The 57,671-nt window shown below is 37.6% G+C and carries 37 protein-coding genes and 2 pseudogenes (1 of these 39 running past the window's edge); 25 read left to right on the top strand and 14 right to left on the bottom strand.

Annotation, left to right across the window (positions count from 1 at the left end; translation table 11 throughout):
* The 13 genes from glmM to BUC21_RS04595 form a co-directional block, all read right to left on the bottom strand.
* Positions 1-1,317 carry the 5' portion of a phosphoglucosamine mutase gene (gene glmM / locus BUC21_RS04655; protein WP_073399723.1) on the bottom strand. The gene continues 72 nt to the left of window position 1, outside the view, so the window shows 1,317 of its 1,389 coding nt (coding positions 1-1,317); its start codon is at positions 1,315-1,317; its stop codon lies beyond the left edge, outside the window.
* A gap of 91 nt (positions 1,318-1,408) precedes the next feature.
* The gene (locus BUC21_RS04650) at positions 1,409-2,443 is read right to left on the bottom strand and encodes a DHH family phosphoesterase (RefSeq protein ID WP_073399721.1); all 1,035 of its coding nucleotides are present in this window, start codon (positions 2,441-2,443) and stop codon (positions 1,409-1,411) included.
* 48 nt (positions 2,444-2,491) lie between these two features.
* Positions 2,492-4,582 (bottom strand): ComEC/Rec2 family competence protein, encoded by a 2,091-nt coding sequence (locus tag BUC21_RS04645; RefSeq protein WP_073399719.1) that lies wholly within the window; start codon positions 4,580-4,582, stop codon positions 2,492-2,494.
* Positions 4,583-4,595: 13 nt separating this feature from the next.
* The gene (gene rpe, locus BUC21_RS04640; RefSeq protein WP_073399717.1) at positions 4,596-5,246 is read right to left on the bottom strand and encodes a ribulose-phosphate 3-epimerase; all 651 of its coding nucleotides are present in this window, start codon (positions 5,244-5,246) and stop codon (positions 4,596-4,598) included.
* A gap of 201 nt (positions 5,247-5,447) precedes the next feature.
* A complete protein-coding gene (locus BUC21_RS16400; protein WP_175550478.1) occupies positions 5,448-5,624 on the bottom strand; it encodes a hypothetical protein in 177 nt (58 codons plus the stop codon).
* 72 nt (positions 5,625-5,696) lie between these two features.
* Positions 5,697-6,290, bottom strand: coding sequence for an RNA polymerase sigma factor (locus BUC21_RS04630; RefSeq protein WP_073399713.1), 594 nt, complete (start codon positions 6,288-6,290; stop codon positions 5,697-5,699).
* A 186-nt stretch (positions 6,291-6,476) separates the two neighbouring features.
* Positions 6,477-7,445 (bottom strand): methionyl-tRNA formyltransferase, encoded by a 969-nt coding sequence (gene fmt, locus BUC21_RS04625; RefSeq protein WP_073399711.1) that lies wholly within the window; start codon positions 7,443-7,445, stop codon positions 6,477-6,479.
* Positions 7,446-7,501: 56 nt separating this feature from the next.
* Positions 7,502-9,292: a chloride channel protein gene (locus tag BUC21_RS04620; protein WP_073399709.1), complete on the bottom strand. Its 1,791-nt coding sequence runs from the start codon at positions 9,290-9,292 to the stop codon at positions 7,502-7,504.
* A gap of 9 nt (positions 9,293-9,301) precedes the next feature.
* The gene (locus BUC21_RS04615; protein WP_073399707.1) at positions 9,302-10,717 is read right to left on the bottom strand and encodes a sugar transferase; all 1,416 of its coding nucleotides are present in this window, start codon (positions 10,715-10,717) and stop codon (positions 9,302-9,304) included.
* Between the two features lie 15 nt (positions 10,718-10,732).
* Positions 10,733-11,302 (bottom strand): L-threonylcarbamoyladenylate synthase, encoded by a 570-nt coding sequence (locus BUC21_RS04610; RefSeq protein WP_073399704.1) that lies wholly within the window; start codon positions 11,300-11,302, stop codon positions 10,733-10,735.
* Positions 11,303-11,360: 58 nt separating this feature from the next.
* Positions 11,361-12,566 carry an ROK family transcriptional regulator gene (locus BUC21_RS04605; protein ID WP_073399702.1) on the bottom strand — a complete coding sequence of 402 codons (1,206 nt, stop codon included), beginning with the start codon at positions 12,564-12,566 and terminating at the stop codon, positions 11,361-11,363.
* Between the two features lie 303 nt (positions 12,567-12,869).
* Complete coding sequence (locus BUC21_RS04600) at positions 12,870-13,247, bottom strand: VOC family protein (protein ID WP_073399699.1); 378 nt, start codon at positions 13,245-13,247, stop codon at positions 12,870-12,872.
* A gap of 34 nt (positions 13,248-13,281) precedes the next feature.
* A complete protein-coding gene (locus BUC21_RS04595) occupies positions 13,282-14,004 on the bottom strand; it encodes an MBL fold metallo-hydrolase (protein ID WP_073399697.1) in 723 nt (240 codons plus the stop codon).
* A gap of 187 nt (positions 14,005-14,191) precedes the next feature.
* Between BUC21_RS04595 and msrA the strand changes: the two are divergent.
* Positions 14,192-14,671: pseudogene (gene msrA / locus BUC21_RS04590) on the top strand (peptide-methionine (S)-S-oxide reductase MsrA); the annotation flags it as partial.
* Positions 14,672-14,828: 157 nt separating this feature from the next.
* On the opposite strand, the gene BUC21_RS04585 reads toward msrA, so the two are convergent.
* Positions 14,829-15,326 carry a hypothetical protein gene (locus BUC21_RS04585; protein ID WP_073400051.1) on the bottom strand — a complete coding sequence of 166 codons (498 nt, stop codon included), beginning with the start codon at positions 15,324-15,326 and terminating at the stop codon, positions 14,829-14,831.
* 329 nt (positions 15,327-15,655) lie between these two features.
* Here BUC21_RS04585 and trxA point away from each other — a divergent pair.
* The 24 genes and pseudogenes from trxA to BUC21_RS04465 form a co-directional block, all read left to right on the top strand.
* Positions 15,656-16,030 (top strand): annotated as a pseudogene (gene trxA / locus BUC21_RS04580) (thioredoxin); the annotation flags it as partial.
* 174 nt (positions 16,031-16,204) lie between these two features.
* Positions 16,205-18,001 (top strand): 30S ribosomal protein S1, encoded by a 1,797-nt coding sequence (gene rpsA / locus BUC21_RS04575; RefSeq protein WP_073399694.1) that lies wholly within the window; start codon positions 16,205-16,207, stop codon positions 17,999-18,001.
* Between the two features lie 70 nt (positions 18,002-18,071).
* Positions 18,072-18,986, top strand: coding sequence for a ribonuclease Z (locus BUC21_RS04570; RefSeq protein ID WP_073399692.1), 915 nt, complete (start codon positions 18,072-18,074; stop codon positions 18,984-18,986).
* Between the two features lie 76 nt (positions 18,987-19,062).
* The gene (locus BUC21_RS04565; protein ID WP_073399691.1) at positions 19,063-19,374 is read left to right on the top strand and encodes a T9SS type A sorting domain-containing protein; all 312 of its coding nucleotides are present in this window, start codon (positions 19,063-19,065) and stop codon (positions 19,372-19,374) included.
* A gap of 147 nt (positions 19,375-19,521) precedes the next feature.
* The gene (locus tag BUC21_RS04560) at positions 19,522-21,336 is read left to right on the top strand and encodes a L,D-transpeptidase family protein (RefSeq protein ID WP_073399689.1); all 1,815 of its coding nucleotides are present in this window, start codon (positions 19,522-19,524) and stop codon (positions 21,334-21,336) included.
* Between the two features lie 12 nt (positions 21,337-21,348).
* A complete protein-coding gene (locus BUC21_RS04555) occupies positions 21,349-21,903 on the top strand; it encodes an RNA polymerase sigma factor (protein ID WP_073399687.1) in 555 nt (184 codons plus the stop codon).
* A 51-nt stretch (positions 21,904-21,954) separates the two neighbouring features.
* The gene (locus BUC21_RS04550; protein WP_073399685.1) at positions 21,955-22,323 is read left to right on the top strand and encodes a hypothetical protein; all 369 of its coding nucleotides are present in this window, start codon (positions 21,955-21,957) and stop codon (positions 22,321-22,323) included.
* Between the two features lie 25 nt (positions 22,324-22,348).
* A complete protein-coding gene (locus tag BUC21_RS04545) occupies positions 22,349-22,789 on the top strand; it encodes a Rossmann-fold NAD(P)-binding domain-containing protein (RefSeq protein WP_073399683.1) in 441 nt (146 codons plus the stop codon).
* A gap of 654 nt (positions 22,790-23,443) precedes the next feature.
* Complete coding sequence (locus tag BUC21_RS04540) at positions 23,444-24,271, top strand: sugar phosphate isomerase/epimerase family protein (protein ID WP_245797068.1); 828 nt, start codon at positions 23,444-23,446, stop codon at positions 24,269-24,271.
* Positions 24,272-24,371: 100 nt separating this feature from the next.
* A complete protein-coding gene (locus tag BUC21_RS04535) occupies positions 24,372-25,844 on the top strand; it encodes a DUF4992 family lipoprotein (protein ID WP_083547595.1) in 1,473 nt (490 codons plus the stop codon).
* Positions 25,845-25,874: 30 nt separating this feature from the next.
* Positions 25,875-29,195, top strand: coding sequence for a SusC/RagA family TonB-linked outer membrane protein (locus BUC21_RS04530; RefSeq protein ID WP_073399679.1), 3,321 nt, complete (start codon positions 25,875-25,877; stop codon positions 29,193-29,195).
* Between the two features lie 34 nt (positions 29,196-29,229).
* Complete coding sequence (locus BUC21_RS04525) at positions 29,230-31,422, top strand: RagB/SusD family nutrient uptake outer membrane protein (protein ID WP_073399677.1); 2,193 nt, start codon at positions 29,230-29,232, stop codon at positions 31,420-31,422.
* Between the two features lie 147 nt (positions 31,423-31,569).
* Positions 31,570-33,258 (top strand): polysaccharide lyase, encoded by a 1,689-nt coding sequence (locus BUC21_RS04520; protein WP_073399675.1) that lies wholly within the window; start codon positions 31,570-31,572, stop codon positions 33,256-33,258.
* A 27-nt stretch (positions 33,259-33,285) separates the two neighbouring features.
* Positions 33,286-33,951, top strand: a complete 666-nt coding sequence (locus tag BUC21_RS04515; RefSeq protein WP_073400046.1) for a DUF3826 domain-containing protein — start codon at positions 33,286-33,288, stop codon at positions 33,949-33,951.
* 259 nt (positions 33,952-34,210) lie between these two features.
* Positions 34,211-35,137 (top strand): glycoside hydrolase family 43 protein, encoded by a 927-nt coding sequence (locus BUC21_RS04510; protein WP_073399673.1) that lies wholly within the window; start codon positions 34,211-34,213, stop codon positions 35,135-35,137.
* 84 nt (positions 35,138-35,221) lie between these two features.
* The gene (locus BUC21_RS04505) at positions 35,222-38,545 is read left to right on the top strand and encodes an MGH1-like glycoside hydrolase domain-containing protein (protein ID WP_073399671.1); all 3,324 of its coding nucleotides are present in this window, start codon (positions 35,222-35,224) and stop codon (positions 38,543-38,545) included.
* A gap of 19 nt (positions 38,546-38,564) precedes the next feature.
* On the top strand, positions 38,565-41,273 hold the full coding sequence (locus tag BUC21_RS04500; protein ID WP_073400044.1) for a glycoside hydrolase family 78 protein: 2,709 nt from the start codon (positions 38,565-38,567) through the stop codon (positions 41,271-41,273).
* A gap of 20 nt (positions 41,274-41,293) precedes the next feature.
* Positions 41,294-42,889, top strand: a complete 1,596-nt coding sequence (locus BUC21_RS04495; RefSeq protein ID WP_083547594.1) for a glycoside hydrolase family 28 protein — start codon at positions 41,294-41,296, stop codon at positions 42,887-42,889.
* 36 nt (positions 42,890-42,925) lie between these two features.
* Positions 42,926-44,296 carry an alpha/beta hydrolase family protein gene (locus tag BUC21_RS04490; protein ID WP_394332749.1) on the top strand — a complete coding sequence of 457 codons (1,371 nt, stop codon included), beginning with the start codon at positions 42,926-42,928 and terminating at the stop codon, positions 44,294-44,296.
* 32 nt (positions 44,297-44,328) lie between these two features.
* Positions 44,329-46,794 (top strand): glycoside hydrolase family 95 protein, encoded by a 2,466-nt coding sequence (locus BUC21_RS04485; protein ID WP_073399667.1) that lies wholly within the window; start codon positions 44,329-44,331, stop codon positions 46,792-46,794.
* Between the two features lie 9 nt (positions 46,795-46,803).
* On the top strand, positions 46,804-48,276 hold the full coding sequence (locus BUC21_RS04480; protein WP_073399665.1) for a glycoside hydrolase family 140 protein: 1,473 nt from the start codon (positions 46,804-46,806) through the stop codon (positions 48,274-48,276).
* 14 nt (positions 48,277-48,290) lie between these two features.
* Positions 48,291-52,076 (top strand): family 78 glycoside hydrolase catalytic domain, encoded by a 3,786-nt coding sequence (locus BUC21_RS04475; protein ID WP_073399662.1) that lies wholly within the window; start codon positions 48,291-48,293, stop codon positions 52,074-52,076.
* Positions 52,077-52,324: 248 nt separating this feature from the next.
* Positions 52,325-55,477, top strand: a complete 3,153-nt coding sequence (locus tag BUC21_RS04470) for a SusC/RagA family TonB-linked outer membrane protein (RefSeq protein ID WP_073399660.1) — start codon at positions 52,325-52,327, stop codon at positions 55,475-55,477.
* Between the two features lie 13 nt (positions 55,478-55,490).
* Positions 55,491-57,302 (top strand): RagB/SusD family nutrient uptake outer membrane protein, encoded by a 1,812-nt coding sequence (locus tag BUC21_RS04465; RefSeq protein WP_073399657.1) that lies wholly within the window; start codon positions 55,491-55,493, stop codon positions 57,300-57,302.
* The last annotated feature ends 369 nt before the right edge of the window (positions 57,303-57,671 follow it).

Genomic DNA, 57,671 nt, shown 5'->3' with positions numbered 1-57,671 from the left:
TTCAGAATATACACGGATAATTGGTTCTGTGTTACTTTTTCTCAAGTGAACCCATTTATCTGGGAAGTCAATCTTAACGCCATCAATATCGTTGATTTCTTCTTTTGCATAGATTTCTTTTACTTTAGCCAGAATAGCATCTACATCAATTGAAGGAGTTAGCTCCACTTTGTTTTTAGCAATAAAGTAAGGAGGATAAGTAGCTCTCAGTTCGCTTACCTTCTTTCCTTCGTGAGCCAGATGGCTAAGGAAAAGAGCGATACCAACCAATGCATCGCGTCCGTAGTGGCTTTCAGGATAGATAACTCCACCATTGCCTTCACCACCGATTACAGCATTAGTATCTTTCATTTTAGTTACCACGTTTACTTCACCTACAGCAGCAGCATTGTAAGTCTGTCCGTATTTACGGGTTACGTCGCGAAGAGCACGAGTAGAGCTTAAGTTCGAAACGGTATTTCCCGGAGTGTGCTTCAATACGTAATCGGCAACTGTTACCAATGTATATTCTTCTCCGTACATTTTTCCGTCTTCGCAAATCATTGCCAAGCGGTCTACGTCAGGGTCAACCACGAATGCAACATCAGCTTTGCCGCTCTTCATCAGGTTCATGATGTCTCCTAAGTTCTTTTCAAGCGGTTCAGGATTGTGTTGGAAGTTACCAGTAGGTTCGCAATATAGCTTTTCAACATGCTTTACGCCCAAAGCTTCAAACAATTCAGGAAGAATGATACCTCCCACAGAGTTAACACAGTCAATAGCTACTTTGAAGTCGGCTTTGCGGATAGCTTCCACGTCAACTAATTTAAGTGCTAATACACTTTCAATATGCTTTTTGTTGTAAGTTAAATCTTCACGATAAGATCCCAGACTGTCTACTTCGGCATAAGTAAACTCTTCTGCTTCTGCTATACGAAGAACTTCTTCTCCTTCTGCTGCATTCAGGAACTCTCCGTACTCATTTAACAGCTTCAGTGCATTCCATTGTTTTGGATTGTGGCTGGCAGTAAGAATAATACCTCCGCAAGCACCTTCCATTGTAACGGCAAGTTCTGTAGTTGGAGTAGAAGCCAAACCGATATCTACTACGTCATAGCCCATTCCCATTAAGGTTCCAACAACTACGTTATTAACCATTTTACCTGAAATACGAGCGTCGCGACCTACTACAATCTTATTGCTTGTAGATTTACATGTCTTTCTGATTAACGTTGCATAAGCAGATGTGAATTTTACAATGTCGAGTGGGTTTAAACCCTCGCCGGCCTGTCCGCCAATGGTTCCGCGGATACCGGAAATTGATTTGATAAGTGTCATAGATATTTGAATATAATGTTGTTTTTATTTATACAATAACTACTTCAATTAGCTTTTAATATAATCTGTTCACCATAACAGACTTGGATAACTAATTATTTGCAGTTAATAACGGCTCATATTTTTTCAATCCCTTTTCGAAGGTATCGATAGCTTCCTGCATTGTTCCGTAGAACTCTCCTCCGGAAGCATTCAAGTGTCCGCCACCATTGAAGTATTCAGAAGCGAATTTGTTGCATGGGAATTCTCCCACAGAACGTAACGAAACCTTTATCATGTTTGTATCTTCGCGGAAAAAGGCTGAGAACTTTACTTCTTTAATAGACAATGGAATGTTTACAAAACCTTCCGCATCTCCTTTTACGTAGTTGAAGTTCTTTAGTTCTTCCTGAGTGAGCCAGATCATAGCCGAATGAGATTCAGGATATACTTTCATTTTTGAATGAAGGACATATCCCATCAGGCGCAAACGGCATTCGGAATAAGTATTATAAACGTTACGGTTTATATCGTCCTTGTCGATACCTTTAGATATTAACTGACTGATAATATAGTATATTTCCTGACTGTTTGAGTTATATGTAAAGCTGCCTGTATCGGTCATCATGCCGGTATATATACATTCGGCTCCTTCTTTGGTCATTTCATCAAAATAACCAAGGCGACAGATTAACCGGAAAACCAGTTCGGATGTAGACGAAATCTCAGGATGAGACATTACGATAGAGCAGAAGTCATCCGGAAATGGATGATGATCTACCATTACTTTACGTGCTTTAGCCTCTTTTACTACCAAGCCAAGATCGTCAATACGTTTCAGTCCGTTGAAGTCGAGACAGCAAATCATATCGGCATCGGCTACCAGTTTATCGGCTTTCTCTTTGTCGTGATTGTAAAGTGTAATATCCTTTGCACCCGGCATCCACTTCAGAAATTCGGGAAAGGCATTGGGTACAATAACGTTTACTGTTTTCTTCTGCGAAATAAGAAAATGATAAAGTCCTAATGAAGAGCCCATAGCATCTCCGTCAGGTGAAGTATGCGATACAATAACTACTTTCTCAGTTTCTTTTAGCCATTCACCGAAAAGATCGATATTGGCCTGATCTATTATTTTTGTCAACATAACAGTTTATCTTCAATATTGAGCAACAAAAGTACAAATTAATTTGTATTAAAGCGTGATTTTGTAAGCTCCTTTTTCTGATATTGAGAAATAGTCAATGCCTAAAAGTTTGCATTCTTTTTCTATAGCTTTTCGTTTGTAATCGCTCAAAGAGGCATCAATAACCACTTTCTTTGTATTGAAAAGTGGCATGAGCCACACTAATTTACCTTTATACCCTTTACAAAGATATAAATAGTCAATGTTTAAAGGGTTGTTGGAAACTTTGTTTCGCCAACTATCATCTTTTATCATGCAGATGGTTTTTCCTTCAAAATAAAGTACATCATTTTGCTTCCAGATGGATTTACCACGAAAGCTAGAAGGAAGTATTTGCGGAGTGTTTGCCAGATTTTTATTCCAGAAACGCTGTGTGGCATAACGTAACTTCTTGTGTACACTATCTTTTTCGGCTGAAAAGAGATAGGAGGTTTCCGGCGATTCTATCAGATGAACCGTGGGACAGTTGCGGGCATTATAAAAAATGATTGAACGAATATTTTGTTGCTGATATCTCTCTTTTGCATGGAAGGTAATCAGAATTACGATGCATGGCAACAAACCAAAAAGTGCCCATCTTTTTCTGGATATGAAATAGAGCGAACTGAGAAAAAGTATCAGATAAAACACAGCAACATCGGCAGAGGTGAGCCAAATATGATCAATGGAAGAGTAGGGCAGATGTTCAACAAAACTCACTGTTCCATTCAGAAACTTGATAGATTCTTTCAGAAGAAAGGCTAAAAGTGTTTGCAGTGGAGAAATGAAACCTATGCAGAGTGTAAAGACGGCCAGATACATAATGACCGATACCAGCGGCACGACAATGATATTGGTCAGCAAAAAATGGGTTGAGAAACGGGAGAAATAATAAAGAATAATGGGAGTGGTTATTATCTGCGCTGCAATAGAAACAGTCATTAATCCCCATACATATTTCACAATGCGGTTTTCTGTTTTAACCAATCCGTCCAGCCATGGCTGGATAATAACAATTCCGGCTATGGCTGTGAATGATAGCTGAAAGCTTACATCGTACAGATAAAAAGGGTTGTAAACCAGCATCAATAATGCTGCAACTGCCAGAGTGTTGAGCGTAACTGGATGATTGTTCCGTATTCTGGATAGAGCAATTAATGAAAACATAATTACCGATCGTACAACGGGGGAAAGGAGTCCGGTGAGGAAAGCAAATCCCCATAGCAAGATAATAATGATCAGCTGTTTTGCGATTAACGTTCCTCTCTTTTTGTTGGCAAAGCTCAGCAGAAATTCCAGCAAGAAATAGAGAAAACCAATATGCAAACCTGATAGAGAAAGCACATGACTGGCCCCGGAAATAGAATAGCTTTCCCGTATATCTTCGCTCAGCTCATCCTGATATCCTAAAACCAAAGCCGAAAGAACGGTGTATTCATCTCCCGAAAATCCCAGATGCTTTATTTTTTTTAGCAACATCTTCCGGTAATCAAGTGCGGTTTGTTTCAACGTTCGGTGTGGATCGTGCCCTTTAAGTTGCCAGTTACCGGTATAAGCAAAGGCTGTTCCGCTAATATTTTGATGAAGCAGATAAGACGCATAATCAAACTCTTCGGGATTTCCGTTGTTGCGAGGTGCGTTTATCTGCCCATAAAAAAGTAACTGGTCTCCTCGCTTAAGCTGTTGGCTTGCTGAATCTTTCGTGAGGTAAAGCAGAACTTTCTTATCTACTGAATGACTGCCTGCAGAATCCTGACTTGCAATTACCGATACCGGACAAAGTATGCTGTGCTCTTTCTCTTTTGGATCTTCCGTGAGCTGTGCTTTGTAAACGCACTTTTCAGCAGACCATTGATGGTGTACGGACGATAAATGCAGTTCGGTTATTGCTGCGCCGAGAGTAAAGAGTAGCAGATATATGCAAACTCCCGTGAGCCAGCGGTGCGTATATTTTTTGAAAACGTGGTAAAGAATAAAAGAAACCCCACACACTAGGCAGAGTATGCCCATAACAATCCTGCTACATTCTGTTTCGTTCAGAAACGAATGACTGAAATATATCCCGAGTATCAGGGGAACCAGGAAACGTACAAAGGGATATTTGTGCAGGTGTAAAGGCATCTGCACGTTGAAATTACAATGCTTTTAGCTGATGAATCATATCTTCAGGTGAAGATGCCGCAAATACTGCATTTCCTGCTACCAATACATCTGCGCCTGCTTCCAGCAATAGGGGAGCTGTCTTCTCGTTTACACCGCCATCCACTTGTATCAACGCATCAGATCCGGTTTTATCAATCAACATTCTTAGTTCTTTTACTTTATCCAGAGAATGTTCAATGAATTTCTGACCTCCGTATCCGGGATTAACGCTCATAATAAGAACCATGTATACATCTTTAATGATATCTTTCAGCATAAAGACCGGAGTAGATGGGTTAATGGTTACGGCAGGTTCCATCCCTGCTTCGCGAATCTGTTGAATAACCCTGTGAATGTGTGGGCACGCTTCGTAGTGCACATTCATAATTTTAGCTCCTGTAGCCTTAACTTCCGGAATAAACTTCTCGGGATTTACGATCATTAAATGCACATCAAGCGGTTTCTTGCAGAGTTTGCTAACTGCTTTAATAACAGGGAATCCAAAAGAAATATTCGGAACAAATACACCGTCCATAATATCAAGATGCAGCCAGTCGGCTTCGCTTCGGTTTATCATCTCAATATCTTCTGCCAGATTAGCAAAATTGGCAGCAAGCAGTGAAGGGGATATTTTATGTTTCATGACTATCTAGCTGTGTAATTGGTTTTGCAAAAGTACATAAAATAATTGAACTAAGGGTTCTTATTCCGGCTTCTTTTAGAAACTTATAGAATGGTAAATGAAATCCTGTACAAAAGAATGAACTCTTCTGTATAAAACAAAATAAGATTCTGTACAAAAGATTCTATCCTTTTGTACAGGATACAAAAAAGATTTAGTGTTTCATCCAAGAATGATTCCTTGCAGACCGTCGGGCATTGATGGCTCAACGTGATAATTGCGGGCAAACATTTTTAAGAATGTTAGTGTCTGTAAGCTGGGCTTTAACTCGCCTTTAACCTTGTTATTCCGTTTATCTTTTTTCTGCTGATTGGTTGGTTGAGTAATGTTATATTTCATAGGCATACTTTTGTTTTGTTTTCTATAAAAACGTAGGAAACAAAACTTTAGTATGCTTATGAGATAAATATTTTAATCGAGGGTGAGAATCATTTCTTTCTCTTCCGCCATACGGCGAAGGTTAAGGATAGCGTAACGCATTCTTCCAAGAGCAGTATTTATACTAACTCCTGTAATATCTGCAATTTCTTTGAAACTCAAATCTTGATAAAAGCGCATGTAAACCACTTCCCGCTGATTATCCGGAAGTTGCTTTACGAGGTGGCGCACATCATCATGAATCTGTTCATTAATAATTTCCATCTCAATGGTTCCTTCAGAGAGTTTCATGTTATTCAGCAGATCAATTTCGCTGTCATCGTTCGAAATTACATTCTCATTCCGTTCCTGACGGTAATTGTCAATAATCAGGTTATGAGCTATACGTGTAAGCCATGCGGGGAATTTTCCATTCTCCGTGTATCGTCCTTGTTTAATGGTCATAATAGCCTTCACGAAAGTCTCCTGAAAGATGTCTTCCGCCAGTTCTGTGCTTTTTACAATGAAGTAAATATAGGAATATAACCTATTCTGATATCGATTAAGGAGTGTATCAAAGGCTTGATTTTCTCCTTTTGAATATAAGATTACCAATTCTTCATCGGTCATCTTCTTCAAATTTTTCATTACGTCTTAATTTAGGATTAGAGTAATGTTTAATCGATAGGCTATGGTTTTTAGTTGATATGAGTGTTAATTGATACAAATAAACATATTATTTCGCTAACAACAAAATAAAAACAACCAAAAGTGCGTTAATGTTCTTTCCATTAACGCACTTTTGTATATCTGTATGCGGAGTAATAATTGGGTTTAAAGAAGCTTCATTCCATCCAGAACTTTAAATCCGCGAAGAAATTCGTCTATGCCAAGTCGTTTCTTTCCGGCTAGCTGAAGAGATTTTATTGACAGATATCCATTCCCTGCAGCAACGTGGAGATAAGTTTTGCCATCTGTTTTAATGGTTCCCGGAACATCCGAGTGAGCTTTCTCCACTTTTTCTGTCTCAAACACTTTTAGTGTAATAGGCGACTCTTGTCCGTTGTGAAGTTCTGTCCATGCAGCCGGATAAGGAGACAGTCCGCGGATAAAGTCATATATCTGCTTTACATTTCCCGACCAGTTAATACGGCAAGTCTCTTTAAAGATTTTAGGTGCCGGGCGTAACTCTTCCGGTTGAGCCATTTCTTCCTGTGGAATAGGTTTTACCCGATTCTCAAGAATAGCATCAACTGTTTCAATTACCAGTTTTCCGCCGAGTACCATTAGTTTATCGTGAACCACTTCCACGTTATCAGTGTCAGCTATTGGAATGTGCACTTGCTGAATAACGTTTCCGGTATCTATTTCATGCTGAAGGAAGAATGTGGTAATTCCTGTTTCCGTATCTCCGTTAATCACAGCCCAATTGATAGGAGCAGCTCCGCGGTATTGCGGAAGGAGTGAGGCGTGCAGATTAAATGTACCGAAGCGCGGCATTGCCCATACAACCTCCGGTAACATGCGGAAGGCTACTACAATTTGCAGATCTGCTTTCCATGCTCTTAATGCTTCAACAAATTCTTCATCTTTTAACCGTTCTGGTTGAAGTAAAGGCAGATTTTGCTCTAAAGCATATTGCTTTACGGGCGAAAACTGCAGCTTATGTCCTCTTCCTGCAGGTTTATCGGGCATTGTTATTACACCTACTACATTATATCCACCTTCTACAAGGCATTTAAGAGACTCCACAGCAAAGTCGGGAGTTCCCATATATACTATTCTCAGGTCTTTCTTTTCCATTAATCTTTGATTTTAATTGTGTGATTTATAGTCTCTTCTCACTAGTTATCACTGGTTTAATCTTCGGAGAAGTGAACCAGAAGTTGTCTGTATGTACTTAATATCTTCGATTTAGAGACAAAGCCGATATATGTTCCTTTTTCATCAACAACCGGAAGATTCCAGGCTTGTGTATCATCGAAAGTATGCATTACTCGTTCCATGGAATCATCAATAAACAGTTTGGCAGGAACAGAACTCATTAGTTTACTTGCAGTATACCGATGATAAAGTTCCTGTCTGAACATAATATTACGTATATTATCAAGTAAAACAACTCCTTGCAGTTTCCCGTGTCTATCCACAACCGGGAATAAATTTCTTTTTGCCTGAGAGATTACTTTAACCAGTTCTCCCAAGTCGGTTTCCGGTGATACTTGCTGAAAATCGTTTTCAATAACATTCTCCATCTTCATTAACGTTAGTACCGCTTTGTCTTTATGGTGAGTAATGAGTTGCCCCTTTTTGGCAAGACGCATAGAGTAAAGACTGTGAGGTTCAAAGATAATTATAGTAAGATAAGAACTCACAGAGCAGATCATTAAAGGTAGAAACAGGTCGTATCCTCCGGTTAGCTCGGCAATAAGGAATATTCCCAGCAAAGGGGCATGCATTACACCAGCCATTACTCCGGCCATTCCCATTAAAGCGAAGTTCTTTTCAGGTAAATCAATGAAAAATCCCAGTTCGTTTGATAGATGAGAAAATACAAATCCGGCAATACATCCCAGGAATAAACTTGGAGCAAAGATACCACCACAACCACCGCCTCCGTTGGTTGCTGTCGATGCAAAAACTTTAAATACAATGATGAGGAATAAATAGACTAATAGCAGATTATTGTTTCCGTAAAAAAGAGAATTGTTCATTACTGTATGCCATTCTCCAGAGGCTGCTCCCTTAAGCAGCAGGTTGATAGTATCGTATCCTTCACCGTAAAGAGGAGGGAAAAGGAAGATTAGGATACTCAGCATAACTCCGCCAAGTGCAAGTTTTTTGTATGGTCCTTGTAATTTTCCGAAAATAGTCTCTATGAAATTTGAAGCTCGCGTAAAGTAAAGCGATACCAGTCCACAGAATATTCCCAAAAATATAACATAAGGAATGCGCTTCATGTCAAAAGCCTGATCGAGATTGAATTTAAACATAGCCTCTGTTCCCATAAAAATATATGATACCGTAGCGGCTGTAACGGAAGTAATCAGTAGGGGAAGAAGCGAAGCCATTGTAAGGTCGATCATCAAAACTTCAAGTGTAAATACTACTCCTGCAATTGGGGCTTTGAAGATTCCCGCAACAGCTCCCGCTGCACCACAACCGATGAGTAACATCAGTGTTTTGTGTTCCATTCTGAATACGCTTCCCAGATTGGAACCAATGGCTGAGCCGGTAAGAACTATCGGAGCTTCGGCTCCTACAGATCCACCACATCCGATGGTGATAGCACTGGCTATAGTGGAAGACCATATATTGTGGCGCCTTATTCTTCCTTGTCTGCGCGAAATAGAATAGAGAATCTTTGTAACACCATGACTAATATCGTCTTTCACAATATTACGTACAAATAGTCCGGCCAACAAAATACCTGCAACCGGGTAAACTAAGTAAAGGTAGTTAGCTCCTGTTGCATTAAAATTGTCGGTCAGAAAGTTTTGAATCAAATGAATCAGACTTTTTAGAATTATTGCAGCACTGGCTGTACAAACTCCTACTATGAAGCTGAGAATAAGTATAAAGTGTTTTTCCTTTATATTCTTTTCACGCCAAAATATAAACTGCTGAAATAAACTTATTTTTTCGGTTTTCATATCTTTATATTACATACCTTTTCCGGTAAGTATTGTTCTAATCGTATATATTAATATCTTTATGTCTATGGTTAATGATCTGTTCTCCAGATATATTAAATCGTATTGTAAACGTTCAATCATCTTGTTTACTGTATTTGCATATCCATATTTTACCATCCCCCAGGATGTGATGCCTGGTTTTACCGATAATGTTTGGTAATAATAAGGCGCTTTGCAAACAATCTGATCTACGAAAAATTTCCTTTCGGGCCGTGGACCTACCAATGACATTTCGCCCTTCAGTACATTCCAAAACTGCGGTAATTCATCTAAACGATATTTTCGCAATATCTTTCCGAACTCAGTTATTCTATCATCATTTAGATCTGATAATAGCGGAATTTCTTTTTCAGCATCCATCTTCATGGTTCTGAACTTATACATTGTAAACGGTTTGCCTCTGTAACCAAGTCTTTCCTGCTTATAAAAAGCATCTCCCGGTGAATTCTTTTTTATTTTCCATGCTATCCATGCAAATAAAGGAGAAAAAAAGAATAAGGCAAGTACTGATATTATTTTGTCGAAAATGTTTTTTATGTTTTTTGCCCCTTCAGACATGTTATCCCGGGTTATTTCAACCATCGGAGTAGCATAAATGGATGACATCTTTACACTTCGCGAAAGTACATTCTTTTCTCCGGCAATAACCTTGATTGGTAAATTAAATCTATAAAGGCCGTTTAGCAATTCAAAGAATGCTTTCTCATCAGTGGAGTCGGGCGCAACTATTATCTCTTCTACATCTTCTCTCTGAATAAACTCTTCAATATTTTCAAGTCTTTCAACAGGCAGATCTTTGATAAGACAAGGTTCTTCTTTAAGACTTATAAATCCAACTATTTTATAACCAATAGATTTTGGTTGAGAATTAAGCTCCTGAAATAATTTAAGAGCTTGTTCTCCGGCACCTATTATAATCGTATTGAATCCAATTATTCTGTTGTGTATTTGGGTTGTTAGTTTCTGGGTTATTAATGCTCTTATGCTATAAGTGAGGATAAATTGTCCGAAGAAAAGGATTGCCAGTAATTGATAATAGACGTGATAATCCCTAGGCAAGTCGTCAACCAATATCACGAAAAATACGATTAATACGCCTATTTCGACAGATACAAGTGTCTTATTGAGTTCCAATAATCTGGACTTTCTTATCGGAGAATTATAATATCCCGATAAATAGTAAAGCAATAACCAAAAGAAAGGTATAATAATCTGTCCGGTTAATACCTTTCCAGAGAACTGATAAGAAGCAAAATCATCAAATCCTAGTGAAGAGGCTATATTGTAATATCGGTAAATATTCGCAAGAAACCAGATCACATTTGCTGCAATATAATCTCCAAGAAGATATTTAATGAGCTGTTTCCTTTGACTTACTTTCATTAATATGTTCCCTTATTATTCCCGAATCACCTTTATGACTCCTCCTTTTCCTAACTTAATAATACTGGATGGTTTTGCAGGAGAAAGATCATCCTGTTTAAACTTAACAATATAGTCTACCGCTGATTTTATCTCTTCGCTTATTTCGCTAAAATTTGCGGGAGATGGTTGTCCGCTGATATTTGCTGAAGTAGAAACAATTGCTTTGCGGAATCGTTGACATAACTGGCGTGAGAATTGTTCATTTGTTACACGAATGCCTACACTTCCATCTTCTGCCAATAAATTCGTGGCCATGTTCCTGGCTCCATCATAAATTATGGTTAGAGGCTTGTCTGCCAATTCAATTAAATCCCATGCCACTTGGGGAACATCACTTACGTAAAAATCGACTTTTACGGACGAATCTACCAATACAATAAGTGCCTTACTGTCAATACGCTTTTTAATTTCGTAAACTTTGTGAACAGCTTCAGGATTGGTTGCGTCACATCCAATTCCCCAGATAGTATCTGTGGGGTAAAGAATAACCCCACCTTCATTCATTGTGCGGCACGCTTCCTTAATATCTTCTGTAAATTCCATAATGTATTAATGTATAATTGCTGCAAAAATACATAATACATTTTTGGAATCAAAATATTTAGTTCTCGAACATTCGGCTACGTGCTATCATACACGCTCCAATAATGCCTGCTTTTTCTTTGAGCTTGGAAGTGATAATTGTAGAATCTTTATTGACAAGATTAAGAGAATATTTGCGGATCGCAGTTTTGATAGGCTGTGTAATATAATCACCTGTAATAGATACTGTTCCACCAATAATAACCATTTCCGGATTAAATATATTAATTAAACCTGCAATTTGTTTTCCTAGTTTTTGGCCAACTTCTTCTACTATATCGATGCAAAGTATATCTTCTTTTCTTACAGCATCGAGAATGTCGTCCAGAGTTACGGTTTTGTTATTTAATACCTTCTCTGATAAAATAGAACTGGCACCTCCTTTTACTCTCTCTATTAACATTCTGTGCATAGCAGAACCGGATGCTTCTGTTTCCAGGCAACCTTTTTTACCACAATGGCATATAATTTCGTTATCGTATGTGCTGATATGTCCAAATTCTCCAGAGAAACCGGATTTACCTGTGTATACCTTTCCATCAATTATAATTCCAATACCGAGGCCCCAGCTGATGTTTACGAAAATAATATTTTTTTCATTGGTTACTCCACCAACCATATATTCACCATAAGTCATGGCGCGAGTATCATTGTCAATAGTTACTCTGTATGAAAGTTTTTCTGAAAGGATTTCAGCCAAGGGGCGTTCTTCGAAATAAAACATGCTATAGCTATATCCGGACTCAGGATTAACTCGTCCCGAAATATTTACGTTGATATTAAGAATCTTATCTTTTTCAATTGATAGTTTTTTAATGAAATTCAGAACTAACAGACAAAGATTGTTAAGTGATTCTATAGTGTTTTCAAAAGAATAGGGAATGTTCATTTTTAATTCTACTATATCACCTTTGAAATTAATCAGGCCAATATTAATATCGTATAGATTGATATCAACCCCGATAAAGTATCCTGATTTAGGATTCAATCCATATAAGTTCGGATGACGTCCACCGCTGGTTTCTAGTTTTCCGTAATCATTGATGAATCCTTCTTCGCACATTTCACTAATAAACTTAGTAACAGTAGGCACACTTAGATCAACTTCTTTAGAGAGATCTGTGATGGTAGAATTTCCATGAGATATGTAGTAATTTATAATTTTCTTTTTGATAAGGGCATTCTTGCTACCTTTTTCTAACTCGGCCAAAAAGTTCTTGTTCATATTTAAATGTATTTCGGATATAAAAGTGTGAATCTTTCTATTTATATTTTATTTCTTATTCAACAAAGATACTTATTTTTTTATTATATGTATGGTTTTTTATTTAAATATTTACTAATTCTAGCTAAAGGTAGATTAAATTGTTATTATTTAAATTTATAGATAAGCTTATTATTAATAATATAAGTGCCTTAGTGGTGTTGTGTAGGGTAAACTATGACGGATTTTTTTTAGAAAATGTAAGAATAGCATCTGTAAGTCTTGATAAATTATAGACTTACAGATGTATATTGTGGGTAAGTATTACTTTAAAGGAAGAATTTCAATCCAATAACCATCAGGATCATTTATAAAATATAATCCCATATCGGTATTTTCGTAACAAACACACCCCATTTCTTTGTGGAATTCTCTAACTTTATCGTAATCTCCGGGAACACGCATGCAGAGATGAATTTCGTTGTCACCTAAATTGTAAGGTTCTTTGCGATCTCTTAACCAGGTTAATTCCAAACTAAAATTTGTTGTTTCGTCTGTTAGATATACTAAAATAAACGAACCATCACTGGCAACTTTACGTTTGGCTTCTATTAATCCAAGTGCTTTTGCATAAAACTCAATACTTTTCTCAAGATTGAGTACATTGAAATTGAAATGATCGAATCTGCTTTTTATTTCCATATCCTTAATTAAATTAGTTTCTATTCTTGTGAATCTATAATACAAAACTTTCACCTTTTGATGTCCATTTCATGACTTTGCATTTTTTTGTTTCTGCGTATGGAGCAAATGCTGCAATTTTATGATAGGCATTATCAAAATGCATGGGAGCTAAAATATCAGTTGGAATACGGTTGATAAATTGTTCAGCTCCTTTCATATAATCCTTTCCTAAGCGAGGATCAATGGGGAAAAAAGCAATATCTAAATGATCTGAGTCTTTCGCTAATAACTCAAGCTCCTTCAGGTAATTATTCTCATATTCTTGTGATTCTTCAAGTGGGCATTCTTCGTTCCAATGCCAATTGTTTAAATCGCCTGCGTGAAAGATTTCCTTTTCTGAAGTTTGAATCAGGAAAGAAATGCCAATATCAGTGGAGCCATAAGCTTTAATATTAAGACAGTCATCTTTAAAACTATCTAGCTTGTCAAGATATAACGCGTCTTCTTTATTAGCTAATCCGGCATCAAGAATATCCTTCGAAAAGATGTACTGGATATTGCTTTTTTGTAACTTCCAGCTGAGAACTTCAGGATTGAAATGATCTGCGTGAGAATGTGACGACAGAACATAGAGTTTTTGCGGTTGACGAAGTAAATATGAGTGTATATAGCCATTCTCCTGAGACTTGGATGTATCCTCGTAATAATCTATTATAACGTTGAACTCATTGAACTCTAATGCAAAACAGCTATGATAAATATAGGTTATCTTCATTTTGGAGTCTTTTAGTTTATATAGATGAATTAAATGCAAAACAAAGATATAAAATATGGTTAAGGTTTGGTTGCTTATTAATATTTCTTTTGAATGTTTTTAATAATAATGAAGTATATTTGCTACGGTAAAAATAAAAAAAAGTAATATGGAAATAAATGATAAAAATGCAGCTTTGGATGGACGAACTGAAGTTGCGATATTTGCTGGTGGATGTTTTTGGGGTGTCGAACATTTAATGAAAACTGCTCCCGGAACTCTTATTGTTGAATCTGGATATATCGGTGGAAAAAAAGAAAATCCTTCATATGAAGAGGTTTGTCGTCATGATACAGGTCATGCTGAAGCTGTTCGAATAGTATTTGATCCCTCTAAATCTTCTTATGAAGAATTAGCAAAATTGTTTTTCGAAATCCATGACCCTGAACAAGAAGATGGTCAGGGGCCTGATCTTGGCGATCAATATCGTTCTGAGATATTTTATACAACTCCTGAACAGAAAGAAATAGCTGAAAAATTAATAGGCGTTCTTACAGAAAAGGGTTATCATGTTGTAACAAAGGTTACTCCTGCTACTACTTTCTGGAGAGCCGAGGAGTATCATCAGAATCATTATGAGCTTAGAGGTACTGAGCCGTATTGCCACATTTATACAAAAAGATTCTGATTTTATTTTTAAGATAAAGAAGTGTTTTCAATTCTTTTATCCAGGCTTTTGGACGCTAATGGCGTTGATGAAGAGTTTTACACTAGTGATAAATAGTAAAAAAGAAGGAGAGGATTTGTTCTGAATAACAGAATCCTCTCCTTTGTTTCGTTGTAGACTATTGAGTAATCTTTACTAAATGCTGAATCATTGACGCTGGAATGTCTTTGATGTCTTTTATTTCCAGTGAAGCTTGTGTCTGACCATCTTTCTTTTCCAATGTTTCGTTCACAATTTCTTTTTCTAATTTGTACATAGCGCCGGTTGCAGGGTCAACTATAAGAATGCCGATAAGACCTCCAAAAATAATGTTGCCGAAATACCATCCGTTAAGATTGCATTTAACAGGAATAGATTTTGTTTCGTAACCCTCCATTGTTAGTTTAAGTAAGTAAGACTGACTGCTGAAGAAGCCACTTCCTGATTTTAGATAGATTGTTGTAGGAGACAGGCCTTCGAAAACAGTTGCTCCTCTTTTGTCTGTAACTTCTACCTTTACTCCATTAGGATTTGTATTTACTGTTAATGGCCAGTTACTTTTACTTACGATTGAAGCACAACTGGAGAAGAGGCATATAAATGCTGCAACGAATAGTGATTTAGTGAGATTTTTCATTTGTTTAATAGATTTTAAATTATCCAATATAAACTCTTATTTATATAATATATATTTTACAAATGAATGGAGAATAATCTAAACATTAAAATTTTTATTAAATTATTTTATTTCCAATTTTTAATTTATAAAGGAAAACTAAACTTAGATATTAGTTGTTATTAAATTAAATAGCTTCTTTTTTTGTTTGTAGAGTGTTGATAATCAATGTGAATAGTTGTTTTTGCGATGAAAATATTGTTTTACTTTATTGTTTCTTTAGTTGCGTTTTTCTTCAGTAGTGTGTGAGTAAGATTTAAATGAAAAGAATTTGAATATCCAAAAAATGAAACCAAATGAAAACAATACCTTTAACAAAAGATGAATTTCTAGCCAGAGTGGCTGATTATAATGAAAGTCCTGATGAATGGAAATATCTTGGTGATAAACCTGCTATAATTGACTTTTATGCTTCATGGTGTGGTCCGTGTAAGGTTATAGCTCCAATTCTTGAAGAACTGGCAGTGGAATATGCGGGAAAGATCTATATATATAAAGTAAATACAGAAGAAGAGGAAGAGCTTGCTTCTGTATTTGGAATTCGTAGTATACCTTCTTTATTATTTGTGCCTATGTATGGTTCTCCTCAGATGGCACAGGGAGCAATGCCAAAATCAGCTTTTAAAGATGCTATAGAAAAAGTTCTTCTGAAAATGGAAAACTGATTTTTGAATGGAGATTCTATTTATCCATGATAATGAATGAATTATGGATAAGGAATATGAGAAATAATCTCTGAATTCTTTTTTTGTTTACGAGAAAACATTTATCTTTGCGCCGGATTTATATAGTCAATTATAATGTCTTACTTAATTAAAGGTATTTAAACAAAATTATTAATGGAAAATTTAAAGAACGTTGCTCCTGTTGAAGATTTCAACTGGGATGCGTATGAAAACGGTGAAACCTTTGTTGGTGTTAGCCAAGAAGAACTAGAAAAAGCTTACGATAGTACGCTTAACAAAGTTAGCGACCGCGAGGTAGTTGACGGAACTGTAATCTCAATGAACAAACGTGAAGTTGTTGTTAACATTGGTTACAAATCAGATGGTATCATTCCTTTGAATGAATTCCGTTACAATCCTGAATTAACAATCGGTGATAAAGTAGAAGTTTACATCGAAAATCAGGAAGACAAGAAAGGTCAGTTAATCCTTTCACACAAAAAAGCTCGTGCTGCTCGTTCATGGGATCGTGTTAATGCAGCTCTTGAGTCTGAAGAAATTGTTAAGGGCTTTATCAAGTGCCGCACTAAGGGTGGTATGATTGTTGACGTATTTGGAATCGAAGCATTCTTGCCAGGTTCTCAGATTGACGTTAAGCCTATCCGCGACTACGATGTATTCGTTGGAAAAACTATGGAATTCAAAGTTGTTAAAATCAACCAGGAATTCAAAAACGTTGTTGTTTCTCACAAAGCTCTTATCGAAGCTGAACTTGAACAACAGAAGAAAGAAATTATCGGTAAACTTGAAAAAGGACAAGTTCTGGAAGGAACTGTTAAGAATATCACATCTTACGGTGTATTCATTGACTTGGGTGGCGTAGACGGTTTGATCCACATTACAGACCTTTCTTGGGGACGTGTTAGCGATCCTAAAGAAGTTGTTGAATTGGATCAGAAACTTAACGTTGTTATCCTTGACTTTGATAACGAAAAGAAACGTATCGCTCTTGGTTTGAAACAACTTACTCCTCATCCATGGGATGCTCTTTCAGCTGAACTGAAAGTTGGTGACAAGGTAGAAGGTAAGGTAGTTGTTATGGCTGATTACGGTGCATTTATCGAAATCGCTCCAGGCGTTGAAGGTTTGATTCACGTTTCTGAAATGTCTTGGTCTCAACACTTACGTAGCGCTCAAGACTTTATGAAGGTAGGTGATACAGTTGAAGCTGTTGTTCTTACACTTGACCGTGACGAACGTAAGATGTCTTTGGGTATCAAACAATTGAAACAAGATCCATGGGAAACTATCGCAGATAAATATCCTGTAGGTAGCAAACATGTTGCTAAAGTTCGTAACTTCACTAACTTCGGTGTATTTGTAGAAATCGAAGAAGGTGTTGATGGATTGATCCATATTTCTGATCTTTCTTGGACTAAGAAAGTTAAACACCCATCTGAATTCACTTCAATTGGTGCAGATATCGACGTTCAAGTTCTTGAAATCGACAAAGAAAACCGTCGTTTGAGCTTAGGCCACAAACAATTGGAAGAAAATCCTTGGGATGTATTCGAAACTGTATTCACAGTAGGTTCAGTACACGAAGGAACTATTATCGAAATGCTTGATAAAGGTTCTGTAGTTGCTCTTCCTTATGGTGTTGAAGGTTTCGCTACTCCAAAACATCTTGTAAAAGAAGACGGTTCACAAGCTCAGTTAGACGAAAAACTAGAGTTCAAAGTAATCGAATTCAATAAAGATGCTAAGAGAATCATTCTTTCTCACAGCCGTATTTTCGAAGATGCTGCTAAGGCAGAAGAGAAAGCAGAAAAGAAAGCTGCTTCAAAGAAAACTACTAGCAAGAAAGAAGAAGCTGCTCCTGCAATAACAAACCAGGCTGCTTCTACTACATTAGGTGATATCGATGCATTAGCTGCATTGAAGGAACAAATGGAAGCTGATAAAGACTAATTAATTAGTTATAAATAAAATCTGAAGGGGTTGCCGTTTTCGGTAGCCCCTTTCGTTTCAAACAAGTAGTATGGAAAAATTTGATGTACATATTCTGGGATGTGGCTCTGCTTTGCCTACCACGCGTCATTTTCCTACTTCTCAAGTTGTAAACCTGAGAGACAAGCTCTTTATGATAGACTGCGGCGAAGGAACGCAAATGCAATTTCGCAGATCTAAACTAAAGTTTTCACGTCTGAATCATATTTTTATCTCTCATCTTCATGGTGATCATTGTTTTGGATTGCCTGGTCTTATCTCTACATTTGGAATGCTGGGGCGTACAGCAGAGCTTTGTATTCATGCGCATAAGGATATGAGTAAATATCTCGATCCGGTGCTTGATTACTTTTGTCAGCATCTTCCATATAAAGTAACATTAATCCCCTTTGGTACTAAAAAACCAGAATTGATTTACGAGGACCGCTCGTTAACGGTAACTACTATACCTCTAAAGCATCGTGTTCCTTGTTGTGGCTTTCTTTTTGAGGAGAAAGCGGAAAGAAATCATATTATTCGTGACATGATTGACTTTTATCAGGTCCCAGTTTCTCAGATGAATCGTATAAAGAATGGTGAGGATTTTATAACTCCCGAAGGAGAAGTTGTTCCTAATAGTCGCCTTACTATTCCTGCAACACCTCCCCGTAGATATGCATATTGTTCTGATACTATCTATACTGAAAAGATAGTAGATCAGATTCAAGGTGTCGATCTTTTGTTTCATGAAGCCACTTTTACTCAGGCGGAACTTCCCAGAGCAAAAGAAACTTATCACACTACTGCTCGACAGGCTGCACAGATTGCTCTTACTGCTAATGTTAAAAAACTATTGTTAGGACATTTTTCTGCCCGATATGAGGATGATTTAATATTTTTGCAGGAAGCAAAAGAGATATTTCCGGTATGTCAGCTTGCTAAAGAAGGTTTGTATATAAATATTTAGAGGTTTAAACCATAATATTTGTATAAGAAAATCGGAATGTTTACATTTGTTTCATAAAGTAAAATGAAGCTTACAGATGAAGAGGATAATTCTGTGTTTTTTAATAATCTTCTCTTTTCTGTCTTATCCTGTTGTTTATGCTCAGGAAGGACGAAAATCTCTACCCATTGATAATGAGCAGACTTCTGTTACTTTAACTGTTATCGGCAATACTGTCCGTGTACTAAATGCTACGCCTGGATCTGTTCTTGAAGTTTATAATGTTTTAGGAATGAAAGTAGCTTCCATAAAAATAGATTCAGTAGATAAGGTAATTACTCTAAATCTACCTAAAGGTTGGTATATTCTCAAAATAGAGAATATAGCCCGAAAGGTAGCCATAAAATAGAATTTTATATCTTCTTATATTCACCCACATCAGCTTTGCTTTTGTGGGTGATCTTTTTAACAGATGCATTATTTTTCGTTTTTATTTCCGCAAAAACTATATCTTTGTCTGAAGTAATGAATTAAAAAAGATGAACGAATAATAAGTATGACAAAACGCCTGTTTCTTGCTATATCTTTCTTTATGCTGATTATGTGCGGTTGTAATCTTGATAAATCCGATTCTTTGGATTACTTAAACTTATCGTATTTTCAAAAGATGAGTGATCCACGTTTTGTGATAGATGGAGAAAAAGTGCATAAAAGACTATTGAAACTTTGTGTAGAGAGAAGTGTTCATTCTGCAAAAGATTCGGCATTATATCATTATTATGCAAAAGAGGGCTCTTCTTTATGGCTTACTTCGTACGGAGATTGGACACGGATAGAACAATTACTCTATTGGCTTGAAAATTCCAGGGTACATGGATTAAACCCTGAAAAGTTTTCTGTGTCTAAAATTAAAGCAAATTTCAGGAAATTGCGTTCTTTGGAAATTAAGAAAACAGATAATATTAATAAGCTGCTTGCTGAACTGGAGTATGATTTATCTGCAGCATATCTTCGTTATGTATGTGGAATGAGTTATGGCTTTGTTAGTCCGGGCAGGGTACTAAATAATATTGATGAGGCAGAACTTAAACCGGGAGAAGTAAGAGATTCGCTGGCTCCGCCAAAGATGAAGATTTACTATTCTATTCCTTTGAAGAGATATAACAGGAAATTTGTGAATAATGCTTTAGATGCAGTAAAAGGAGATTTGAATACTTTTATGATGACGGTTCAGCCAAAAGATCCTTTTTATTTGCGTTTACAGAAGGAATACGTTAGGTTGGCTGCTCAGAAAAGCAATTCTTTCAAAGAGATACCGGATATTGGAAAGTTGGTACTAAAAGAAGGAGATGTTAATGAAGTGCTGCCTTTGATTGCAGAGCGGCTTATGAATTTAGGATATCTGACACGGATTGAGCATGCAGAGAGTATTTATTCTTCGTTATCATCCGATTTGTTGAATGCAGTCAATGAATTCCGAAGAAGTAATAATATGCCAGTGAATAATACTATTGGTAGTTATACCATTGGAATGCTAAACCGGCCATTAAGCTATTATAAAAACATATTGGCAGTGAATATGGAACGGGTAAGATGGCAGAAAAGAATGAGTAAAGGGTCTAAATACGTTGAAGTGAATATTGCGAATTTTACTCTGAAGGCTGTGGATGAACGAGTTGACTCTTTGTTGGAAATGAAGGTATGTTGCGGAACTTATGAAAATAAGACTCCTCTTCTGGCAAGTAAAATTGTCTATATGCAGATGAATCCTTATTGGAATGTACCTCAATCAATTATCCGCAAAGAAATTATACCATCATTTCTTGCAGATCCTGCTTATTTTGAAAAGCATCAGATGAAGGTTTACGATACGGAAGGAAATGAAGTTAATCCGCTTTCTGTAAAATGGACAAGTTACGAAAACGAAGTAATACCATTTAGTGTTAAGCAGGAAAAAGGAGAGGGAAACTCATTAGGAAGACTTATATTTCGTTTTCCAAATGCTTTTGCTGTTTATCTGCACGATACACCTTCGCGCTGGGCCTTTATGAAAGAAAACAGAGCGTTGAGTCATGGTTGCGTGCGACTTGAGAAGCCGCTCGATTTTGCTTTTTTCCTTTTAAAGAAAAAGGATGAAAAGGTGATGGATAAAATAAGAATTGCGATTGATGTTCCTCCTAAAACAAAGCAAGGGAAGGAATTGTTGGAATTGCCAGAATATAAACCAATGAAAGCGTTTAGCTTTCCGGAAGCAGTTCCGCTTTTTTTAGATTATTATACCATAGTTATGTCCAAAGATGGCAAACTGAATTATTGCGATGATATTTATAAATTTGACAGGCCTTTATTGAAGGAACTAAGAAAAATATAACAGAAAAAGAATATGACTCCATCTTATAATGAGAAAGAAGTATTGTTACTGCTGCAGCATGAGGATACCCAAAAAGAGGCGTTCTCCAGAATTGTAGCACAATACAGTGAGCAGCTTTACTGGCAAATCCGGCGAATGGTGCTCTCTCACGAAGATGCGAATGACTTGTTGCAGAATACTTTTATTAAAGCCTGGACTAACATAGATTATTTTCGGGCCGAATCAAAACTCTCGACCTGGCTGTATCGCATAGCACTAAATGAATGCCTTACTTTTCTGAATAAGCAGAGGGCAACATCCATGATGTCTATTGACGAGCCGGAGGCCGAGGCCGTAAGCAAGCTGGAAGGAGATCCTTACTTTTCGGGAGATGATGCGCAAGTGTTGTTGCAGAAGGCATTGCTCACTTTGCCCGAGAAACAGCGAATGGTATTTAACCTGAAATATTTTCAGGAAATGAAATATGAAGATATGTCCGATGTGTTTGGTACCTCTGTTGGGGCATTAAAAGCATCATATCATCATGCGGTGAAGAAAATAGAAAGTTTTTTAAAAGATTCTTTTTAAACCTTTTGTGTTACGTAGAGTCTAAGAAATATAGAGAAGGAGAGATAAGATATGAAAGAAGAAGATGAAATATTGAGAAAGTGCGGCACCGGTAACCCGTTTACCGTCCCCGATGGCTACTTTGATCACTTCAAAGAGAACATTATGGAACAACTGCCTGAGAAGGTAGGTCAGCCTATTGTAAAACATCACATCACAAGGTGGAGCAGAGTAAAGCCATGGTTCTATATGACGGCCGTTTTTGCAGGAATGCTATTGGGCGTTCGTATAATGTTGAATTTAACATCAGGAAGTGATTCTTCAGAGATGTCTAAACATGCTGAAACTGAAATAGTAACAGATCGATATGTGGAAACAATGATTGATCATTCAATGATGGATGATTATTCCTTATATGAATGTTTAACGGAAGCTGAATAGAGGCTGCTATAAATAGAGAAAGGATATGAAAAGATTATTTTTAGTGTTAATGGTTTCTTTTATTGGAATAATAGGAGCCTTTGCACAAGATGGCCATAGGTCAAAGATGTCTCCGGAAGAGTTTCGTCAGAAACAGGAGGCTTTTATAACGGATAAAGCTGAGTTGACTCAAGATGAGGCAGTAAAATTCTTCCCAATTTATTTTGAGTTGCAGGATAAGAAAAGAGCATTGAATGATAGAGCGTGGTCTCAGATAAGAAAAGGAAAAAAGGAAAAAATGACTGAAGCAGAGTATGAAGCCATTATAACCAATGTTTTAAATGCTCGTATTGCTTCCGATAAATTGGAAAAAGCATATTTTTATAGATTTAAAGGAATTCTTTCCTGCGAAAAGATTTTTAAAGTTCAGGGAGCTGAAATGCGTTTCCATAGGGAGTTAATTAAAGATTTTGGTCGTAAACCTTAACCAGAAGAGAATAGATTTATTTTTTGAGAGAAATTAAGTGGAAGTGCCTTAGGTGGGTACTTCCACTTTTTGTTTTTATATAAATTCAATTGTTTCTATGTATTTTTGCACCTGCATATATTTTTTTAATGGCTCTGCTTTATAATTTATAAACTTTTCGCCAGTTATTTTTAATTTGATGTACATCATAACTAGTATTTGATGTATATCAAAGCTATGTTTAGATGTATATCAAAGTGGTGCTTAGATGTATATCAAAAATAAAAGTTGATTAAGCTAAATTAAACGTTTTAATAGTAATTAAAAAAACACGAAACCAAATTTCATGTCAACTACATCATTGGTGGCAGATCTAATAAATTAGTGGCAGATAAAGCGTAAAACAAATTTATCTGCTACTTGTTATTTTATTTATAAGCAACTAATTAGACTAATAGTAGCAGGTGATATATTTTTTTGTTTTTTTTTAATCTTAGTGATTACAGATACTGTTTTAGTACGTCCTATATAGTGATGTGAAAAATATATCTTTTTGAATCCAACTCTATAAATAGAAATATGAAATTAATAAATGGGCTTATTTTCAGACGTATAGCCTTGTTTTGCTTTGTCCTGTCATTATCTCTCAGTCTCTATAGTCGGACAGGGGGAAATATGTCATCTGCTGAAAATAAAAAATCCAGGTATAAAATTGCAGCTTGTGACTGGATGATCTTAAAAAGACAAAAAATTGGTTCATTCCAGTTAGTTAGAGAACTAAATGGAGATGGCGTTGAAGTTGATATGGGCGGTTTGGGAAATCGTGACTCATTCGATAACAAACTGAGACAGGTTCATTTTCAGAAACTGTTTAAAGAAGAAGCAGCCAAATATAACTTGGAAATCCCTTCAATTGCAATGTCAGGCTTTTATTCACAGTCTTTTGTGAAAAGAGCTAATTATAAAGAACTCACTCAAGATTGCATTCAAACTATGATTGCTATGGGAGCAAAAATAGCTTTTCTTCCACTAGGAGTTGAGTGTGACTTAACAAAGAATCCTGAAATCCGTTCAGAATTAGTAAATCGCTTAAAGGTAGTAGGAAATATGGCTCAGGAAGCAGGAGTCGTAATTGGTATTGAAACATCTCTCGATGCCAAAGGAGATATTAAACTTCTGAAGGAAATAAATTCACCAGCTATAAAAATCTATTATAATTTTCAGAATCCGCTTGTAGCTGGACGCAATTTGTATAAAGAGCTTAAGAAACTCGGCAAGAACCGTATTTGCCAAATACATTGCACCGACACAGATGATGTTTTACTACAATACAATAAACGATTGAATATGAATAAAGTGAAAGAAACCCTTGATAAGATGGGGTGGGGCGGATGGCTTGTTGTTGAGAGATCCCGGGATAAGAATGATCCACGTAATGTGAAAATGAATTTTGGGATGAATATTAATTATCTGAAACAGATATTTCAAAATGAAACCTTTTAATATAAATCTAAGTTCTATGAATCAAAAAAGAAAAGTGGAACAAATTACTGAAAATAGAAAAGAAATATAATTTGTTAATGTTAAATTTAAAATTTTGTCAATGAGAAAAAGAAAAGTTTATTCTGTAAAGGATACTATGCTATTCTTTCGAAGAAAAATGTATGCCTTGGTTACATTGGGCCTTGGTATTTTTCTTTTTGTATCTTGTGCCAATGATGGATTCGACAGCGATGAAAAATTTTCATCCGATGTAGTGAACACTACTCTAGAATCTCCTAAGGCAGAAGATATTGTGATTACACCGAGTGCAGATGGCGCTAAAGTCGCTGTTAAATGGCCGGTGGTTTATGGTGCGGGTGGATATCAGTTCTCTTTGTATATTGTTGATGATCCTAATAATCCGGTTGCTGTTGGTAAAGAAAATGAGATTGTAGATGGTTGTTCTGCAACACGTGCATTAGAGGAAGATACGAAGTATAAGGTTGTTATTAAGACAATGGGCAATACTAAATATAATAATAGTGATGCTCAGGCTTCAACTGAAGTTTCTTATTCTACATTGTTACCAACTTATGCAACAATTCCTAACGGTTCTGATATAACAGCATATTTTGCAAACAATCCTATTCCGGATAGTGCTGATGAACTGGCTTATAATTTAGAAGTTGGAGGTACTTATACCATGTCTGGGGTTGTTGATTTCGGAAATCATAAGGTTACATTCCGTGGAGATAAAATCAATCATCCTAAGGTAACTTATGGTGCGGCAGCAAGACTTTGTACTTCTGCAGGTTTGAAGATTAAGTTTATCGACTTTGACTGTAGTGCTCAAGATGGCCTTGCAGCAGATGCTTCGTTCTTATCTTTAAGTGCAACTCCTGCTATACCTTTAGGCACTGGTAGTTATTATATTATAACAGATCCTATTGTTGTTCAATCTTGTAAGGTAACAGGTGTTAAAGGCTATATTTTCTACAATAATCAGAAGAAATATTGTGTGAAGACATTCCTTATGAAGAATGATGTATTCCAATGTAATTCGGCTCAAACATCGACTGCATATATCTACTTTAATAAAGGAGATGGAGCTATTAATGATTTCACAGCTCAAAATTCAACTTTTTATGATCTAAGTGCTACAGGAAATAAATATTTCATTCAATATGGTAGCTCTGCGCGTCCTGATAGACCTGGCTTTATTTCTGGAAGTCTGAATTTCTATAATAATACTTTCTACAATATTGCTAATAAGGGACAAATGGGTAACTACAATAGCATGAGAAGTAATAAAGTTTATTTTAATCTGGCACAAAATATTTTCTATAACTGCGGTTCTGGTGAAGTTTGCCGTCGTTTTATGGGAGGTGGTACAGGTATGATTACATCTTTCAGTAAAAACTCATATTGGTATAATGGAGCTTTCTCTACTGCAGAACTTACTTATGACAAGAGCAATACTGCAATTCAATCAGAGCCTACTTTCAATAGTGCAGCAACAGGTGACTTTACTGTAACAAGTGCCGATCATCAAACTGCAAGATGTGGTGATCCACGTTGGTTGCCTACTGAATAATCTTTAATAAGCAAACTAAGAAGAATAAATATGAAAAGAAAATATATAATCAGTTTATGTCTGAGTTTAGTGATGGCATTTTTTGCTATGCCGGCTCTAGCTCAAGACAAAACAATAAAGGGAACTGTCGTTGATGAAAACGGAGAGCCTATTATTGGTGCTTCTGTTACCGTAAAAGGTGTACCTTCAAAAGGAACAGTTACAGACCTTAATGGACATTATACCTTGTCTGTACCTAAAGATGCTAAGTTAACAGTTTCTTTTATTGGTTACAAAAGCCAGGTTGTAACTGGTGGTGACGTCATTATGAAGCAAGATGAAACAACTTTGAATGAGGTTGTAGTTGTTGGTTATGGCGCTCAAAAGAAAGCCCACCTTACAGGATCTGTTGCAACGGTACCTATGGATGAAATTAAAGATTTGTCTGCAGGTGGTTTGGCTAGCACATTGAGCGGATTAATCAATGGTGTTAGTGTTAGCGGCGGTATGTCTCGTCCGGGACAGAATGCTACAATCTATATTCGTGATACCAATTCTTTATCAGAAGTTGGTAGTGCAGCTCAACAACCATTGTTTGTTATCGATGGCTATATTTATCCAAACGATGTGAAGGTAGGTAATGCTACACAAAATCTTGGAGCTGAAGCTTTCAACAACCTGGATCCTTCAGAAGTAGAAAGTATTTCTGTATTGAAAGATGCATCGGCTGCTGTTTATGGAGCTCGTGCTGCAAATGGTGTAATCCTGGTTACAACTAAAAAAGGAAAAATGGGTGCACCAAACATTTCTTATTCAGGAACATTTGGTTTTGCCGATGAAGTTGCTCGTCCTAAAATGTTGAGTTCTTACAATTACGGTCGTCTTTATAATGCTGTAGCTGATGCTGACCCTACTAATACATCTTTGAACCGTAAAACAGATCTTTATCAAGCTGACGAATTAGAAGCGATGAAGAGTCTGAATTATGATTTGCTTGATAAATATTGGAAGGTAGCAACAACTGCAAAACATAACGTTAATTTAAGTGGTGCTACGGATAAGGCTAACTATTTTGCAGGAATCTCTTATTTTGATCAAAATGCCAATTTAGGTAATCTGGATTATAATCGTTGGAATTACCGTGCTGGTGTAGATGTTAGTGTTAGTAAATGGTTAAAGGCTGGTATGTCTGTTTCGGGAGACTATGGAAAGAAAAATACTCCTTATATTAAAGTAGGTGGTTCAAGCAGTGAAAAAGACTATACGTTGTTGCTTACTCGTCCTCGCTATATCCCTGAAACTGTTGGCGGCTATGCTATTTCAGCTTATGGTATAAGCAATACTAACAAAGATGATGATCAGGAATATTCTTATTCTTTGATGCAAAATAATGGAGATTATAGTCGTACAATGAACTCTAATCTTACTGTAAATGCTAATGTAGAATATGATTTCGGCTGGAATAAGATCTTAAATGGTTTGAAAATCCGTTTGTCTTATGCAAAGAGTATCAACTCTGACAAAACTAATCAATTTGGTTCAACCTATGATATTTATCATATGGTAAACCGTACAGGTAGTGGTAGTCATTTATATACTCCAGTTGGCGATGCCGATTATAATTCATTCATAGCAGAAAGTAATTTGCTTAAGCAAACTATTGCTAATGGTGATCCAAGCCAGTTAAACCGTAGTATGACAAGAACTGATAACTATCAGTTAAACTTTACTGCATCTTATAGTCGTGATTTTGGTAAACATCATGTAGGTGGACTTTTCTCTATAGAAAAATCAGAAGCAGAGAGTGAATACCTTTATGGTATGGTTTCTAACCCTTATGAATTTACAACAGGCCAGTCAAACTCAGCTACTGGAGATACAAAAGTGGTAACCTTTACTCGTAGTGAGTCTGGTACAATGTCTTATATCGGTCGTTTAAATTATGCTTATTCTGGCAAGTATTTGTTCGAAGTCTTACTTCGTTCTGATGCTTCTACTAAGTTTGCTCCTAATAATTATTGGGGTTTATTCCCTTCTGCAAGTGCAGGTTGGATTGTTTCAGAAGAAGAATGGTTCAAGAAAGCTGCTCCATGGATTGAATTCTTGAAGGTGCGTGCTTCTTTAGGACTTACAGGTCGTGACAATACAGCTCCATGGCAGTGGATGCAGGTTTATGCACAAGACGCAGATAAGGGTGTGGTTTTTGGCTCAAGTACAAATGCCGATGCTAGCAACCGTATTACTATAAATAAGCTTAATTCAGCACTTAATCGTGATGTTCATTGGGATAAGTCTTATAAGGCAAACGTTGGTGTTGATATGAATGTTTTGGATAGTCGTTTGCAAATGACTTTTGATGCTTATCGTGAATGGAATCGTGATATGTTGATGAATATTGCTCAAACTGTTCCAGGTACTGTTGGTACTCAATCAGCTGCTCTTAACTTGGGCGAAATGGATAGCTGGGGTTATGAAGTAGGTTTAACATGGCGTGATAAAATCGGTAAAGATTTCAAATATCATGTAGGAATCAATACTGGTTATGGTGATAATAAAGTTCTTAATATGGACTTTGAGACTGAATATCTTTATCGTCAGATACAAAAAGGACACCGTTCTGATATTGGAACCTGGGGTATGCAATGTTTAGGTATGTTCCGTAGCTTCCAGGATATCGAAGAGTACTTTACTAAATATAATATTACTTCTTATTTAGGAATGGCAAAAGATAAGGTTCGTCCGGGTATGCTTATCTATAAAGATGTAAGAGGTGCTCAACAAGCTGATGGTACTTATGCTGCACCAGATGGTATTGTTGATAAAGATAACGACCAGGTTGCTTTATCAAGTCGTAGCAATCCTTATGGATTTACTACAAACCTTGGAGCAGAATGGAAAAATTTCTCTATCTCGGCTCAGATTAATGCTAGTTGGGGTGGCTATAGCTTAATTCCTTCTTCAGCATTGAAGCCAGGCGATGGCTTGGAATTTACAAATGTTCCTTCGTTCTGGAATCCTGATAATATGTATGTTTATCAAGATGTAGTAGATGGATCAGGTAATGTTGTATTGGCTCAAAACCGTAATGCTAAATACCCAAATATGGCTTACTCAAGTGTTAACTCAATGTCTTCTTCATACTGGAGAGTGAGTGGAACTAGAGTTCGCTTGAATCGTTTGACTTTAGCTTATTCAGTTCCTTCTTCCTTGATTAAGAAAGTTGGAATTCAGAGTGCTCGTTTAAATGTAACAGGACAGAATCTTTTGAGCTTGTATAATCCATACCCAGATCATTTTATCGATCCTATGAACAGTTATAATGCTTATCCTACATTGCGTCAGTTTACAGTCGGTGTTAATTTGACATTCTAAGCAGGGTATTATAAAATTCTAAAAGAAAATAACGATGAAAAAAAATATAATAAATCTGTTCAGCTTAAGCTTGACTATTATTTTCACGCTTTCTGCTTGTAGTGATGACTTCCTTGAAGAAAAGAAGAATTCCGATAACGTGAGCGAAGATATCTACAACTATTATACTGGATGTAATGCTCGTGTGAATGATATTTACAGCTGGTGTTTGCCGGATGTTAACGGTGCTCCTAGCTGGAAATACAACAGCACAGGTAATAATGATGACCAGGCAAAATCTACTGAAGAATATAGTGGTTTTGGTGCATTTGTTAATCCTGAATCACCTTTGGCTGTATTGAGTGGAACATCTGTTCCTGATTATTTTCAGGGAACAGCTAACAATATTCAAGCTTCAGCTTGGGGACGTATTCGTAATATCAATGACGTAATTCGTGGTATCGAAGGCGGAAGTCTTTCTCAGGAAAATAAAAATAAACTTCTGGGTCAGGTTTACTTCTTCCGTGCTTGGTGCTATTACAATCTTGTAAAATGGTATGGTGGTGTGCCTATCATTACAGAAGTTCAGGATCCTACTGAATCATCTTACGTACCTCGTTCATCAGCTAAGGCTTGTGTTGATTTCATGATAAGTGATTTGACTAAGGCGGCTGATATGCTTTCTGCAGAAACAACTAATGGCGGTTGGAAATCAGGTGACGATTGGGGACGGGTTACTTCAGGTACAGCATTGGCTTTGAAAGGGCGTGTACTATTAATGTGGGCAAGTCCATTATTCAACCGTGCTAATGATGAAACACGCTGGCAGAATGCTTATACTGAGATGAAGAAAGATCTTACTACAATCAACGCTTGTGGATATAATCTTTACAGCACTAGTAGTAATGTAAATGGATCTGACTTTGCTGGTATGTTTACTAAATATAGCCAAAATCCAGAAGCTGTGTTTGTGAGTCAATATAATACTGTTTCTGCAGGTAACGGACAGAAGAATAATTCATGGGAACGTAATATTCGTCCAAAGAATACAACTGGAAGTGGAAAAAATGCATCAGCAATGTTGATTGATATGTTCCCAATGGCAGATGGTAAGCGTCCTGCTTCTTGCGATACTTATACTAAGCTTCAGGCTTCCGATTCTACCTATAATGCTGGTTATCCATTTATGTCACGTGACCCTCGTTTCTATCGTACTTTTGCTTTCCCTGGTGTGCGTTGGGCTTATAAAGGTGATCCTACTCCAGCAAGTGTTAATAACCCATCTTATGATGGTGGTATTAATTATGTGCTTTGGAACTATGTATGGTATACTGACAAAAATGACCAAGGTAATCCTGAAAGTGGAAACTCTTATGGTGCAGACAATTTGTTAGCAAACAAGAGTGGTGTTTATGTACGTAAACGTTCTGATGATTTAGATGTGAATAATTCACCTCTTTACGGAGGTTTCGATGCAACCAATTCTAATGGAGGTTTTGCTTATTCTGCAGCTCCTTATATTGAACTTCGTTATGCAGAGGTATTATTGAACTTTGCAGAGGTAGCTTGTGGTGCCGGTCATATGGATGAAGCTGTAGAACAAATAAAGAAAGTTCGTGCTCGTGCAGGTTATACTTCTGATAACAATTACGGATTGCAACAGGATTTGACATCAGATCAAGCTACATGTATGTCTGCAGTTCTTTATGAACGCCAAATTGAATTTGCTTATGAAGGCAAACGTTTCGATGATCTTCGTCGTTGGATGTTATTTGATGGTGGTGCAACAGCAGTAACTGGTGCTCCTTCTTCATGGACATTGACCGGATGGGGTGGCAATACTTGTACATGGCTTGGCTTTAAAGCATTGAATGGACAACGTCGTGAGAATTTTGAATTCCGTGTGGCTGATTCTTATGGTATTGGTGGAACAACATTCGATTCTGATCCATTAGTAAAAGCTGGCGTTACTCGTTGTACTCCTGTTGATTATCGCAAAGCCGACTTAAAGTCTCAATTGGAAACACTGAAATCATGGTATGAAACTCATTTGGTTCGTAACTTGAAGAAGGGCGATGGTCGTGATTCTAATCATAATGATGAGTACATTTCGTTCTTGCCACGTTATTACTTCCTTGGTCTTTCTCAAGGTGCATTGAATAACAACCTTAAGATACAACAGACTATCGGTTGGGAAGATTCAAACAATGGTGGTTCCGCAGGTACCTTTGACCCATTTGCTGAATAATCGAATAAAGAATAAATAGGAAAAGAGGATGTTTCGAGAGAAGCATCCTCTTTTTTGTTTTTTTTTTATTCAATTTTGTTTGTTGGTGATTACAAAAAGCTCCTAAATTTGTCTTATAGGTATAAGTAAGTTCTTAAATAACGAAAAATGAAAAAGAAATTATTATTGGTAATGTTTATGGTGGCACTTATGACACCATTTTCACAAGTTAAGGCTCAGTATCCTGATGTCCCTAAAGACGTTAAGGAAGCAGCTGATAAAATGATGGCAGAAGAACAGGCGTCTTCTGATGCTGCATGGGAAAAAGCTTATCCTATTATTAAAGAAGAGGCTCAACACGGACGTCCATATATTCCATGGGCAGCTCGTCCAACTGATCTTCCACAAGCTAAAATTCCATCTTTCCCAGGTGCAATGGGTGGCGGTGCATATACTTTTGGTGGCCGTGGTGGTAGAGTTATTACTGTAACAAACCTTAACGATCGCGGACCAGGTTCTTTGCGTGATGCTTGTGAACAAGGTGGTGCTCGTATTGTAGTATTTAATGTTTCTGGTATTATCCGCATTAAAACTCCTATTATTGTTCGTGCTCCTTATATTACTATTGCAGGACAAACAGCTCCGGGTGATGGTGTATGTTTAGCTGGTGAATCTTTCTGGGTAAATACTCACGATGTGATTGTACGCCACATGCGTTTCCGTCGTGGTGAAACATGGGTAGGCCGTCGTGATGACTCATTCGGTGGTAACCCTGTAGGTAACATTATGATTGACCACTGTTCTTGTACTTTTGGTCTGGATGAAAATATTTCTTTCTATCGTCATATGTTCAACCCAGGAAAAGGATATAATGATCTTAAGTTGCCTACTGTAAATGTAACTATTCAGAATACAATCTCTGCTAAGGCTCTTGATACTTACAACCATGCATTTGGTAGTACTCTTGGTGGTGAAAACTGTTCTTTCATGCGTAACCTTTGGGCTAGCAATGCAGGACGTAACCCATCTATTGGTTGGAATGGTATTTTCAACTTTGCAAATAATGTAATTTACAACTGGGTACACCGTTCTGTTGATGGTGGTGATTATACAGCATTGTATAACATCATTAACAACTATTACAAACCAGGTCCATTAACTCCAAAAGATACTCCGGTAGGTCACCGTTTCGTGAAACCAGAAGCTGGACGTAGTAAACTAGGTTATTATGTATTTGGCCGTGTATACTGTAACGGTAATGTAATGGAAGGTAATGAAACTGTTACTAAAGACAACTGGGCAGGTGGTGTTCAGGTTGAAGAACAACCTAATACAGATGGTTATACTGCTGATATGAAATGGAACGAACCATTCCCAATGCCTTCATTCCCAATTATGTCTGCTAAAGAAGCTTACAATTTTGTAATGGATAATGTAGGTGCTAATATTCCTAAGAGAGATATTGTAGACCAACGTATTATTGAAGAAGTAAAAACTGGTAAGGCTTATTACAAAGAAGGTTTGGATCCTGAATCTTTCTATCAATTCAAATATCGTCGTTTACCAAAAGATTCTTATAAGAAAGGTATCATTACAGATATCAAGCAAGTTGGCGGATATCCTGAATACAAAGGTAAAGCATACAAAGACAGTGATAACGATGGTATGCCAGATGCATGGGAAAAAGCAAACGGTTTGAATCCTAACGATCCATCTGATGCAAACAAAGATTGCACCGGTGACGGCTATACAAACATTGAAAAATACATCAATGGTATTGATACCAAAACTAAGGTTGACTGGACAAACCCTGCTAATAACTTCGATACATTGGCAAAAAAAGGTTCATTGATGTAATAAATGGCTGGTATGAAAAATAATAAAATGAAATTTTTGTACTTAGTTGCATTATTCGTCCTTTTTGCTGGTACAACTTTTGCTACAGAACTGGATTCACTTAACCGTGATCCAAAATATGTAGAGACTATCAAAGGTCGTTCACAGAAAATTGTCGATAAACTGAAACTGAAAAAAGCAAATGTGGCTCTTGATGTTCGTAATATTATTGCCAATAAGTATTTCTTATTGAATGATATTTATGAAAAAAGAGATGCCGCAGTTAAGAAAGTCAAAGATTCTGGTGTGACAGGTTCACAAAAGAACGAGGCTCTTGCTGCTATTGATCACGAAAAGGATGCAGCTTTATACCGCTCTCATTTCGCTTTTGCTTCGGATCTTTCTTTGTTGCTCAACGAAAAGCAGATTGAAGAAGTAAAAGATGGTATGACTTTTGGAGTTGTAAATGTAACTTATACTGCAACTCTCGATATGATTCCTTCTTTAAAAGCCGATGAGAAAAAGCAAATATTAGCTTGGTTAAAAGAAGCTCGTGAATTTGCTATGGATGCTGAAAATTCTAATAAGAAGCATGAAGCATTTGGTAAATACAAAGGACGTATTAACAACTATCTTTCTAAAAGAGGATATGATCTTACTAAAGAAAGAGCTGAGTGGGAAAAACGTTGTAAAGCAAAAGGTATAAAATTATAGTTGGTTAATTATGTATATTAATAATCCCTGGTTTATCTGTACCAACAGATAAGCCGGGGATTTTTTGTTTCTGGATTTATTGCCTAATGAACGGTAATTTATTCACCAATGGTTACTTGTTTATTGCCCAATAAATAAAATTCATTCACCAATGAATTTCAACCATTCCATTTATCACTGCTAATTGAGTACAAACTTTCTTTTAAAGCGTCCTTTTATCGTATTGTTGTGTGTAATTTATTAAAAAGTTAATTCTATAATGGCAAATATAATTAAATCAGGATTTCTGTTGCTTCTCATATTTTTGGCTTCATGCAAAACATCTCGTTCAGATGTCTATCTCTTTACATCTTTCCACGAACCAGCAAACGAAGGTTTGCGCTATCTTTGGAGTGAAGATGGCATTCATTGGGATAGTATTGCAGGAGCATGGTTTAAGCCGGAATTAGGAGTGCATAAACTGTTACGCGACCCATCTATAGCCCGTACTCCCGATGGCATTTACCATTTAGTGTGGACTACCAGCTGGAAAGGCGATCTGGGATTTGGTTATGCAGAATCAAAAGACTTGATTCATTGGTCGGACGAGAAAATGATTCCCGTTATGGCTAAAGAACCTACTACTGTAAATGTATGGGCTCCGGAAATTTTTTATGATGATGAAAAGAAAGAATTTGTAGTAGTGTGGGCTTCTTGTGTTCCAAATCGTTTTGAAAGAGGAATTGAAGATGAAGACAACAATCATCGTCTGTATTATATTACAACAAAAGACTTTAAAACAATATCTGAAACAAAATTGTTTTATGATCCGGGATTTAGTGTAATCGATGCTACCATTGTAAAACGTGCAAAGAACGACTATGTTTTGGTGCTTAAAGACAATACCCGTGCTATGAGAAACCTGAAGATTGCGTTTGCTAAATCTCCAACAGGTCCTTATTCACCGGCATCTGTTCCTTTTACTGAAAGTTTCGTTGAAGGTCCTTCTGTTACTAAAGTTGCTAACGACTATATGATTTATTTTGATGTATACAGAAAACATATTTACGGAGCAATGAAAACAAAAGATTTTATTCATTTTCAGGATAAAACGAATGAAGTAAGTGTTCCGGAAGGGCATAAACATGGAACAATTATTAAAGTTCCACGTTCTGAAGTTACTAATCTATTAAAGGCACGTAAATAAACATACTCTCTTTAATGAGCTTCAAAGTCACATAATGACTTTCGATATAAATACGCAGAAAAGTAAAAACATAGCTAAATTAAAATGAATAGATTTACTCAATCAATATGTTCGCTTGCATCAGCTTTTCTTCTGACAACAGTTGGCGCGGCACAGAATAAGATTCATTATACAGGTACAGAACTTTCTAATCCTGCATATCATGATGGTCAGCTTTCTCCGGTAGTAGGAGTACATAACATTCAGGTAATGCGGGCTAACCGCGAGCATCCAAATGTTTCCAATGGTGATGGCTGGACATATAATCATCAACCGATGATGGCTTACTGGCAAGGAAAGTTCTATATGCATTATCTTTCGGACCCGAAAGATGAGCATGTACCATCTTCACGTACTCTTTTAATGACTTCTAAGGATGGATACAACTGGACAAATCCGGTAGTTCTTTTCCCTCCATATAATGTTCCCGATGGATATACAAAACCAGATTATCCAGGTGTGGCAAAGAATCTGATTGCTATTATGCACCAGCGGGTAGGCTTTTATGTCTCAAAGTCGGGTAAGCTTATAGCTATGGGATTCTATGGCGTGGCATTAGATAAGAAAGATGATCCGAACGATGGAAATGGCATTGGTCGTGTGGTTAGAGAAATCAAGAAAGATGGTTCTTTCGGGCCAATCTATTTCATTCATTACAATCATGCCTTCAACGAATCAAATACCAACTATCCATTCTTTATAAAGAGTAAGGATAAGAAATTTGTAGCAGCTTGTCAGGAAATTCTTGATAATCCGCTTTATCGTATGCAATGGGTAGAGGAGTCAGATCGTAACGATCCCATTATTCCGTTGAAGAAAGAATATAAAGCATTCTGCTATTATCATTTGCCGGACGGCAATATTGCTTGTTTGTGGAAACACGCACTTACTTCAATCAGTAAGGATGGCGGTAATACCTGGCTTGAACCTGTAGAACGTGCAAAAGGATTTGTAAACAGTAATGCTAAGATCTGGGGACAAAGACTGACCGACGGTACTTATGCAACTATCTATAATCCTTCAGAATTCCGCTGGCCGCTTGCTATTTCTACTAGTATTGATGGTTTGGAATATACAACACTGAATCTTATTCAGGGTGAAATTACTCCAATGCGTTATGGTGGAAATTATAAGTCATACGGTCCGCAATATGTTCGCGGTATTCAGGAAGGTAATGGCGTTCCCGCCGATGGTAACCTTTGGGTTGCATATAGCATGAATAAGGAAGATATCTGGGTTTCATCTATTCAGGTTCCTATCCGACAAAATGCCCTGACTCAGGCCGATGATAACTTTGATAAATATAAATCAATCAATGAACTGACAGAATGGAACATCTATTCTCCAATCTGGGCACCTGTTTCAATAGAAAATAAGAACGGAGCCAACTGGCTTACTTTAAAAGATAAAGATCCTTTCGATTTTGCTAAAGTAGAGCGTAAGATTCCTGCAACTTCAGAACTGGAAGTTTCATTCAAAATGATGGCAGATCAGGCTGACAAAGGTACACTTCAAATTGAATTCCTTGATGAAAACGGCATTGCATGCTCTCGTCTGGATCTTACTCCTGACAGTTTCTTCCGTGCAAAAGGTGGATCTCGTTTCTCGAACATGATGAAATACGAGGCCGGCAAAGTATATGACGTAAAAGCTCTTCTATCTGTAGCCAACCGTAGTATTACTGTAACTGTTGATGGTAAAAGAGTAGGAGTACGTATGTTCTTTGCTCCGGTACATTCTATAGAAAGAGTAGTATTCCGCACAGGTGCACCTCGTAATTTCCCTACTCCGGAAACTCCGGCCGATCAGGATTACGATTTACCAAATGCAGGTGCCGAAGATCCAATGGCTGCATATTATATTAAAGATGTAAAGACAACAGCGGTTAATCCTAAAACTTCTGTTATTCTAAGTTATGATAATTTCAGTCATTACGTTGATTACTTCAATGGAATGGAAGATGAGAATATTGCTCAGGCTATTCCAAATGCTCAGGCAAGCGAATGGATGAAAGAAAATATTCCATTGTTTGAATGTCCTCAGAAGAATATTGAAGAGATGTACTATTACCGTTGGTGGACATTGCGCAAACACTTGAAACAAACTCCTGTAGGATATGCATTTACAGAGTTCCTTGTTCCGCGTACTTATGCCGATCAGTATAATCTTATAGCTTCGGCTTTCGGTCATCATATTTATGAATCACGTTGGTTGCGCGACCAGAAGTATCTTGATCAATATATTCATGTATGGTTCCGTGGAAACGGTGGTCAGCCAATGAAGAAACTTGCAACTTTCAGCTCATGGGCTGCCGATGCAATTCTTAACCGTTACAAAGTAAATGGTAATAAGGAATATATGCTCGATATGCTTCCTGATCTGGAAAGCGAATACAAACGTTGGGAAAGTACTCATCGTTTATCTTCAGGATTATTCTGGCAGGGAGATGTTCAGGATGGTATGGAAGAATCTATCAGTGGTGGTAGAAAGAAAAAATATGCTCGTCCAACTATTAATAGTTATATGTTTGGTAATGCAAAGGCTTTGTCACAAATGGCTTTGCTTGCCGGAAAGAAAGATGAAGCAGCACTTTACGAACATAAAGCAGATACTATAAAGAATTTGGTTGAGAATAAATTATGGAGCGTGAAACACGGATTCTTCGAAACTTATCGTACCGATTCATTAGCAAATGTACGTGAAGCAATTGGTTATATTCCTTGGTACTTTAATCTTCCGGATGCTAATAAATACGATTTGGCATGGAAGCAAGTAACCGAAGAGGGTGGATTCCTTGCACCTTACGGACTTACTACAGCAGAACGTCGTCACCCGTTATTCCGTATGGCAGGTTGCTGCAAATGTGAATGGGATGGAGCAATCTGGCCTTTCGCTACATCTCAGACTATGACTGCTATGGCTAACTTTATGAATAACTACAAGCAGACAGTCTTGAATGACAGTACATATTTCCATTTGATGGAACTTTACGTTGAATCTCAATATCACCGTGGTCGTCCTTATGTAGGCGAATACCTTGACGAAGTAACAGGAGCATGGTTAAAAGGAGATCAGGAAAGAAGCCGTTACTATAACCACTCAACCTTTAATGATCTGATTATTACCGGACTTGTTGGTCTTCGCCCTCGCACGGATAACACAATAGAAGTCAATCCATTGATTCCTGAAGGAAAATGGAACTGGTTCTGTCTTGACAATGTGTTGTATCATGGTAAGAACATTACTATAATGTGGGATAAAGACGGTAGTAAATATCATCTTGGAAAAGGATTACGTATATTTGTCAATGGAAAAGAAGTCGCAAAATCAGATCGTTTGAAGAAGATTGTTTGTGAAAATGTATTATAACAATAGCAAAAGCATATCAATGAAGTACCGGATTATCATATTATTTAGTCTGATAATAGCTTTATGTCCTTCTTTTGCAAGAGGGATTGAGGTTACAAAGATGACTTGTGAATTGTCTGAAGCTCCTTTGACAATTGATACTGAGCATCCTCGCTTTGGATGGCAACTGCAATCCAAAGTAAATGGAACGCGTCAGTCGGCTTATGCAATAGAACTTTATAATGTTGATAATGGAAAAAATGAACTGGTATGGACTTCTGGAAAAATTGTTTCCAATAAAAGTCAGCTGGTTCCTTATTCAGGTTCTAAAAAACTAGAACGTACAACAAAATATGTATGGCGTGTGATGGTTTGGGATGAGAATAACAAACCATCATCATGGAGCAGGAAAGCAGAATTTCGTCTTGCTCCTTCAGCCGCTTTCCTTAATGCAAAGTGGATTGGATTTATTTCACGTGAAAAGGCGAATTTACCTTCGGGAAGACATTTCCATTCTACTGTATTAAAGAAACCGGAGAATAAAGCTTTATGGGCAGCTATCGATTCTGCTTCCAGCAAAAGTGTTTATCTGCGTCGCTCGTTTACTGCAGATAAAAAGATAACTCAGGCTACTGCTTATGTTTGCGGACTGGGGCATTATGAGTTTTCTTTAAATGGAAAGAAAGTAGGGGATGGTGAGTTTACTCCTCTTATTAGTGATTATGATAAGACTGTTTATTATAATGTTTACGATGTTACAGCCAACTTAAGAAAAGGTCGCAATGCTATTGGAATATTATTAGGAAATGGTTTCTATAATGTGCAAGGCGGTGGTCGTTACCGTAAGTTGCAGATTAGTTTCGGACCTCCTACTTTGTTTTTTAAACTGGTTGTCAGTTATGCAGATGGCACAACAAAAGAGATTCTTTCCGGTGCCGACTGGAAATATTCTTTCAGCCCCATTATATTCAATAGTATTTATGGCGGAGAAGATTACAATGCTTGTCTGGAACAAAAAGGCTGGAATAAACCAGAATTTAATGATAGCCGCTGGCTTCCGGTAGTTGTTCAAGGTGCTCCAAAAGGAAAACTTCGTCCGCAGCAGGCTCCTTCGGTAAAGATCATGGAGCACTATGGTGTGAAGAGTGTCAATAAGCTTTCTGATAAATATGTGCTGGACATGGGGCAAAACTTGTCTGGTTTTCCGGAGATTACAGTAAATGGTAAAAGAGGAACAACTATCCGCCTTACTGTTGGTGAATCATTGAATCCCGATGGCACTGTCAGCCAAAAGAATACAGGTAGCAAGCATTATTATGAATATACTCTTAAAGGAGAAGGTGATGAATACTGGCATCCTCGTTTCTCTTACTATGGTTTCAGATATATTCAGGTGGAAGGTGCACGTCTCAAAGAAGATAAAGTAAACAGTAATTTGCCACTCTTAAAGAAAATACAATCTTGTTTTGTATATAACTCAGCCCAAGAGGTTGGTGAATTTAATTGCTCAAACAAAATATTCAATGATGCTCACCGCATTATTTGTATGGCGATGAGAAGCAATATGCAAGGAGTGTTTACTGATTGCCCACACAGAGAAAAACTTGGTTGGCTGGAAGAGACACATCTTAATGGTCCCGGGTTGTTCTTCAACTATAACCTGACTAAATTTATTCCTAAAGTTATGCAGGATATGTGTGATGCTCAGCACTCAAACGGATTAGTACCTAGCGTTGCGCCAGAGTATGTTGAGTTTGAAGGCGATTTTCAGGATTCTCCCGAGTGGGGTAGTGCATCCGTAATTCTTCCATGGATGTATTACGACTATTATGGTGATAATTCACTTATCATAAAATATTATCCAACCATGAAACGTTATGTAGATTATCTGACTTCACGTGCTGATAATCATATTGTTTCTCACGGACTGGGCGACTGGTATGATTACGATGGCAAGAAAGCCGGATTTTCCCGTAATACTCCAATACCTTTAGTTGGAACAGCTCATTATTTATGGGACATCCAACTTTTAAGCAAAGCAGCAGCCATGGTTGGGAATAAAGAAGACGAAGTACATTATGCGGAGTTGGCTAAGGAAGTTAAGAAGGCATATAATGATAAGTTCTTTAATACGGCAACCCGCCAATATGGTAATGGCAGTCAGTGCTCCAATGCTCTGCCTCTGTTTTTGGATATTGTAGAACCGCAATATAAAGCTGATGTGTTGGCTAATTTGGTTAAAGATATAAAAGCTCATGGTAACCGACTAACTACTGGTGATGTAGGTAACCGTTACCTTTTCCAGACACTTGCAAGAAACTGTTTGAATGATGTAATGTACCAGATGAACAATCATGAAGATGCACCGGGATACGGTTTCCAGGTTAAGTTTGGTGCTACAACACTGACCGAACAATGGGATCCGAGAGAAGGAACTTCGTGGAACCATTTTATGATGGGACAAATTGATGAATGGTTCTATGCATGGTTGGCAGGCATTCAGCCTGTTCCAAGTGAACCCGGATTCCAAAAGCTGGTAATTGCTCCTCAGGTTGTGGGCGATCTTAAGCATGTTTCTGCTTCCTACAATACACTTTATGGTAAAGTAGCTGTGAATTGGAAAGTTGAAAATGGAGTCTTTACCATGAATGTTGAGATTCCTGTAAACTGCTCTGCTACAATCATTCTTCCTAATAAGGAAAAACGAGTTATGGAAAGCGGTAAACAGACCTTTACTGTGAATATTTAGTAACTTTATACTTTGAAAACATGAAGATAAAGCATTGTTTTTTGCTTTTTGTGATGGTATTTCTTTGCACAAATGTTGTTTTTGCAGAGAGAGTTGATATGCTGAAAGCCGGTGCAAAAGCCGACGGCAAAAAATTAAATACTCTATTAATAAATAAAACAATAGAGAGACTTTCTTCGAATGGTGGAGGTACTCTTTATTTTCCTTCGGGTACTTACCTTACCGGAGCTATAAAGTTAAAGAGCAATATCACTATTGAACTTGAGACCGGTGCCACGTTATTATTCTCGGATAACTTTGATGATTATCTGCCTTTTGTAGATATGAGGTATGAAGGCGTAATGATGAAGAGTTTTTCTCCATTATTTTATGCTGTCGATCAGCATGACATAACCATAAAAGGAGAAGGAACAATCAACGGACAAGGTAAGAAATGGTGGACAGAGTTCTACCGTGTTCTGGTAGATCTTCAAAAAAACGGTGTTCGTGATTTGAATAAATATCAGACAATGTGGGATAACGCCAATAAGGATCTGAATCTATCTAAAGTTACTAACGAAGATTATAAAGAAGTTCTCGATCGTCGCTTTTTCCGTCCGGCATTTATTCAGCCAATCAGATGCAAGAATGTGAGAATTGAGGGGATTAAAATTATAAACTCACCCTTCTGGACAGTAAATCCTGAGTTTTGTGATAACGTTATTGTAAAAGGAATTACCATTGATAATCCTCCTTCTCCAAATACTGATGGAATAAATCCTTCATCCTGTAAAAACGTACATATCTCCGACTGTCATATATCTGTTGGCGATGATTGTATTACCTTGAAATCTGGTCGTGATTTGCAGGCACGCCAATTAGGAGTTCCTTGCGAGAATATAACAATAACCAACTGTACAATGCTTGCCGGACACGGAGGTGTAGTTATTGGCAGTGAGATGAGTGGTGATGTTCGTAAAGTTACTATCTCCAATTGCGTTTTTGATGGAACCGACAGAGGTATTCGCATCAAATCTTCTCGTGGACGTGGAGGTATTGTAGAAGAGATACGTGTTGATAACATTGTAATGAAGAACATAAAAACAGAAGCCATTGTGCTTAACCTGTTTTACAGTAATATGCCTAAAGAACCTGTATCAGATCGTACTCCGATTTTCCGTAATATTCATATATCGAATCTTACCGGAACACAGGTTAATAGTGCTGTGAAAATACTTGGTATCGAAGAAATGCCTATAACAGATGTTACGCTTAACAATATCAATATCCAGTCCAACACCGGACTTGAAGCTGATATGGTTAAGAATCTGGTATTGAATAATGTTCGTATCGATTCAAAGATGGGAGCACCGTTCAAAATCTCAAATTCAGAAAATCTGGAAATAAATAGTGTAAAGAGTATGACTCCAAATGCAGATTCGCCTGTTATTAAACTTACAGATTCAAAAGAATCACTTATTCAGGGATGTTTCCCTATATCAGGAAGTCGCTCATTTCTTCTTTTAGGTGGTAATTGCAAAGGTACTGTACTTATGAATAATTGTTTTAACAGATTGCCTTTGATTATGGATAAAGAGAGTAAATTTACCAAAGAAGATCTTACAATTAAAGAATAAACCATTCTTTTAATTAAACGATATAATTACATGAATATAAAAGCCATTATATTATCAACAGCATTGGTACTTTCAGGAAGTACTCTTTTTGCTCAGCAGGATTCAGACCATAAATATCAGCGACCATTGAAAGATGTTTTAATGGAAATTTCAAAGCACTTTAATGTACGCCTGAAATGGACTGATGTAATTGTTGACGGTAAGATGCTTGATTATGCAGATTCCCGTATTCGCCCTTATTCAGTTGAAGAAAGTCTGAACAATGTGCTTGCTCCTTTCGACTACAAGTTTGTGAAACAGGGGGATAATCTTTATAAAATAAAGAATTACGAGTATGCCCGCATTACGGATGAAGACGGAGTGAAAATGATTAATTATCTTAATTCTCTTTACGCTGATTCGGTGCAATGGAACAAAAGAAAAGAATGTTTGCGTAAAGAGGTAAGAGAACGTTTGGGCATTGATCCTCTACTTAAGGCAAGAGTTAATGCTAAGCCGGTAATCTCAAAGGAAAGAATCTATAGCGGATATACTGTACAGAACTTCTCATTGGAAACTTTGCCTGGCTTGTATGTTTGCGGATCAATCTATAAACCTTTAATAAAGGGTAAGTTCCCATTAATAATTTGTCCGAATGGACATTTCCTTGATGGGCGATATCGAAAGGACCAACAACAACGCATGGCTACTTTGGCTAGAATGGGAGCCATTTGTGTGGATTATGATCTGTTTGCATGGGGCGAGTCTATGTTGCAATTCCCCGGAGAAGCACATCGCAAAAGTGCAGCTCAGGTTATTCAGGCTTTGAATGGAATTAGTATTCTCGATTTTATGTATAATCGTAAAGATGTTGATAAGAAAAGAATTGGAGTAAATGGTGGTTCCGGCGGCGGCTCTCAAACAGTACTTCTTTCTGTTCTCGATCAGAGATACACTGCTCTTTGTCCGGTTGTAAGTCTGTCGTCTCACTTTGATGGTGGATGCCCATGTGAAAGTGGACTACCAGTTTTCTATTCTTGCGGAGGAACTGTTGCTGCTGAACTAGCTGCTACAAATGCTCCGAAGCCAATGTTGATTGTATCCGACGGACAAGATTGGACCAGTACTGTTCCAACTCTTGAATTTCCGTATATCAAACGCATTTATGACTTTTACGGCGCAGCAGATAAAGTAACAAACGTTCATCTGCCTGCCGAAGGACACGATTTTGGTCCAAATAAAAGAAATGCTGTTTATAATTTCTTTGCCGATGCATTCAATCTGAAGAAACAAATGCTTGATGAAAGCAAAGTAACAATAGAACCGAAAGAGAACATGTATAGCTTTGGAGACAAAGGAGAAAAGCTTCCAAAGAATGCTATGCGCTCTTTTGAAGAATTGGAAAAGCTTCTGAATACACTGAAGTAATCTCTTTTTCTTCATTAAATAACCAACAACAAATGAATCGTAAAAATACATATTTCAGTCGTTATCGATTTCTTATCCTGATTTCATCTCTGTTTCTGTCTCTTTATGCAGAAGCGGCAGGATATAAATTGTGGTATGATAAACCGGCTTCTGTATGGACTGAAGCTTTGCCTTTAGGAAATGGTCGTTTAGGTGCAATGGTTTACGGAACTCCTTCTGTAGAGCAGATTCAGCTAAACGAAGAAACTATATGGGCCGGTCGTCCTAATAACAATGCAAATCCGGAAGCTTTGCAATATATACCAAAGGTCAGAGAACTGGTCTTTGCAGGTAAATATCTGGAAGCTCAGACATTGGCTACTGAAAAAGTAATGGCAAATACAAACTCCGGTATGCCATATCAGACATTTGGAGATTTGCGCATTGCTTTCCCTGGACACACTCGTTATACTGATTATTACAGAGAACTAAGTCTCGATTCTGCCCGTGCACTGGTTTCCTATAAAGTGGATGGCGTTCGCTATAAAAGGGAGATGATAACTTCATTTCCTGATCAGGTTGTAATGATTCGCTTATCAGCTGATGCTGCAAAGAAAATAACTTTTAATGCATTCTTTACTTCTCCTCATCAGGATGTTGTAGTAGATACAGAAGGAAACAGTGTAACCCTTTCGGGTGTATCTTCATGGCATGAAGGATTAAAAGGAAAAGTAGAGTTTCAGGGGAGACTGACAGTTAAGGCTGTTAATGGAAAAGTACAGTATAAAGACGGAACCGTAACTGTAGAAGGTGCAGATGAAGCTACTTTGTATGTTTCAATTGGAACTAATTTTGTAAATTACAAAGATATATCAGGTAACTCTGCAGAGCGTGCAAAGAGTTTTCTTGAGAAGGCGCTGAACAGAGATTATGCTACATCGTTCAAAGAACATGTTTCTATCTTTAAAAAATACATGGACAGGGTTTCTCTTTATCTTGGAGAAAACAAACAAGATGGAATAACTACCGATAAGAGAATAGAAAACTTTGTACAGACAAACGATGCTCATTTGGTGGCAACTTATTTTCAGTTCGGACGTTACCTGCTGATTTCTTCTTCTCAACCAGGCGGACAACCGGCTAATCTTCAGGGAATCTGGAACGATAAACTATTGCCTTCATGGGATAGCAAGTATACTTGCAATATCAATGTTGAAATGAACTACTGGCCATCTGAAGTGGCCAATCTCACAGAACTGAATGAACCATTGTTTAACATGGTAAAGGAAGTTTCGGAAAGTGGTAAGGAAACAGCTAAAGTAATGTATGGTGCCGATGGATGGGTTTTGCATCATAATACAGATATCTGGAGAGTAACCGGTGCTTTGGATAAAGCTCCTTCTGGAATGTGGCCTTCTGGTGGTGCATGGTTATGCCGCCATCTTTGGGAACACTATTTGTATACCGGGGATATAAAGTTCCTAAAAGAGATATACCCAATAATGAAAGGTGCAGCTGTATTTTTTGACCAGACTATGGTTAAGGAACCATCACATAACTGGTTGGTTGTTTGTCCTTCAAACTCTCCTGAGAATGTTCATGCCGGAAGTAACGGAGAAGCAACTACTGCTGCAGGTTGCACAATGGATAATCAGTTAATATTCGATCTTTGGAATGAAATTATTTCAGCTTCGCGCTTACTGGGTGTTGATGCTGATTTCGCATCTCATCTGAAACAAAGACTGAATGAAATGGCACCAATGCAAGTTGGCCGTTGGGGACAATTACAGGAATGGATGAACGATTGGGATGACCCACAGGATATTCATCGCCATGTGTCGCATCTTTACGGATTATTCCCAAGTAATCAGATATCTCCTTACCGTACTCCTGAATTATTTGAGGCTGCCCGCACATCGTTGATTCATCGTGGCGATCCTTCTACAGGTTGGTCAATGGGATGGAAAGTTTGCTTATGGGCACGTTTACTGGATGGAGATCATGCATATAAGCTTATAACAAATCAACTTTCATTGGTACGCAATGAAAAGAAAAAGGGAGGTACTTATCCGAACTTGTTCGATGCTCATCCACCTTTCCAGATTGATGGAAACTTTGGTTGTGCAGCCGGAATTGCAGAGATGTTGATGCAGAGTTACGACGGTTTCATTTATCTACTCCCGGCGTTACCTTCATTATGGAAAGAAGGGCACATTAACGGACTGATTGCCCGCGGTGGATTTGAATTGAATATCAGTTGGAAAAACGGAGAGATTGATCGTGTTGTAATAAAGTCTCGTCTTGGAGGTAATTGCCGCTTGCGCTCACTCACTCCGCTTAAAGGTAGCGGTCTGTCGAAAGCCAAAGGTGAAAACCCGAATGCACTTTATGCAGTACCTGCTGTATCAAAACCATTGGTTCACGATCCTTCAAAACTGGCAGGAATAAGCATAAAGAATACTTATTTGTATGATTTGAAAACAAAAGCAGGAAAAGAATACATAATCTATAAAAAATAAAGAATAATGATGAAAAGAAACAAGATCATTGCATTGGCATGTTTGTTCCTTTTAGGAGTTTCTGGCACAATGAAAGCACAGAAAAACGAACCTAAAACTTACATCCCATGGGCTAATGGAAAATTGGTTGTTGATGAAAGCGGACGTTATCTGAAACAGGCTAATGGTGCTCCGTTCTTCTGGTTAGGTGATACAGGCTGGCTTATGCCTGCACGTCTTGATCGTGATGAAGTGGAATATTATCTTGAACAATGCAGCAAGAAAGGCTTTAATATGGTTCAGATTATGTTAATGCATACTATTCCGGAGATCAATACTTATGGTCAATGGGCTTTACCTGATGGATTTAATTTTAAGAACATTGATAAAAAAGGTGTTTACGGATATTGGGACCATATAGATTATATTGTACGTACTGCTGAGAAGAAAGGTATTTATATTGGTATGGTGTGTCTTTGGGGAACTCCTGTTCAGAAAGGACTGGTAACAGAAAAAGATGCTCAGGTTTATGGTAAATTCCTTGCAGATCGCTATAAGAATAATCCTAATATTGTTTGGTTTATCGGAGGAGATATTCGTGGAGATGTGAAGCCAACTGTATGGAATGCACTTGCCAATACAATAAAGGCAAATGATGAAAATCACTTGATGACTTTTCACCCAAGAGGAAGAACTACTTCTGCTATTTGGTTTAACGATGCTAAATGGTTAGATTTTAATATGTTCCAGTCTGGTCACCGCCGTTACGGACAACGTCTTGGTGATGGAGATTATACCATTCAGGAAAATACAGAAGAAGATAACTGGAGATATGTAGAAAAGAGCTTTGCTATGAAGCCTTTGAAACCAACTATTGATGGTGAACCTGTTTACGAAGAAATTCCTCAGGGATTGCATGATACCACACAACCTTTATGGAATGCTAATGATATTCGTCGTTATGCATACTGGTCAGTTTTTGCCGGTTCATTCGGACATACTTACGGACATAATTCAATTATGCAGATGTTGAAGAATGGAGTAGGGGGAGCTTACGGTGCTACTAAACCATGGTATGATGCATTGAAAGATCCGGGAATGAACCAGATGAAATATCTGAAAAACCTGATGCTTACTTTCCCATACTTTGATAGAGTGCCAGACCAGACTATTGTAGCCGGAACAAATGGCGAACGTTACGAAAGAGTAATCGCAACTCGTGGAAATGATTACCTTTTGGCTTACAACTATACGAATCGTCCTGTACAGATAGATCTTACAAAGATTTCGGGTGCGAAGAAGAAAGTATGGTGGTTCAATCCTTCAAACGGAGAATTGCAATATGCAGGTGAGTTTGATAATAAAGTAACCGAATTTATTGAAGATAGCGGTTATCGTGCCGGAAACGATCGCGTGCTTATTGCTGTCGATTCTTCTAAGGATTATATTAAGCAAGATTGGACATCTCTTCCAGATGCACAACAAAAATGGAATAAAAAATAAATAACCAGATAACAATGCCGAAGAAAAAAATATTATTATTGCTTGTTTGTCTGCTTTCTTTGAAAGTAGCGGCTTTTGCAGGAGTTAGCATTAGCAATCTGCGTTGTGAAATGTTGAACAATCCAGTAGGGATTGATACAGAATCTCCTCGTGTTAGTTGGCGCATTTCTTCTTCAGATAGAGGAGTGACTCAGCTTTCTTACCAGATATTAGTAGCTTCTTCCATGCAAAAACTAAATGCCGGTGAAGGAGATGTATGGAACTCCGGCATTGTTAAGTCTTCCCAGTCTCAATGGGTGAGCTATGCCGGACAGCCGTTAAAAAGTAATGGTCGATATTTCTGGAAAGTAAAGGTTACTACTAATGCCGGAGAATCTTCCTGGAGTGAACCTGCTCAATGGAGCATGGGATTACTTTCACAGAATGACTGGAAAGCTCAGTGGATTGGTTTGGATAAACTGATGCCATGGGATTCTGATACTCAGTTTTCACGTATGTCTGCACGTTATCTTCGTAAGGAGTTTACTCCAAAGAAGAAAGTAGCACGTGCCACTGTTCATATTTCCGGGTTAGGTTTATATGAATTGTATATCAATGGTCAGAAAGTGGGTGATCGTGTTCTTGCACCGGCACCAACTGATTACAGAAAAACTACTCTTTACAATAGTTACGACGTTACAGCTTTGTTGAAAGATAAAGCAAACGCAATGGGTGTTACTCTTGGTAACGGACGTTTCTATACCATGCGTCAGAATTTCAAGAACTATAAAATCCCTACATTTGGCTTTCCAAAAGTACGTTTGGTACTTATAATGGAATATACCGACGGATCAAAAGATGTAGTTGGAAGTGATACTTCATGGAAAATTAATGCCGATGGTCCAATTCGTAGCAATAACGAATATGACGGCGAGGTGTATGATGCCCGCAAAGAGTTTGGGAACTGGACAGAACCGGGATTCAATGATTCTTCATGGGAATCGGCACAGCGTGTAACCCTTCCTTCGGGAACACTTCGTGCTGAAATGACTGCAGGAATGAAAGTTGTAGATAAAATCCACCCGGTTTCTATCTCAGAACTTCCCGGCAAGAGATACATTCTCGACATGGGACAGAACATGGCCGGATGGTTAAGAATAAAAGTGAAAGGTAATGCCGGTGATACTATCCGCCTGCGTTTTGCTGAAGTTCTTCAGAACAACGGTGAGCTTTATATGGAGCCTCTCAGAGATGCAAAGGTTACTAATCTTTATATCCTGAAAGGACAAGGAACAGAAGAGTGGGCACCTAAATTTGTATATAATGGTTTCCAATATGTAGAGATAACCGGATACAAATACAAGCCTTCATTAGATCAGTTTGTTGGTGAAGTTGTTAATGATGAAATGGAAACACTCGGTTCATTCAGCTGCACTGATCCTATCATTAATCAGATATACAAAAATGCTTTCTGGGGAATCCGTAGTAATTACAAAGGAATGCCTGTTGACTGTCCGCAGAGAAACGAACGTCAGCCTTGGTTGGGCGACCGTGCTGTAGGCTCTCTTGGCGAAAGCTTTGTAATGGAAAACGGACAGCTTTACAGTAAGTGGATGGACGATATCCGCGATGCGCAACGTGAAGATGGTTGCATTCCAGATGTGGCACCTTCTTATCTGAATTATTACACAGATAATATAACATGGCCTTCCGTATTCCTTTTATCATCAGATATGGTTTATTCACAGTTTGGAAATATACAACCTATCGTGAAGAACTATGATGCTATGAAGAAATGGATGGATCACATGAAGAAAGAATACCTGAGAGAGGGTATTATGACTCGTGATGAATATGGCGACTGGTGTGTTCCACCTGAATCTCCTGAACTGATTCACTCAAAAGACCCAAAGCGTCAGACAGACGGCCTGTTGGTTTCTACAGCTTATTATTATAAGATGCTTGCTTTGATGAGCAAATTTGCAACATTGCAAAATAAAACACAAGATGCAAAAGAGTTTGATGCAATAGCAGCTAATGTAAAAGACGCCTTCAATAAGAAATATTTCAATACAGATAGCTTGTTCTACGGAAATAACTCGGCAACATCCAACTTGCTTCCATTAGCATTTGGTATGGTTCCTGATAATATGGTAGCCAAAGTAAGCAAGCAGATTGTTGATAAAGTTATGGTTGGAAGCAATGGACATATCTGTACAGGTCTTGTAGGTTCGCAATGGATTATGCGCGAATTGTGCAAGATGGGACGTGCCGATGTGGCATATCTGCTGGCTTCTAACGATACATACCCAAGCTGGGGATATATGGTTAAAAAGGGAGCGACTACAATCTGGGAGTTATGGAACGGTGATACTGCCGGACCAAAGATGAACTCAAAGAATCACGTAATGCTGCTTGGCGATTTAATTCCATTCTTCTACGAGAATATGGCCGGAATTAAAACCGATGAAAAGGAAGCAGGCTTTAAGAAAATTATCATGAAGCCTAATTTCGAGATTCAGGATTTGAGTGATGTCGATGCTTCTTATATGACTCCTTACGGAAAAGTGGTGAGCAAATGGAAAAAGAATCTGAAACATCTGGATTGGAATTTCACTATTCCTGCCAATACAACTGCCATTGTTTACTTACCTTCGGATAAAGCAATGATAAAAGAGGGTGGTATTCCTGCAGCAAAAGCCAAAGGCGTTAAATATATCGGTAAAGAAGGTAATCTTACCCGCTGGGAAGTTGGATCGGGCGATTATTCATTCAGTGTTGATATGAATGTAGGTCTAGGCGCATGGAGAAAAGGAATTGTAGAAGATGAGTTCCTTTACGAAAAAGCTTCTTTCCCATCAGCACATGCTGCTACAATTGTCGACACTCCAACCGGACTTGTTGCTTCATTCTTTGGAGGAACAAAGGAAGGAAATCCTGATGTTTGCATCTGGGTATGCAGAAAAACAGCTGAAGGATGGACTGCTCCTCAAAAGGTGGCAGATGGTATAATGAGCGATACTTTGCGTAAAGCATGCTATAACCCGGTACTTTTTCAGGTACCCGGTGGCGAACTCTTGTTATTCTTTAAGATTGGAAAGAATGTGGGCGACTGGACCGGTTACCTCATTCGCTCTTTCGACGGAGGAAAAACATGGACTCAGCGTGAAGAGTTACCAAAGAACATTCTGGGGCCGATTAAAAACAAACCTGTAATGATAGGTAATAAGTTAGTTTGTCCTACAAGTACTGAAGGAGACGGATGGAAAGTTCATTTTGAATCTACAGAAGATAAAGGTAAAACATGGAGTGAAACACAACCCATCAATGATGGAAAAACAATCAATGCCATTCAGCCAAGTATCTTATTTCATAAAGATGGATCTTTACAGATTCTTTGCCGTACCCGCAACAGTGCAATAGCCGAAGCGTGGTCGAAAGATGGAGGAGAGACCTGGAGTGAAATGAAGCTGATTGATCTGCCGAACAATAACTCGGGAACAGATGCGGTAACATTGAAAGATGGTCGCCAGGCATTGATCTATAATCACGTTAAAACACCCCAGGGAGCTAAGAAAGGTGCACGTACGCCGCTTAACATTGCCGTATCAAAAGACGGAAAGAAGTGGTTTGCTTCACTTATTCTTGAAGATTCACCTATTGGTCAATATTCTTATCCTTCAATTATACAAGGTAACGACGGTTATATTCATGCTATTTATACCTGGAGACGCGAGCGCATTAAATACATGAAGATTGATCCTAAACAGTTAAAAGAGGTGCCTATTGTCAACGGACAATGGCCTGTACTTAAGAAGTAGTTCTGTTTGCTAAATCCTTTTCACGTAAAAGGAATAATATAAACATTAAGGTATCGCTCAAATATTCTTTGACCGATGTCTTAATGTTTTTTTATGGATACCATCTTATTTTATAAATCTGAAGGCTGAGTACAATTAGTTAAAAGAACCGTCATTTTATTAAATAACAGGTGTTTGAGAAGCGTAATTCTAAAAATGCTCAAAATAAAGCATAAATATTTTTATAGTAGTTATTAACTAACAAAAGAATGAAAAACAAGAAAGAAAAAGTGTGTCTACCAATGGACGTCTTGGGTTATCGATTTAGACGTAGCCATTTGGTTTTTGGACTATCGGCAGTTCTATGTATGTCTGCATTGCCTTCAACTTATGCAGGAAATTCACAAAATAGTGTGAGCTCGATTCAGACTATTACACAAGCTAAAACAATCAAAGGAAAAGTAGTTGATGAGAAAACCGGGGAAACACTTACAGGAGTTTCTGTGCTGGTAAAAGGTACTACCGTAGGTGCTATTACTGATATCGATGGAAACTTTACCTTGAACTTACCTTCCGGGAAAAATCTTATAACTCTTACTTACATTGGTTATAAAGCTCAGACTGTTACTGTTGGTAACGGTAAGGATTTGGAGATTAAGATGGAATCGACTACACAAAATCTTGATGAGGTTGTTGTAATTGGTTATGGAACAATGAAAAAGCGTGATTTAACCGGAGCTATTACTTCTATAAAGTCGGCTGATATAACAGCTGCTCCAACAAGTAACGCTATGGAAGCATTACAAGGTAAAGTTGCAGGTTTGGATATTGTTAAATCATCCGGTCAGGCAGGTGCCGATGTTAATATCCAGTTGCGTGGTACCCGTTCAATTTATGGAGATAACTCTCCGTTATTTATTATCGACGGTATTGCAGGAAGTTACAATCAGATAAATCCATCAGATATTGAATCTATTGAGGTGCTAAAAGATGCATCATCAACAGCAATTTATGGTTCTGCAGGTGCCAATGGTGTTGTTATAATCACTACAAAGAAAGGTGTTCAGGGCAAAACTACAGTAAATCTTGATGCTTATGTCGGAGTATCCGGTTTTGCAAAATATCCATCGGGAATGACTGGTGATGAGTATATGAATCTTAAAAGAGAAGCATATAGAGGAGCGCATGGCTCTTATCCTGAATTTACCTCATCCATTTTTACAGATCCTAAAGTGCAAAGTGCTTATGATAATGGCCAATGGATTGATTTCGTAGACGAAGTGATAGGTAAAGCATCAGTTAATCAGAATTATAATTTATCAATAACCGGAGGTACCGATAAGACTCAGGTATTTGCATCTATAAACTATAATGATGAGCAAGGCTTGCTTAAAGGTGATGATCGTTTACGTTATGGTTTGAGACTTAACCTGGATCAGAAGCTTTCTAGCTGGGCAAAGGCAGGATTCAACACAAATATCACCTATACAGATCAGAATAAACGCAACCAGAGTGTGTTTGTCAATGCTTTGACTTTTGTGCCACTTGGAGAGGCATATAATGAGGATGGCTCAATCAATCCGGAATATCTTACAGGTCAGCAAAATCCTATGTCGGATGAAATTGATGGCCAATATGTAAATAATACCAGAGGCACAAACATTACTGCAAACGGAACTTTGGAGCTTACTCCGGTAAAAGGAGTTTCTTTCAAATCAGTATTGGGAACAACCATTAATAATTCACGTACAGGGATGTTCTTTGGTCCGCTGTCTATAGCTAATATTACAGCCGGATATAACAAACCTTTGGCTTCTATTGCCAACAATGCTACTTACGGTTATAAATGGGAGAACATCTTAAACTATAACTTTAAAATAGCAAAAGATCATGAATTTGGGCTGACAGGTGTTACTTCCTGGTCTAAAAACCAAACAGAATATACTTATGCTGCAGCTCAGGGACAACAATTAACCAGTCAGTCTTTCTGGAAACTGTCAGCAGGAACACAGAAACAAAGTCTGGATTCCGATTTCAAACAAACACAGTCCATGTCTTATGCTGCTCGTTTGAACTATAACTTCAAAGGACGTTATATCGTTACTTTGTCTAATCGTTGGGATGGAGTATCTCATTTAGCAGTTGGTAGTAAGTGGGACTCATTCCCTGCAGCAGCTTTTGCATGGCGCATCAGCGACGAGTCTTTCATGGAAAAAAGCCAGGACTGGTTGTCTAACCTGAAATTAAGAATAGGTTACGGTATTACCGGTAACTCTGGTGGTATGGGAGCTTATTCTTCCAACACAGCAGTATATACATTCCTTAATCCGGTAGTATTTGGATCTAAGGCATACCCTGTTGTACAGTTTAGTGCACCTTACGGTAATCCATCAATTGGTTGGGAAAAATCATATAATACAAACATTGGTGTTGATGCTAGCTTCCTGAATGGACGTGTAAATCTTGCTGTTGACTTGTCTAACACAAATACAAAAGGTTTGTTGTTTAAACGTACTTTGCCTATTACTGCCGGTGTAACAATGTGGGGCTCTCCAATCAATACATGGCAGAATATTGGTGAAACCAATAACAAGAACCTTGAAGTGATGCTTAATACACAGAATATTGTTACAAAGGACTTCACATGGTCTACTGTTACTACTTTGACAGTAAACAAAGAAAAGATTGTGAAGTTACCTGACGGAGATATTATTGCAGAATCATTATTCAAAGGAAAACCAATCAGAGCATTCTATAATTATAAATACTTAGGAATATGGTCTGAAGCAGAAACCGATGAGGCTAAATTGTATGGTTGTGTTCCTGGAGATATAAAATTGGCTACCAACCCAATCATAACTAAAGATGTTGACGGAAACGATGTTAGTGATAATGGCGTTCATAAATACAGCGAAAAAGACAAGATGTATTTAGGTTCAAAGAATCCTGACTGGTACTTAGGTTTCCAGAATAACTTTACATACCGTAATTTCGATGCTAGCATTTTTATGATGGCTCGTTGCGGACAGATGTTACAGAGCGATTTGATAACAAGATACAATCCAACTACCAGTCTTGATAATTCTCCTTCAGGCATTAGTTACTGGACTCCTGAGAACCAGGGTGCATATCTGCCTCGTCCGGGAATTCACAGTTCAACATCACAGTATTATGGCTGGAGTTCATTAGCTCTCAGAGATGGTTCTTTTATCAAGATTAAGAATATTACATTAGGTTATACTTTACCAAAATCTTTATTGAAGAGTGCACACATGGAGAAACTTCGCGTATATGCAACAGCATATAACCCATTCATTTTTGCATTCGACAAGCAAATGAAAGGACAGGATCCTGAACGTGAAGGATCTGACAACTTCCCTTTGACAAAAGAATTTGTATTTGGTGTAAATGTAACATTCTAAAATTAAGTAAAACATGAAATTCAATAAACTTAATAAATATAATAAAATCTTGCTGTCAACTATCCTTGCGGCAAGTGTTGGGGTCTCATCTTGTTCTTTAGATGAAGTAAACCCTTCTGGTTCTACCATGAATATTCTGATATCTCAGAAAGATGGTTACCAAAAAGCTATCAATAACTGTTATTTCAGTCTTCAACGTTATTTTTACGGTAAAAACGGAATGATGTTCCTTACTGAAGCAGGAACCGACCTTTGGACTTCCCGTCAGAATGCAAAAACCTACGAAGGTTATTTCAAATATGGTCAGGGAGCGCAGATCTCATTAAATAATGCAAAAGATCAGTGGAATGGTGCTTATGATGGTATCGGAGCATGTAATCTGTGTATTGAAAGTGTAGACAATGTAACAGACTTTGCAAGTACCGATGAAAAGAATGCTTTAGTAGCAGAAGCTCATTATATGAGAGCGCTTTACTACTATTTCCTTGTAGAACAGTTTGGTGCTGTAACTTTAAACACAACTTTACCTTCAGGGGTAGATTTATCTCCAACAAAAACAGAGCCGCTTGAAATATATAAAACAACCATTATCCCTGATCTTGAGTTTGCTGCTAAGTGGCTTCCAATATCTCGTCCGGGCGAAGAAGGTAGAGCATTGCGTAAATCTGCAATGGGACTTTTAGCAAAAGCTTGCTTGCAGACAAAAGAATATGGTACTACAGAATATCTTCAGGAGGCAATTGAAACAAGTAAGGCTTTGATAGCCGACTGTGAATCAGGTGGCGCAAAGTATGCTACTTATATGTATCCTACCATTAATCAGGTATTTGCCAATGCAAACAACCTGGAGAATAAGGAATCTTTATATTCTGTAGCTTTCTCACAGGCCGGAGGTAGTACAAACTTGTGGCAACACAATCAGGATTACCAGTTATTCTATGGAAATGTAGCCAAATTCCCAGCTATTCTTTACAAGGGACATGAAACAGAAATAGGACGTTATTCTGATGGTTTGTTTATGCCTTCTAAATATTTGCTGGATGTATTTGTTAATAAAGATAATACTCTAGATCCTCGTTATGCTGCATTCTTCCAGACAGAGTGGACTGCAAACAATGCATATCAGTGGACAGCAGATAACCTGAAGATGTACGACCGCACATCAAGTGTTACTTCTTCATCAAAAGTGAACGTAGGCGACGTGGCTATTAAAATTGTTCGTCCTCAGGAAGCTGCATACAGTGATCTTGTATCAAATAAACTGAATGTTCCTTACCTGGTTATTGATTACAAAGATTTGTATAACGATGATATGACAGTGAAGATGACGTATACTCGTCTGAACGATGGATCAACAGTTGAGAATCCGTTCTACTTCTTCTATCCATCACTCAACAAATTCAACTCAAGCAACTTTACTGTAATCAGTGCGTCAAAGAACCGTTTCGCATGTGATGCTTCTGCAATAACAATGCGTATGGCCGAAATATACCTGATAGCAGCCGAAGCTGATTTGTATCTCAATGGAGGTTCGGGATCTGCAGCATATATCAATAAAGTACGTAAAAGAGCTGGTGCTGCCGATATTCAAGGTAGTGTTACTATTCAGACAATCCTTGACGAACGTGCAAGAGAGTTGGCCGGAGAGTATACTCGTTTCTATGATTTGAAACGTACAGGTAAGTTGAGTAAAGCTTATCTTACTGAAACAAATCCAGATGTTGGAGCATATTTCAACGACGATTACTATAAAGTTCGTCCAATTCCACAATCATTTACTGATGTGATAAAGAATGGCGCTGAATATCAGAATCCTGGTTATTAGGATTATCTGAGAATTAAATTGAAAAAGTCCGGGTCTTGTGGATTAGACCTGGACTTTTTTTTATATATCCAAATGCAAGGAAATGATAACGGAATATAATATGGCCAAATTACTGAATAAAATACAGCCAAATTACTGAATTGTTTGAAGCCAAATTACTGAAAATAGAGATAAATATAAACCAAGAGTTATATGGTGCAGACTTACCTTGCCGGAATACAATTATCCAAACCGGTAAAATGCTTCTATAAAATCTGCGGAAAAATACCCCCTGTTTTTTGTTATCCTAAATTCAAGTGTTAAATGCAACTGATGGAATTTTAGATTGAATATTTTTTCAGAGAAGGGGAAGATGTTTATCTTCCGCCT

It is taken from the genome of Bacteroides luti, assembly GCF_900128905.1.
Lineage (GTDB): Bacteria > Bacteroidota > Bacteroidia > Bacteroidales > Bacteroidaceae > Bacteroides > Bacteroides luti.
Note: the sequence above shows the minus strand (reverse complement) of the source record. Positions and strands in the feature narration are given on the sequence as shown.

Excerpts from the sequence above, each read along its gene's own strand:
- BUC21_RS04650 (WP_073399721.1), bottom strand. The coding sequence starts at position 2,443 with ATGTTGACAAAAATAATAGATCAGGCCAATATCGATCTTTTCGGTGAA.
- BUC21_RS04645 (WP_073399719.1), bottom strand. The coding sequence starts at position 4,582 with ATGCCTTTACACCTGCACAAATATCCCTTTGTACGTTTCCTGGTTCCC.
- rpe (WP_073399717.1), bottom strand. The coding sequence starts at position 5,246 with ATGAAACATAAAATATCCCCTTCACTGCTTGCTGCCAATTTTGCTAAT.
- BUC21_RS16400 (WP_175550478.1), bottom strand. The coding sequence starts at position 5,624 with ATGAAATATAACATTACTCAACCAACCAATCAGCAGAAAAAAGATAAA.
- BUC21_RS04630 (WP_073399713.1), bottom strand. The coding sequence starts at position 6,290 with ATGAAAAATTTGAAGAAGATGACCGATGAAGAATTGGTAATCTTATAT.
- fmt (WP_073399711.1), bottom strand. The coding sequence starts at position 7,445 with ATGGAAAAGAAAGACCTGAGAATAGTATATATGGGAACTCCCGACTTT.
- BUC21_RS04620 (WP_073399709.1), bottom strand. The coding sequence starts at position 9,292 with ATGAAAACCGAAAAAATAAGTTTATTTCAGCAGTTTATATTTTGGCGT.
- BUC21_RS04615 (WP_073399707.1), bottom strand. The coding sequence starts at position 10,717 with ATGAAAGTAAGTCAAAGGAAACAGCTCATTAAATATCTTCTTGGAGAT.
- BUC21_RS04610 (WP_073399704.1), bottom strand. The coding sequence starts at position 11,302 with ATGGAATTTACAGAAGATATTAAGGAAGCGTGCCGCACAATGAATGAA.
- BUC21_RS04605 (WP_073399702.1), bottom strand. The coding sequence starts at position 12,566 with ATGAACAAGAACTTTTTGGCCGAGTTAGAAAAAGGTAGCAAGAATGCC.
- BUC21_RS04600 (WP_073399699.1), bottom strand. The coding sequence starts at position 13,247 with ATGGAAATAAAAAGCAGATTCGATCATTTCAATTTCAATGTACTCAAT.
- BUC21_RS04595 (WP_073399697.1), bottom strand. The coding sequence starts at position 14,004 with ATGAAGATAACCTATATTTATCATAGCTGTTTTGCATTAGAGTTCAAT.
- BUC21_RS04585 (WP_073400051.1), bottom strand. The coding sequence starts at position 15,326 with ATGAAAAATCTCACTAAATCACTATTCGTTGCAGCATTTATATGCCTC.
- rpsA (WP_073399694.1), top strand. The coding sequence starts at position 16,205 with ATGGAAAATTTAAAGAACGTTGCTCCTGTTGAAGATTTCAACTGGGAT.
- BUC21_RS04570 (WP_073399692.1), top strand. The coding sequence starts at position 18,072 with ATGGAAAAATTTGATGTACATATTCTGGGATGTGGCTCTGCTTTGCCT.
- BUC21_RS04565 (WP_073399691.1), top strand. The coding sequence starts at position 19,063 with ATGAAGAGGATAATTCTGTGTTTTTTAATAATCTTCTCTTTTCTGTCT.
- BUC21_RS04560 (WP_073399689.1), top strand. The coding sequence starts at position 19,522 with ATGACAAAACGCCTGTTTCTTGCTATATCTTTCTTTATGCTGATTATG.
- BUC21_RS04555 (WP_073399687.1), top strand. The coding sequence starts at position 21,349 with ATGACTCCATCTTATAATGAGAAAGAAGTATTGTTACTGCTGCAGCAT.
- BUC21_RS04550 (WP_073399685.1), top strand. The coding sequence starts at position 21,955 with ATGAAAGAAGAAGATGAAATATTGAGAAAGTGCGGCACCGGTAACCCG.
- BUC21_RS04545 (WP_073399683.1), top strand. The coding sequence starts at position 22,349 with ATGAAAAGATTATTTTTAGTGTTAATGGTTTCTTTTATTGGAATAATA.
- BUC21_RS04540 (WP_245797068.1), top strand. The coding sequence starts at position 23,444 with ATGTCATCTGCTGAAAATAAAAAATCCAGGTATAAAATTGCAGCTTGT.
- BUC21_RS04535 (WP_083547595.1), top strand. The coding sequence starts at position 24,372 with ATGAGAAAAAGAAAAGTTTATTCTGTAAAGGATACTATGCTATTCTTT.
- BUC21_RS04530 (WP_073399679.1), top strand. The coding sequence starts at position 25,875 with ATGAAAAGAAAATATATAATCAGTTTATGTCTGAGTTTAGTGATGGCA.
- BUC21_RS04525 (WP_073399677.1), top strand. The coding sequence starts at position 29,230 with ATGAAAAAAAATATAATAAATCTGTTCAGCTTAAGCTTGACTATTATT.
- BUC21_RS04520 (WP_073399675.1), top strand. The coding sequence starts at position 31,570 with ATGAAAAAGAAATTATTATTGGTAATGTTTATGGTGGCACTTATGACA.
- BUC21_RS04515 (WP_073400046.1), top strand. The coding sequence starts at position 33,286 with ATGAAATTTTTGTACTTAGTTGCATTATTCGTCCTTTTTGCTGGTACA.
- BUC21_RS04510 (WP_073399673.1), top strand. The coding sequence starts at position 34,211 with ATGGCAAATATAATTAAATCAGGATTTCTGTTGCTTCTCATATTTTTG.
- BUC21_RS04505 (WP_073399671.1), top strand. The coding sequence starts at position 35,222 with ATGAATAGATTTACTCAATCAATATGTTCGCTTGCATCAGCTTTTCTT.
- BUC21_RS04500 (WP_073400044.1), top strand. The coding sequence starts at position 38,565 with ATGAAGTACCGGATTATCATATTATTTAGTCTGATAATAGCTTTATGT.
- BUC21_RS04495 (WP_083547594.1), top strand. The coding sequence starts at position 41,294 with ATGAAGATAAAGCATTGTTTTTTGCTTTTTGTGATGGTATTTCTTTGC.
- BUC21_RS04485 (WP_073399667.1), top strand. The coding sequence starts at position 44,329 with ATGAATCGTAAAAATACATATTTCAGTCGTTATCGATTTCTTATCCTG.
- BUC21_RS04480 (WP_073399665.1), top strand. The coding sequence starts at position 46,804 with ATGAAAAGAAACAAGATCATTGCATTGGCATGTTTGTTCCTTTTAGGA.
- BUC21_RS04475 (WP_073399662.1), top strand. The coding sequence starts at position 48,291 with ATGCCGAAGAAAAAAATATTATTATTGCTTGTTTGTCTGCTTTCTTTG.
- BUC21_RS04470 (WP_073399660.1), top strand. The coding sequence starts at position 52,325 with ATGAAAAACAAGAAAGAAAAAGTGTGTCTACCAATGGACGTCTTGGGT.
- BUC21_RS04465 (WP_073399657.1), top strand. The coding sequence starts at position 55,491 with ATGAAATTCAATAAACTTAATAAATATAATAAAATCTTGCTGTCAACT.